Origin of the sequence: Mycolicibacterium flavescens (assembly GCF_001722335.1) — a bacterium.
GTDB classification, from domain to species: Bacteria; Actinomycetota; Actinomycetes; order Mycobacteriales; family Mycobacteriaceae; genus Mycobacterium; species Mycobacterium flavescens.
The window spans coordinates 1-57,671 of sequence record NZ_MIHA01000026.1 but is presented as its reverse complement, the minus strand read 5'-3'; the positions used below and the strand labels follow the sequence as shown (position 1 = coordinate 57,671).

Genomic DNA, 57,671 nt, shown 5'->3' with positions numbered 1-57,671 from the left:
CATACAATCGACGGTCGAACAAGGTGGTACGGCTCAGATTGACCTCGTATCATGACTGTTAGGTGCTCGTTAAGGCGAGTACACGGCGAGTTGTCTTTTGAGTCGGCCGAATCGGCCCAGGGTTCCGAGGGAGGGACGAATGCCACTCTCCGATCATGAGCAGCGCATGCTCGACCAGATCGAGAGCGCGCTCTACGCCGAGGACCCGAAGTTCGCCTCGAGTGTCCGCGGTGGAACGCTGCGCGCCCCGTCGACCAGGCGCCGCATCCAGGGCGCCGCGCTGTTCGTCATCGGTCTGGCTCTGCTGGTGTCCGGCGTCGCGTTCCCGGCCACGCAGATCAGTGGCTTCCCGGTCCTGTCGGTGATCGGTTTCATCGTGATGTTCGGCGGGGTGGTGTTCGCGATCACCGGCCCGCGGGTGGCCGGCGGACGTGACCGGTCGCCGGTCGAACCCGGTGCCCCGCGCCCGAAGCGGGCCAAGGGCGGCACCGGTTCGTTCACCAGCCGCATGGAGGACCGCTTCCGTCGGCGTTTCGACGAGTAGCAGCAGCCGACCCAAGGGGTAGCCCGCACGCGGGCTGCCCCTTTTCTGTGTCGCGCGCACGCGCCTTCTCGGTGGTTCTGGTGTGTCGCACGCCCCACTTCGCCCCACTGCTGCTCACAAGCGGTTGAGCTGCTGATTTGTGGTGTCCCGGGCACCGATTCCAGGTGGTTGAGCAGGCTCGATGTGGGCGTTTGGGGTGGATTGTGGGGTCGTGGGAGGGAAACGTTGCTATCAAATGGCAGAAAGTGGGGGATTGTGGGGTAAAGTGGCGGACAACGGAGCGGACCGGGGCTCCGGACGGCGGCGCAGGAGGGCGAGATGTTTCTCGGCACCTACACGCCGAAGCTCGACGACAAGGGGCGGCTCACACTGCCCGCCAAGTTCCGCGACGCGCTGGCAGGAGGATTGATGGTCACCAAGAGCCAAGACCACAGCCTCGCCGTCTATCCGCGCGCGGAGTTCGAGAAGCTGGCACGACGGGCGTCGCAGGCCTCGCGGAGCAATCCGGAAGCCCGCGCGTTCCTGCGCAACCTCGCCGCTGCCACCGATGAACAGCACCCCGACGCACAAGGCCGGATCACCCTGTCGGCCGACCACCGCCGCTACGCCAACCTGTCCAAGGACTGCGTGGTGATCGGCTCGGTCGACTACCTGGAGATCTGGGACTCGGCGGCATGGCAGGAGTACCAGCAGACCCACGAAGAAGACTTCTCCGCGGCCACCAATGAAGCTCTGCACGACATCATCTGATCCGGCCCGTGCATCGCGGCCTCTGCCCGAACCGGCCCTGGCGTACTTCCCCGACGCCAGGTCCGCGCTCTCGGACAGGGACCACGATGCAGGGGCGCGGAGCGGAGAAACCCCGAGCCGGGAGGCCGGCGACATGAGCTACGGACACATCCCCGTCCTGCTGGACCGCTGCGTGGAACTGCTCACCCCTGCACTGACCCGCCGGTCGCCGACCGGCGATGGCGCCGTCCTGGTCGACGCGACGCTCGGCGCGGGCGGCCACGCCGAACGTTTCCTGACCGATTTCCCGGAGCTGCAGCTGGTCGGCCTGGACCGCGACCCCGACGCCCAGCGCATCGCCGGCGAGCGGCTGGCCCGCTTCGGTGAGCGGGTCACGCTGGTGCGCACCCGCTACGACGGCATCGCGCACGCGCTGACCGGACCCGTCCACGGCGTGCTGTTCGATCTCGGGGTCTCGTCGATGCAGCTCGACCGCGTCGAGCGCGGCTTCTCGTACGCCTCCGACGCCCCGCTGGACATGCGGATGGATCCGGACGCCACGCTGACCGCCGCCGAGATCCTCAACACTTACGAGCAGAAGGACATCACCCGGCTGCTGCGCGAGTTCGGCGAGGAACGGTTCGCGTCGCGCATCGCCGCGCAGATCGTCAAGCGGCGCGCCCGCGCACCGTTTCGCACCACCGCCGAACTCGTCGAGTTGCTGTACGCCGCGATCCCGGCGCCGGCCCGACGCACCGGCGGGCATCCGGCCAAGCGCACCTTCCAGGCGCTGCGGATCGCGGTCAACGCCGAGTTGGATTCGCTGCGCGACGCGCTGCCCGCCGCGATGGGCGCCCTCGCGCCGGGCGGGCGCATCGTCGTGATGGCCTACCAGTCGCTGGAAGACCGCATCGTCAAGACCACCTTCGCCGCGGCGACCGCCTCCCGGACACCGGAGGGCCTGCCGGTCGAATTGCCCGGTCACGGACCGGAGTTCGTTGCTCTCACCCGTGGCGCCGAGCGCGCGACTCCCGAGGAGATCGAACAGAACCCGCGTAGCGCGCCCGTGCGGCTACGAGCACTGGAGAAGGTGGGGGACGGCCGTGAAGCCTGAGCAGACCAAGCGCAAAGCGCCCAAGCGTGGCGGCGAGGACCGCCGCCGCTCCGCCCGCAACGGTGCCCGCCGGCCCGCGGAGTCGCCCACGCGCCGGGCGCCGGCGCGCGAGCAGCGGCCGCTGCGGTCGGCGCCGCAGACCAACCCGATCCCGCGGCCCACCGACGCGCCCGGCAGGCCGAAGAACGCCAGCCAGGCCAAGGCGCGGGCCAAGGCGCGGAAAGCCAAGGCGCCCAAAGTTGTCCGCCCGCCGCTGCGGGAACGCATCCTGGTCCGGCTGTCGTCGATCGAGTTGAACCCGCGGGCGCTGGTTGCCCGGGTGCCGTTCGTCGTGCTGGTGATCGGATCGCTGGGCTTCGGCCTCGGCGTCACGCTGTGGCTGTCCACCGACGCCGCCGAACGGTCCTACCAACTCGGTAACGCCCGCGAGATGAATCGCGCACTGCTGCAACAGAAAGAAGCGCTCGAACGCGACGTGCTCGAAGCGCAAGCCGCGCCCGCGCTGGCCGAGGCCGCCCGCGAACTGGGCATGATCCCGTCCCGCGACACCGCGCACCTCGTCCAGGATCCGGCGGGCAACTGGGTCGTCGTCGGCACACCCAAACCCGCCGAGGGGGTCCCGCCGCCTCCGCTGAACACCCCGCTGCCGGAGATCGCACCGCCGCCGCCACCGGGGCCGCCGGCGCCGCGGGTCGTCGAACCGCGCGAGGTCCCCGTGCGGGTGCCCGACCGCACCGCCGGGTTGCCCGGACTGCAGGCGCCTCCCGGCGCCGTTGCGCCGCTGGCGGTTCCGCCGGGTGTCGAGGTGCCCCATCCGGTATCCGGACAGCCCGCCGTTCCGGGGGCCGTGCCGCCGCCGCCCGGCGCACTCGACGCCGCCCCGCTGAACGCCGCAGGCGCGCCGCACATCCCGACACCGCAGGCGCTGCCCGGCCCGCCCCCGGGCGCCGAGCAGGCCGCTCCCGTGGTCACGCCGCCGGCGGGCCCGGCCGCATGAGCCGCGCCGAGCGCGGACGTCGCGGCGGCGGCGCGTCGGCCCCCGGGCGCAAGACCACCGCCGCGGCCGGCCAGGAGCACGCGGCCAAGTCCCGGCGCACCCGCGCGCCGATGACCGACACCGGTTTGCGCAGTGCGTCGTTCGTGTTCCGGCACCGGGTGGGCAACGCCGCGATCTTCCTCGTTCTGATCGTCGCGGCCGGTCAGCTGTTCCACCTGCAGGTGCCGCGTGCCGAGGGCCTGCGCGCGGAGGCGGCCAGCCAGCTCAAGGTCACCGACGTCGACAAGGCGGTCCGCGGATCGATCGTCGACCGCGACAGCGACAAGCTCGCGTTCACGATCGAGGCGCGGGCCCTGACCTTCCAGCCGGTCAAGGTGCGCAAGCAGTTGGAGGAAGCCAGGGCCAAGACGACCGAGGCGCCCGCGCCCGACCGCAGGCTGCGCGACATCGCCGACGAGGTCGCCGCGCGGCTCAACAACAAACCGGACTCCGCGTCGGTGCTCAAGAAGCTCAAGAGCAACGAGACGTTCGTCTATCTCGCCCGCGCGGTCGACCCCGCCATCGCCGACGCGATCACCAAGAAGTTCCCCGAAGTCGGCTCCGAGCGCCAGGATCTGCGCCAGTACCCGGGCGGTTCCCTGGCGGCCAACCTCGTCGGCGGGATCGACTGGGACGGCCACGGCCTGCTCGGGCTCGAGGACTCGATGGACGCGGTGCTGGCCGGCACCGACGGCTCGATCACCTACGACCGCGGCTCCGACGGTGTGGTCATCCCCGGCAGCTACCGCAACCGCCACGACGCCGTCGACGGCTCGACGGTGATGCTCACCATCGACGACGACATCCAGTTCTACGTCCAGCAGCAGGTGCAACAGGCCAAGAACCTGTCCGGCGCCAAGAACGTCTCGGGTGTGGTGCTGGACGCGAAAACCGGTGAGGTACTGGCGATGGCGAACGACAACACGTTCGACCCGAGCCAGGACATCGGCCGCCAGGAGCACCGCGAACTGGGCAACCCTTCGGTGTCCTCACCGTATGAGCCGGGATCGGTGAACAAGATCGTCACCGCCGCGACCGTCATCGAGGACAAGCTGTCCCAGCCCGACGAGGTGCTGCAGGTGCCCGGGTCGATCCACATGGGCGGCGTCACCGTCCGCGACGCCTGGGAGCACGGCACGATGCCGTACACCACCACCGGCATCTTTGGTAAGTCCTCGAACGTGGGCACGCTGATGCTGGCCCAGCGGCTCGGCGAGCAGCGGTTCTACGACATGCTGCGCAAGTTCGGCCTCGGCCAGCGCACCGGCGTCGGACTGCCGGGCGAGAGCGCCGGGCTGGTGCCGCCGATCGACCAGTGGTCGGGCAGTACGTTCGCCAACCTGCCGATCGGACAGGGTCTTTCGATGACGCTGCTTCAGCTGGCCGGGATGTATCAGGCCATCGCCAACGACGGCGTGCGGGTGCCGCCGCGCGTGGTGAAGTCCACGATCGCCCCGGACGGCACCCGTACCGACGAACCACGGCCCGAGGGCATTCCGGTGGTCTCCGCGCAGACCGCGCAGACCGTGCGGCAGATGCTGCGCGCGACCACGCAGCGCGACCCGCGCGGAATCCAGCAGGGCACCGGCTCGCAGGCCGCGGTCGAGGGCTACCAGGTGGCCGGCAAGACCGGCACCGCGCAGCAGATCAACCCGGGCTGCGGGTGCTACTACGACGACGTCTACTGGATCTCGTTCGCCGGGATCCTGCCCGCCGACGACCCGCGCTACGTCGTCGCCGTGATGATGGACAACCCGCACCGCACCGCCGACGGACAACCGGGCACCACGGTGGCGCCGCTGTTCCACAACATCGGCGCCTGGCTGCTGCAGCGCGAAAACGTGCCGCTGTCGGCCGATCCGGGCGCGCCGCTCACGCTGCAGGCCGACTGACCCGCGGGCAGACAGCCCAGCGGCCGGCGACCCACCGGCCGGTACTGTGTCAACGCCATGAACAGCCGACCCCGAGATCCCGCCGGCAGCGCGCTTTCCGCGCTGGCCGAGCAGGTCGGCGCGGTGCCCGGCGGTGGGGTCGCACCGCCTGACCTCCGGGTGACCGGGGTGACGCTGCGGGACCGGGATGTGCGGTCCGGCGACCTGTTCGCGGCGCTGCCGGGTTCGTCGGCCCACGGCGCCGAGTTCGCCCGCGCCGCGGTGGAACGCGGCGCGGTCGCGGTGCTCACCGATCCGGACGGGTCGGCCCGCATCGGCGCCGACGCTCCGGTGCCGGTGCTCGTGCATCCGGCGCCGCGGACGGTCCTCGGGGAGGTGGCGGCCACCGTGTACGGCCGCCCCTCCGAGCGGTTGCGGGTCATCGGGGTGACCGGCACCTCGGGCAAGACCACCACCACCTACCTCATCGAGGCGGGACTGCGCGCGGCCGGCCGGGTGGCCGGGCTGATCGGCACCGTCGGCATCCGCATCGACGGACGCGACCACACCAGCGCGCTCACCACGCCCGAAGCCCCCGACCTGCAGGCGCTGCTGGCCGCGATGGCCGAGCAGGGCGTCGACACCGTGGTGATGGAGGTGTCCAGCCACGCGCTGTCCCTCGGCCGCGTCGACGGGGTGCGGTTCGCGGTCGGCGGTTTCACCAACCTGTCCCGCGACCACCTGGACTTCCATCCCACGATGCGCGACTACTTCGAGGCCAAGGCGAGGCTGTTCCGGCCCGAATCATCCACGCGCGCCGAGCTTTCGGTGGTGTGCGTGGATGACGACGCCGGGCGCGAGATGGCGCGGCTGGCCGAGGCCCCGGTGACGGTGAGCGCGACGGGCCGCGACGCCGACTGGCGCGTCGACGAGGTCCGCGCCGTCGAGCGCGGCGCCCAGGAGTTCACGGTCGTCGACCGGGCCGGTGTGCACCACGGGCTGCGGATCGGTCTGCCGGGCCGCTACAACGTGGCCAACTGCCTGCTGGCGGCCGCGGTGCTGGACGCGGTCGGGGTGTCTCCGGAACAGGCGGCGCCGGGGCTGCGCACCGCGACGGTGCCCGGCCGGCTCGAGGCCGTCGAGCGCGGGCAGCCGTTTCTGGCGCTGGTCGACTACGCGCACAAACCCGGCGCGCTGCAGGCGGTGCTGGAGACGCTGCGGGCCCAGACCGACGGCCGGATCGCGGTGGTGCTCGGTGCGGGCGGCAACCGGGATCCCGGTAAGCGCGCACCGATGGGCCGCGTCGCCGCCGAACTGGCCGACCTGGTCGTGGTCACCGACGACAACCCGCGCGACGAGGATCCGGGCGCGATCCGGGCCGCGATCGTCGCGGGTGCGGCCGACGGGCCGGGGGAGACCGTCGAGATCGGGGACCGCCGCGCCGCGATCGAACACGCGGTCACCTGGGCCCGCGCCGGTGACGTCGTGCTGGTCGCTGGCAAGGGCCATGAGGCCGGGCAGACGGCACGCGGGCAGACCCGGCCGTTCGACGACCGGACGGAACTGGGTTGTGCCCTCGAGGCGGCAGGACACCGCGCATGATCGACTTCACGCTCGCCCAGATCGCCGAGATCGTCGGCGGCCGTCTCGTCGACATCAGCGCCGAGCAGGCCGAGAACACGCGCATCACCGGCACCGTCGAGTTCGACTCGCGCGCGGTCACCCCGGGCGGGCTGTTCCTCGCGCTGCCCGGCGCCCGCTCCGACGGGCACGACTTCGCCGCGGCCGCCGTGCAGGCCGGCGCCGCGGCCGTGCTGGCGGCGCGGCCGGTCGGCGTGCCGGCCGTCGTCGTCGAACCGACCCCCACGCGAAGCGGCGCCGGGGTGCTCGAACACGACACCGACGGGTCCGGGGCCGCGGTGCTGGCCGCGCTGGCGAAGCTGGCCGCCGCGGTGGCCGCCGAACTGGTCGCCGACGGACTGACGATCATCGGGATCACCGGGTCGTCCGGTAAGACCTCGACCAAGGACCTGGTCGCCGCGGTGCTCGCCCCGCTCGGCGAGGTGGTGGCGCCGCCGGGGTCGTTCAACAACGAACTCGGCCACCCGTGGACGGTGCTGCGCGCGACGCGCTCGACGGACTACCTGGTGCTGGAGATGTCGGCGCGGCACCGCGGCAACATCGCCGCGCTGGCCGCGATCGCGCCGCCGTCGATCGCCGTCGTGCTGAACGTGGGCACCGCGCACCTCGGCGAGTTCGGCTCGCGCGAGGCCATCGCGGCAACGAAAGGTGAACTGCCGCAGGCAGTTCCGGAGACCGGCGCGGTGGTACTCAACGTCGACGACAGCGCGGTGGCCGCGATGGCCGAGCTCACCGCGGCGCGGGTGGTGCGGGTGTCGCGAAGCGAGCGCGCCGACGTGTGGGCCGATGCGGTGACGCTCGACGCGCTGGCCCGGCCGCGGTTCACCCTGCACGCCGGCGCCGGACAGGCCGACGTCGCGCTCGCCGTGCACGGCGACCACCAGGTGTCCAACGCGCTGTGCGCGGCGGCCGTCGCGCTCGAGTGCGGTGCCTCGGTGCACCAGGTGTCGACGGCGCTGGCCGCCGCCGGACCGGTGTCGCGGCACCGCATGGCGGTCAGCACCCGCGACGACGGCGTCACGGTGATCAACGACGCCTACAACGCCAACCCCGACTCGATGCGCGCCGGGCTCAAGGCGCTGGCCTGGATGGCCCGTGAAGGCGGGGGAAGACGGCGGAGCTGGGCCGTGCTCGGCGAGATGGCCGAACTCGGCGACGACGCGATATCCGAACATGACAGCATCGGCCGACTGGCCGTGCGCTTAGATGTCTCTCGACTGGTCGTCGTCGGAACCGGGAGGACTATGAGCGCCATGCACCACGGCGCCGTGATGGAAGGATCATGGGGCGCCGAGGCCACCATGGTCGACGACGCCGACGCCGCGCTGGACCTGTTGCGGTCCGAACTGCAGCCCGGCGACGTGGTACTGGTGAAGGCCTCCAACGCCGCCGGGCTGGGTGCACTGGCCGAGGCGCTGGTCGACGACCATCGGCCGCCCGCATGAGACAGATCCTCATCGCCGTCGGCATCGCGCTGACGGTGTCCATCCTGCTCACCCCGATGCTGATCAGGCTGTTCACCCGGCAGGGCTTCGGCCACGAGATCCGCGAGGACGGGCCGCCGAGCCACCACAAGAAGCGCGGCACCCCGTCGATGGGCGGCGTCGCGATCGTCGCCGGCATCTGGGCCAGCTACCTGGGCACGCATCTGGTCGGCGTGGTGATCGACGGCCGCGGCCCGTCGGCGTCGGGCCTTCTGGTGCTGTTCCTGGCCACCGCGCTCGGTCTCGTCGGCTTCGTCGACGACCTGATCAAACTGCGCCGCGCGCGCAACCTCGGACTCAACAAGACCGCCAAGACCGTCGGCATCCTGGCCGCCGCGGTGATCTTCGCGGTGCTGGCCCTGCAGTTCCGCAACGCCGACGGGCTGACCCCGGGCAGCCCCGAACTGTCGTATGTGCGCGAGATCGCGACCGTGACGCTGCCGCCGGCGCTGTTCGTGCTGTTCTGCATCGTCGTGGTGAGCGCGTGGTCGAACGCGGTGAACTTCACCGACGGCCTCGACGGGCTGGCCGCGGGCGCGATGGCGATGGTCTGCGCGGCGTACGTGCTGATCACGTTCTGGCAGTTCCGCAACGCGTGCGCCACCGACCCCGGGCTGGGCTGCTACAACGTGCGCGATCCGCTGGACCTGGCGATCATCGCGGCCGCGACGGCCGGCGCGTGTATCGGGTTCCTGTGGTGGAACGCCGCCCCGGCCAAGATCTTCATGGGTGACACCGGCTCGCTGGCGCTGGGCGGGATCATCGCCGGGTTGTCGGTGGCCAGCCGCACCGAGATGCTCGCCGTGGTGCTCGGCGCGCTGTTCGTCGCCGAGGTGGTCTCGGTGGTCGTGCAGATCCTGGCGTTCCGCACCACCGGGCGGCGGGTGTTCCGGATGGCGCCGTTCCACCACCACTTCGAGTTGGTGGGCTGGGCCGAGACCACGGTGATCATCCGGTTCTGGCTGCTCACCGCGATCGCCTGCGGGCTGGGCGTCGCGCTGTTCTACAGCGAATGGCTGACCGCGGTCGGTGCCTGACGTGGAGGTGGCGCCGCTTCGGCCCGGCGCGCGGGTGCTGGTGACCGGGGCCGGGCTCACCGGCCGGTCGGTCAGCGCGGTCCTCGAACCGACCGGTGTGCGGTTGACCATCTGCGACGACGATCCGCTGGCGCTGCAGCGGCTGATCACCCCCGCCACCGTCGTCACCACAGCCGAGGCGCAGGCCACCATCGGTGACTACGCGCTCGTCGTCACCAGCCCCGGTTTCGCGCCGACCACCCCGGTGCTGGCCGCCGCGGCCGCCGCCGGGGTGCCGATCTGGGGCGATGTGGAGCTGGCGTGGCGACTCGACGCGGCCGGCTGGTTCGGCCCGCCGCGGCGCTGGCTGGTCGTCACCGGAACCAACGGTAAGACCACGACGACGTCGATGCTGCACGCGATGCTGGTCGCGGCCGGGCGGCGGGCGGTGCTGTGCGGCAACATCGGCAACCCGGTCCTCGACGTGCTGCCCGAACCGTCGGAACTGCTGGCCTTGGAGCTGTCGAGCTTCCAGCTGCACTGGGCGCCGTCGCTGCGGCCCGACGCCGGGGTGGTGCTCAACGTCGCCGAGGACCACCTCGACTGGCACGGTTCGATGGCCGCCTACGCCCGGGACAAGGCCCGGGTGCTCGACGGGCGGGTCGCGGTCGTCGGCCTCGACGACCCGGTGGCCGCCGGGCTGCTCGACACCGCCGCGGCCGGCACCCGCGTGGGGTTCCGGCTCGGCGCGCCCGCCGCGGGCGAACTCGGGGTGGTCGACGGCGCGCTCGTCGACCGCGCGTTCGGCGACCGCGTCACGCTGGCCGACACCGCGACAATCCCGGTAGCCGGGCCGGTCGGCATCCTCGACGCCCTGGCCGCGGCCGCGCTGGCCCGCGCGGTCGACGTCGCCCCGTCGGCGATCGCCGACGCGCTGGCGGACTTTCGGGTCGGCAGGCACCGCGCCGAGGTGGTCGGTGTCGTCGACGCGGTCACCTACGTCGACGACTCCAAGGCGACGAACCCGCACGCCGCGCAGTCGTCGATCGCCGCGTATCCGCGGGTGGTGTGGCTGGCCGGCGGCATGCTCAAGGGCGCCTCGGTCGACGAACTGGTCGCGGCGCAGGCAAACCGGCTGGTCGCAGCGGTGCTGATCGGGCGGGACCGCGCGCTGATCGCCGAGGCGTTATCGCGACACGCCCCGGATGTCCCCGTCATCGAGGTTGTGACGGGGGAGGATTTTGGGGTGCAAGGGACAACTGAGGCGCAAGTTGGTTCTGTTACTCGTGTGATCAAAGTGGACGACGAGGCATCCGGGGACGCCATCATGCGCGCGGCCGTGGCCGCCGCCCGCGACCTCGCCGGCCCCGGAGACACGGTTTTGCTGGCCCCGGCGGGCGCGTCGTTCGACCAGTTCAGCGGGTACAGCCACCGCGGGGACGCGTTCGCCGATGCCGTGCGCACGCTGAGCCGGTAGCGGTGAGCGCCATCCTGACCCGGCTGCGGCTGCGCAGATCGGGTGCCGACACCGAACCGCCGGCCGGTGCCGACCCGGCGGCCACCGAAACCCGCGGCCCACGCACCCGGTTCGGCGCCTGGCTGGGCCGGCCGATGACCTCGTTCCACCTCATCATCGCCGTGGTCGCCCTGCTCACCACGCTCGGCCTGACGATGGTGCTCTCGGCATCCGGGGTCTACTCCTACGACCAGGACGGCTCGCCCTGGTCGGTGTTCGCCAAGCAGGTGCTCTGGACGGTGATCGGACTGTTCGGGTTCTACGTCGCGATGCGCGTGCCCGTACAGCTGATGCGCAATCTGGCGTTCTCCGGCTTCGCGCTCACCATCGTGCTTCTGGTGTTGGTGCTGATCCCCGGAATCGGCACCGAGGCCAACGGGTCTCGCGGCTGGTTCGTCGTCGCCGGATTCTCCATGCAGCCGTCGGAACTGGCCAAGATCGCGTTCGCGATCTGGGGTGCGCACCTGCTGGCCGCCCGCCGCATGGAACGCGCGTCGCTGCGCGAGATGCTGATCCCGCTGGTGCCCGCGGCGTTCATCGCGCTGGCACTCATCGTCGCCCAGCCCGACCTGGGTCAGACCGTGTCGATGGGCATCATCCTGCTGGGCCTGCTGTGGTACGCGGGCCTGCCGCTTCGGGTGTTCGTGTCGTCGCTGTTCATGGTCGTGGTGTCGGCCGCGGTGCTGGCGATGGTCGAGGGCTACCGGTCGGCGCGCGTGCAGTCCTGGCTGAACCCGGCCGCCGACGCCCAGGGCTCGGGGTACCAGGCCCGCCAGGCGCGCTTCGCGCTGGCCAACGGCGGTGTGTTCGGCGACGGCCTCGGCCAGGGCGCGGCCAAATGGAACTACCTGCCCAACGCCCACAACGACTTCATCTTCGCGATCATCGGCGAGGAACTGGGCTTCATCGGCGCGGCCGGCCTGCTGTGCCTGTTCGGGCTGTTCGCCTACACCGGGATGCGGATCGCGCGCCGCTCGGCCGATCCGTTCCTGCGGCTGCTGACCGCGACCACCACGCTGTGGATCATGGGCCAGGTCTTCATCAACGTCGGCTACGTCGTCGGCCTCCTGCCGGTCACCGGCCTGCAGCTGCCGTTGATCTCGGCGGGTGGAACATCAACGGCGACAACGCTCTTGATCATCGGCATCATGGCCAACGCGGCCCGACACGAACCCGAGGCGGTGGCCGCGCTGCGGGCCGGGCAGGGTGACCGGGTCAACAAGCTGCTGCGGCTGCCGCTGCCTGCGCCGTATGTGCCGACGCGCACCGAGGCGGTGCGCGACCGGCTGCGGACCCGCGACGCCAAGAAACGCGCCGAACCCAAGAAACGTTCGCGCACGGCCGCGGCGAGCCCCACGGCCCAGAAACAGGCCAAGAAACAGACCAAGCCCGCGCGTCGGCAACCGTCGGGCGACCGCCGCAAACCCCAGACGGCCGGTAAGCCGGTGCGGGCCTCAAGGCATCATGGAGGCGGCCGTACGGACGCAAGCAGGCGGCGAACATTGGAAGGTCAGCGTTACGGGTGAACGACCGCGGGAGATCCGGCCTCCGGAGCCGAGGTGACCGGGGGATATCTGTCCTTCTCGCGGGCGGTGGCACGGCAGGGCACGTGGAACCGGCGATGGCGGTGGCCGATGCGCTCACCGCGCTCGACCCGCAGGTCCGCATCACCGCGCTGGGCACCGAGCGCGGTCTGGAGACCCGGCTGGTCCCCGAACGCGGATACCACCTCGAACTGATCACGCCCGTGCCACTGCCGCGCAAGCTGACCGGTGACCTGGTGCGGCTGCCCGTGCGGGTGCGGCGCGCCGTCCGTCAGACCCGCGCGGTACTCGACGATGTCGACGCCGACGTGATCATCGGTTTCGGCGGTTACGTCGCGGTGCCGGCCTACCTGGCGTCGCGCAGCATCCGGCGCGGCAGGCGGGTGCCGGTGGTGGTGCACGAGGCGAACGCCAGCGCGGGCTGGGCCAACCGGCTCGGTGCGCGCTCGGCGCAGCGGGTGCTCTCGGCGGTGGCCGACCCCGGCCTCGGCCCGGTCGAGGTCGTCGGTGTGCCGGTGCGGTCGGCGATCACGTCGTTGGACCGCGCGGCGCTGCGCGCGCAGGCCCGCGAGCATTTCGGATTCGCGCCGGACGCCCGGGTGCTGCTGGTGTTCGGTGGCTCGCAGGGCGCGCAGTCGCTCAACCGCGCGGTGTCCGCAGCCGCCGAAGACCTTGCCGCCGCCGGTATCTCGGTGCTGCACGCGCACGGCCCGAAGAACACGCTGGACCTGCCCGCCGCCGCCGACGGCGATCCGCCGTACGTGGCGGTGCCGTACCTGAACCGGATGGACCTCGCCTACGCCGCAGCCGATCTCGCGATCTGCCGGTCCGGGGCGATGACGGTCGCCGAGCTGACCGCGATCGGCCTGCCCGCGGTGTACGTGCCGCTGCCGATCGGCAACGGTGAACAGCGCCTCAACGCACAGCCGGTGGTCAACGCGGGCGGGGGAGTCCTGGTCGACGACGCCGACCTGTCGCCGGTGTTCGTCGCCGAGACCGTGGTGAACCTGCTCAGCGACAGCGACCGGTTGCAGGCGATGACGGCGGCCGCGGCCATGGCCGGACACCGCGACGCCGCTCAGCGGGTGGCCGAGATCGCGCTGGAGGTCGCCCAGGCGAGTGGTCGAAAGCGGTTGCCGTGACCGAGAATTCGCTGCCGGAGGAGCTGCGGCGGGTGCACATGGTCGGTATCGGCGGCGCGGGGATGTCCGGGATCGCGCGCATCCTGGTCGACCGCGGCGGGCTGGTCTCGGGGTCGGACGCCAAGGAGTCGCGCGCGGTGGCCGCGCTGCGGGCCCGCGGCGCGGCGATCCGGATCGGTCACGATCCCGCGTCGCTGGACCTGCTGCCGGGCGGACCGAGCGCGGTGGTGACGACGTATGCCGCGATCCCCAAGACCAACCCCGAACTGGTCGAGGCGCGCCGCCGCGGAATCCCGGTGATCCTGCGGCCCGTCGTGCTGGCCAAGCTGATGACCGGAGACACCACGCTGATGGTGACCGGCACCGCAGGAAAGACCACCACGACGTCGATGCTGATCGTGGCGTTGCAGCACAGCGGATTCGACCCGTCGTTCGCCGTCGGCGGTGAGCTCGGCGCGGCGGGCACCAACGCCCACCACGGCAGCGGCCGGTACTTCGTGGCCGAGGCCGACGAGAGTGACGGCTCGCTGCTCGAATACACCCCCGACATCGCGGTGGTGACCAACATCGAGGCCGACCACCTGGATTTCTTCGGCAGCGTGCAGGCCTACGTCGACGTGTTCGACGCGTTCATCGAACGCCTGCGCCCCGGCGGGACGCTGGTGGCCTGCGTCGACGACCCGGGCGCCGCGGCACTGGCCGACCGCACCGCCGCACTGGGCATCCGGGTGCTGCGGTACGGCAGCGCCGGCGACGACCTGGCCGGGGCGCTGCTCGACTGGGAGCAGCACGGTACCGAGGCGGTGGCCACGGTGCAGCTGGCCGGGGAGGCGCAACCGCGCACCATGCGGCTGGCCGTGCCCGGACGGCACATGGCGCTCAATGCGCTGGCGGCGCTGCTGGCCGCGGTCGAGGTCGGCGCACCGGTGGACGCGGTGCTCGACGCACTGGCCTCCTTCGAAGGGGTGCGGCGCCGTTTCGAACTGGTCGGCACCGCGCTCGGCGTGCGGGTTTTCGACGACTATGCGCACCACCCGACGAAGGTGGCCGCCGCGTTGAGTGCGGTGCGCACGTTGGCCGGCGAGTCCGGGGGCCGGGCGATCGTCGTGTTCCAGCCGCACTTGTACTCGCGCACAGAGACTTTCGCCAAGGAGTTCGGTGTCGCGCTGTCCGCGGCGGATGTGGTGTTCGTCCTCGACGTCTATGCCGCGCGCGAACAGCCGATCCCCGGCATCAGCGGCGCCAGCGTCGTCGAACACGTCACCAAGCCGGTGACCTACATTCCGGACTTCTCGGCCGTCGCCGCGCAGGTGGCCGCGGTCGCCGACGCCGGCGACGTCGTCGTGACCATGGGTGCCGGTGACGTGACCATGCTCGGCGGCGAGATCCTCGACGCCCTGCGGGACCGGGCCAACCGCGGCGCACCGGGCCGGCCGGGGGCGCGATGAGCGAACCGACCGACAACGACGAGGCCGTCCCGGACCAGGATCCGGCCGTCGACGCCGGGTCCGCCGCGGAAGCGTCCGAAACGCCGGAAGCACCTGAAACGCCGGAAGCGCCAGCCGATTTCGAGGGGCCCCGGCGTCGCGCCCGCCGGGAACGTGAGGAACGTCGCGCGGCGCAGGCCCGCGCGATGGCGATCGAGCAGGCCCGCCGCGAGGCCAAGCGCAAGGTGCTGGGCAAGTCGGCCGGTGACTCGGCGAAGGTCAACCGCGGCGCGGTGCGGGGGCTGAAGGTGCTGATGTGGACGGCGCTGATCAGCGTGCTGGTCGTCGGGATCGGGCTGCTGCTGTACTTCACCCCGGTCATGTCGGTGCGCGACACGGTTGTCGTCGGCACCGAGGCCGTGCCGCAGGAGGAGATCGTCGCCGCGGCGGCCGTCGCCGCGGGCACCCCGCTGCTGCAGGTCGACACCGACACCGTCGCCGAACGGGTGGCGACCATCCGGCGCGTCGCCAGCGCGCGGGTGCAGCGGCAGTACCCCTCCACGCTGCGGATCACGGTCGTCGAACGGATCCCGGTGGTGGTCAAGGACTATCCGGACGGCCCCCACCTGTTCGACCGGGACGGCGTCGACTTCGCGGTCGGGGTGCCGCCGCCGGGCGTGCCGTACCTGGACACCGACAACCCGGGCCCCAACGATCCGCCGACCAAGGCCGCGCTGCAGGTGATGACCTCGCTACGGCCCGAGGTCGCCGCGCAGGTGGCGCGGATCGCGGCGCCCTCGGTCGCGGCGATCACCCTGCAACTCGTCGACGGCAGGCAGGTGGTGTGGGGGACCACCGACCGCACCGAGGAGAAGGCCATCAAACTCGGGGCGCTGCTGACGCAGCCGGGGCGGACCTACGACGTGTCCAGCCCGGACCTGCCGACAGTGAAGTAGCGCGAGCCCGACGTTGCGCGAAAAAACTGGCGTGCGTGTCGGCGCGCCTGCATGGCTAGCCCGCGACCTCGCCCTACCGTTCGAGTTGCGCGGAACAACTTGACATAACTATAACCCTCTGGTTGAGGTTTAGGGTTTGCCAAAGGCTCGGCGTGTCGTCGGACAACTTGGGAGGAAGGGATCGCGATGACCCCCCCACACAACTACCTCGCCGTCATCAAGGTGGTCGGCATCGGAGGTGGCGGCGTCAACGCCGTCAACCGGATGATCGAGCAAGGCCTCAAGGGCGTGGAGTTCATCGCCATCAACACCGACGCGCAGGCGTTGTTGATGAGCGACGCCGACGTCAAACTCGACGTCGGACGCGACTCCACCCGCGGCCTCGGCGCCGGGGCGGACCCCGAAGTCGGGCGCAAAGCCGCCGAAGACGCCAAGGACGACATCGAGGAGCTGCTGCGCGGCGCCGACATGGTGTTCGTCACCGCCGGCGAAGGCGGCGGCACCGGCACCGGTGGTGCACCGGTGGTGGCCTCGATCGCACGTAAGCTCGGCGCGCTGACCGTGGGCGTGGTGACGCGGCCGTTCTCCTTCGAGGGCAAGCGGCGCAGCAACCAGGCCGAGAACGGCATCCAGGCGCTGCGCGAGAGCTGCGACACGCTCATCGTGATCCCCAACGACCGGCTGCTGCAGATGGGTGACGCCGCGGTCTCGCTGATGGACGCGTTCCGCAGCGCCGACGAGGTGCTGCTCAACGGCGTGCAGGGGATCACCGATCTGATCACCACCCCCGGCCTGATCAACGTCGACTTCGCCGACGTCAAGGGCGTGATGAGCGGCGCGGGCACCGCGCTGATGGGCATCGGCTCGGCGCGCGGGGACGGCCGGGCGCTCAAGGCGGCCGAGATCGCGATCAACTCACCGCTGCTCGAGGCGTCGATGGAAGGCGCGCAGGGCGTGCTGCTGTCGGTGGCCGGTGGCAGCGACCTGGGCCTGTTCGAGATCAACGAGGCCGCCTCGCTGGTGCAAGACGCTGCGCATCCGGACGCCAACATCATCTTCGGCACCGTGATCGACGACTCCCTCGGCGACGAGGTCCGCGTCACCGTGATCGCCGCCGGTTTCGACTCCGCCGGGCCGAGCCGCAAGCCGGTCGTCGGGGCGGCCGAAGGGCAGGGGCAGGGCCAGGGCATCGCGCCGGGGCGGGCGGGCAAGGTCGCCACGTCGCTGTTCGACAGCGCCGACCCGGCCAGCGTCCCGGTGCACACCAACGGCGCGACGGTCAGCATCGGCGGTGACGGCCGCGACGACGGCGGGATCTCCGACGACGACGTCGACGTGCCGCCGTTCATGCGTCACTGATCGAGTCGCGATACTGGCGACCGTGACGGTTCGCATACGGCGCGTGACCACCACGCGGGCCGGCGGCGTCTCCGCGTCGCCGTTCGACACCTTCAACCTCGGCGACCACGTCGGCGATGACCCGCAGGCGGTGGCCGCCAACCGCAGGCGCCTCGGCGAGGCGATCGGCCTGGGTGCCGGGGGCATCGTCTGGATGAATCAGGTGCACAGCAGCCGCGTCGTTATTGTCGACGACTGGAAAACCGGTGCGGACCCGATCGCCGAAACCGATGCTTTGGTGACTACTCGGCAACGTTTGGCTTTAGCGGTGGTTACCGCGGATTGCGTTCCGGTTTTGTTGGCCGATGCGCGCGCCGGCGTGGTGGGGGTGGCGCACGCCGGACGGGTCGGCGCGCAGAACGGCGTGGTCGTGCACACCGTCGAGGCGATGCTGTCGGTCGGCGCGCACGCCGAGGACATCTCCGTGCTGCTCGGGCCGGCGGTCAGCGGGCGCAACTACGAGGTGCCCGAGACGATGGCCGCCGAGGTGGAGGCGGCGCTGCCGGGAAGCCGCACGACGACGGCCAAGGGGACCCCGGGTCTGGATCTGCGGGCCGGAATTTCCCGTCAGTTAACGGGTTTGGGCATCACCGCGATCGACGTCGACCCGCGCTGCACGGTCGCCGACCCCAACCTGTTCAGTCACCGCCGCGGTGCGCCGACCGGTCGACTCGCGTCGCTGGTGTGGATGGAGTGACCGCCGTGCCGCCACCGGACCCACGAGAACGCGAACTCGCCGACGCGTTGGCGACCGTGCGCGCGCGCCTGGCCGCGGCCGCCGACGCCGCCGGCCGCGATATCGACGAAATCGAATTGCTGCCCGTGACGAAATTCTTTCCGGCCTCCGATGTCATTATCCTGCGCCGTCTGGGGTGCCCGGCATTTGGTGAATCGCGCGAGCAGGAGGCGTCGAATAAAGTCCGCGAAATCGCCGAATTGACCGATATTGCGCCCATTCGCTGGCACATGATCGGCCGCATTCAGCGCAACAAGGCCCGGGCGGTCGCGGGCTGGGCGTACGCCGCGCACTCGGTCGACAGCGCCAAGCTGCTCGCGGCGCTGGACCGCGCGGCCGCCGAGGCCCTCGACGAGGGACGACGCGACGAGCCGCTGCGCGTCTACATCCAGCTGAGCCTCGACGCCGACGAGAAGCGCGGCGGGGTCGACATCGACGACGGGGCTGCGGTCGACGAGCTGTGCGCGGCGGCGCACGCCGCCGCGGGTCTGCGGCTGGCCGGGCTGATGGCCATTCCGCCGCTGGGCGTCGACGCCGAGGCGGCGTTCGCCCGGTTGCAGGCCGAGCACGAACGGGTCCAGCGCGACTACGACCAGCGGCTGGAGCTGTCGGCGGGCATGTCCAGCGATCTTGAAATCGCGGTCAGACACGGCTCGACGTGTGTGCGTGTCGGTACCGCGTTATTGGGGCAACGTCCTCTACCGTCACCAGAAGTAGTCACTCCAGTCACATCTTCATCACAGACACCAGAGTCCAGGGCATGAGAAGGGTCGAGCGATGAGCACACTTCACAAGGTCAAGGCCTACTTCGGTATGGCCCCGATGGATGACTACGACGACGAGTACTACGAGGACGACGACCGCGGCGCCTCACGTGGGTACTCGCGTCGTGGTCGCGAACTCGACGACGACGGGTACCTCGACCGCGGCGCACCGCCGTCGCGGTTCGACGACCGCGATTACGACGAACCGCCGGCCGGCTACCGAGGCGGCTACGCCGACGACCGGTTCGAGCCGCGCATGCGGGTGCCGCGCGAGTTCGAAAGGCCCGCACCACGATTCGGTGCGATGCGCGGTGCGACCCGCGGCGCGCTGGCGATGGACCCGCGCCGGATGGCCGAGCTGTTCGAGGCGGGCAGCCCGCTGTCGAAGATCACCACGCTGCGGCCCAAGGACTACAGCGAAGCCCGCACCATCGGTGAGCGCTTCCGCGACGGCACCCCGGTGATCATGGACCTGGTCTCGATGGACAACGCTGACGCCAAGCGGTTGGTCGACTTCGCCGCCGGCCTGGCCTTCGCCCTGCGCGGCTCGTTCGACAAGGTCGCGACCAAGGTGTTCTTGCTGTCGCCGGCCGACGTCGACGTCACCGCCGAGGAACGCAAGCGCATCGCCGAAGCCGGCTTCTACTCCTACCAGTAGGTCTGCCCACCAGTAGGTCTCGCCGGGGGCGGGTAGGCTGGCGTCGCGCTCGAGCTGTGCGGCTCGGGCGCTGACCCCTGTATCCAATGTCACACCCTTCACCCGCAGTGAGGACGGCTGTCGTTGTCGCTCTTCTTCGAGATTCTGGGCTTCGCCCTGTTCGTGTTCTGGCTTCTGCTGATCGCGCGCGTCGTTGTCGAGTTCATCCGCTCGTTCTCCCGGGACTGGCACCCGAGAGGCGTGACGGTGGTGGTCCTCGAGGTGATCATGACGTTGACCGATCCGCCGGTGAAGCTGCTGCGTCGGATCATTCCGCAGCTCACGATCGGTGCGGTGCGCTTCGACCTGTCGATCATGGTGCTGTTGCTCGTCGCGTTCATCGGTATGCAGCTGGCGTTCAGCGCGGCCGCCTGAGACCGCGGCGATCCGTTCGCGGCGACGGCGCATTAGCGCCGTTTGCCCGAGCCAGGCGGGGCCTGGAATGAGGGCGCCAATGGTGCGCGGCGGTGCGCCCTTGTTTGAAATTCGGTCTTAATTTCAACCTCTTCTGCTACGGCCGCGGCTGGTGTGACAGGATGGACGCCAGTTACGTTCCACCCTGCCTTTACACTTTGAGATCGGTTGACGGTCCAGACTTCAAGGGGGCGACAATGCCGCTTACACCCGCCGACGTCCATAACGTCGCGTTCAGTAAGCCGCCCATCGGCAAACGCGGATACAACGAGGACGAAGTCGATGCGTTTCTCGATCTGGTGGAGAACGAGCTGACCCGCCTCATCGAGGAGAACACCGATCTGCGGCAGCGGGTCGGCGAACTCGAGCAGGAGCTGGCCGGCGCCCGCGCCGGCGGTGCGAGCTCCGGCGCCCAGCCGACTCAGACGATCCCGCAGTACGAGCCGCCTGCTCCCGAGCCGACGCCGCAGCCCACGCCGCAGCCGGCCTACGAGGCGCCGTCCGCGCAGGCCAACGAGGACCAGGCGCTCAAGGCGGCCAAGGTGCTGAGCCTGGCGCAGGACACCGCCGACCGGTTGACCGGAACCGCCAAAGCCGAGGCCGACAAGCTGCTCGCCGACGCGCGCGCCCAGGCCGACGCGTTGGTCAGCGAGGCCCGCCAGACCGCGGAGACCACCGTCACCGAGGCCCGGCAGCGCGCCGACGCGATGCTCGCCGATGCCCAGACCCGCTCGGAGGCCCAGCTGCGGCAGGCCCAGGAGAAGGCCGATGCCCTGCAGGCCGACGCGGAACGTAAGCACTCCGAGATCATGGGGACCATCAACCAGCAGCGCACGGTGCTCGAGGGTCGCCTCGAACAGCTGCGCACGTTCGAGCGCGAGTACCGCACGCGTCTGAAGACCTACCTGGAATCCCAGCTGGAGGAACTCGGCCAGCGCGGTTCGGCCGCGCCGGTGGACTCCAGCGCCGGCAACGACGGCGGCGGGTTCAATCAGTTCAACCGCGGAAACAACTGAATTCACGCCGACCGAGAGTTGATCAATGCTGATCGTCGCGCTCGTCCTTGCAGTCATCGGCCTCGCGGCGCTGGTGACCGCGGTTGTCACCAGCAATGAGCTGATCGCCTGGGTCTGCATCGCGGCCAGCGTGATCGGCGTGGTGCTGCTCATCGTCGACGCGGTGCGGGAGCGCTCCCGGGGCCGGGCCGGCGCCGAGGCCGCCGCACCCGCCGAGGCGGACCCGGCCGACGAGTATTACGAGGACTACCCGGACGAGGACCCCGCCGCGACGGCCGAGCCCGCCGCGGACACCTACGTCGATCAGGACGAAACGACCGTCGTCGAGCGGGCCGAAACCGACGAGGACGCCAGCCGCTAAACCGTTGGGGCAGCGAGCAATTCACGGACCTCGTCGTCGGTGACCTGATGGAAGTCCTCGAACACCTGGCCGACCGCCTCGAAACCCGGCGGCGTCGACGCGCACACCACATCGTCGGCTTCGCGGGCTAGTTCGCTGCACGTCGACGCCGGCCCGACCGGTACCGCCACGACGACCCGGGCCGGATTCTGGGCCCGTACCGCGCGCACCGCGGCCAGCATGCTGGCGCCGGTGGCGATCCCGTCGTCGACGAGGATGACGACCCGGTTCTCGATGTCGGCCGGTGGCCGGTCACCCCGGTAGGCCCGCTCCCGGCGGTGCAGTTCCTCGGTCTCCCTGGCGATCGCGGCCTCGATGTCCTCGTCGCGGATGCCCAGGCTGCGGACCAGGTTGTCGTTGATCACCACGCCGCCGCCGCTGGCCAGCGCACCCATCGCCAGCTCCTGCCACTGCGGTACTCCGAGCTTGCGGACCAGGAAGACGTCCAGCGGGGCGCCCAGCGCGCGGGCCACCTGCCAGCCGACCGGCACACCGCCGCGCGCCAGGCCCAGCACCACCGCGTCGCGGTCGCGATACGACTCCAGTTCAGCGGCCAGCATCTCGCCGGCGTCACGCCGGTCGCGGTATGCCCGCCTCCCGCGGCGACGGGTCACCCCACTCCATCCGCTCATCTCGGTCCCTCCGAGGTCGGGACACGTTCAGCCTACGACTGCGGTTACCCGACCCGGATGCAATCCACCGGGGCCGCGGCGACGAATATCTGTACATGGGGATCGAATTCGAGAGCGTCGTCGACCATCCGCTGGACGAGGTGTTCGGCTGGCACACCCGGCCGGGCGCGATGCGCCGGCTGGTGCCGCCGTGGCAGCCGATGACCGTGGTCGCCGAGACCGCATCGCTGGCTGACGGCCGTGCCGTGCTCGGCCTGCCCGGCGGGCTGCGGTGGGTCGCCCAGCACGATCCGGCCGGCTACGACCCGCCGCGCCGCTTCGTCGACGTGCTGTCGTCAGCCGGGCCGGCGTCATGGCCGCCGCGGCTGGTCCGGCGCTGGACCCACACCCACGGGTTCATCGAGGTCGGCGGCGGCACCCGCGTGCGCGACCGGGTCGACACACCGGTTCCGGCCGCGGCGTTGCGGTCGACGTTCGTCTACCGGCACCGCCAACTCGCCGAGGACCTGGCCGCGCACCGCGCCGCCGCCACCGCCGGTCTACGGCCTCTGGTCATCGCGGTCACCGGCGCCTCGGGGCTGGTGGGCTCGGCGCTGGCGGCGTTCTTGAGCACGGGCGGGCACCGGGTCGTGCGGCTCGTGCGCCACCGGCCGCGCGGGGCCGACGAGCGCCTGTGGGACCCGTACCGCCCGGCCGCGGACCTGCTGGCCGGTGTCGACGCGGTGGTCCACCTGGCGGGCGCGTCGATCGCCGGGCGGTTCACCGACGAGCACAAACGCGCGATCCGCGACAGCCGCATCGAACCCACCCGCAGGCTCGCCGAGGTCGCCGCCCGCGCCGACGGGCCGAAGGTCTTCGTCAGCGCGTCGGCGGTCGGCGTCTACGGGTACGACCGCGGCGACGCGGTGCTGACCGAGGACAGCGTGCGTGGCGACGGGTTCCTGGCCGACGTGGTGGCCGACTGGGAGGCGGCGACGACGCCCGCGGCCGACGGCGGGCTGCGGGTCGTCACCGTGCGCACGGGTGTCGTGCAGTCCGCGCGGGGCGGAACGCTGCGGCTGCTGCGGCCGCTGTTCGGCGCCGGGCTGGGCGGCCGGCTGGGCAGCGGACGGCAGTGGCTCGCGTGGATCGGTCTGGACGATCTGCTCGATGTGTACCACCGCGGGCTCTACGACGAGCGGCTCACCGGGCCGGTCAACGCGGTCGCACCCGCACCGGTGCGCAACGACGAGTACACCGCGACACTGGCACGGGTGCTGCGCCGGCCTGCCCTGGTGCCCGTCCCGTCGTTCGGGCCGCGACTACTGCTGGGGGAGCAGGGCGTGCGCGAGCTCGCCGAGGCCGACCAGCGGGTGGTGCCCGCCAAGCTGGAGTCGCTGGGGCACCGGTTCCGGCGCGCCGCGCTGCGGGACGCGTTGGCTCACGAACTCGGGCACGGCTGACGCGCGACCCGGGTCACGAAGGCCTCGACCAGCCGCTGGACCTTCGCGGTGTCGACGAACGTCGTTGTCTGCGAACGAAGTTCGTCGCTGGTGATGCCGAAGGCGGCGAGCTCGCCGTCGTCGTCGGCCAGCCAGGTCTCCAGCAGCGGACGGTCCACCTCCGGATGGAACTGCAGCCCCAGCGTGCGGCCCAGCAGGAACGCCTGCGACGCGCCGGCGGTGCGCGCCACCTCCACCGCACCGGGCGGCAGCGTCCACCGGTCGGCGTGCCATTGGAACCACCGTCCGGGCGGGATCAGCTCGTGGTCGGTCGAATCGACGTCATACCAACCGATTTCGGGGACCGGTGCGCGGGTCACCGACCCGCCGAACGCGTGGGCCAGAAGCTGGCCGCCGAAGCACACGCCGAGCAACGCGACACCGGCGGCGGCCGCGTCGCGCAGCATCGCCGCCTCCGCCGTCACCCAGGTGTCCAGCAGCGCCGGGTCGTAGACCGCCCAGCGCGCGCCCAGCGGCACGATGACGTCGTAGCCGGTGGGATCGGGGAACTCGACGTCGCCCGCCGCGTGCGTTCCGCGGGCGGCGGGCACCACCTCGAAGGTGTCGACGTCGAAGCCGTGCGCGAGGAACGCCTCACCCAGCAGCGCCTCGGTCGCCACGTGGTCGTTGTAGATGAACAGAACCTTCGCCCTCACGCCGCTCATTATCGCCGCGCAGGCGGCGGTGGCGCATCGTCAGGGGCGAGTTCGGCGGCGATCCGACGGAACAGGGTGTCGGCCTCGTTGCGGTAATCGCCCCGGTCGTCGAACGCGTCGGGCTCGAACGTGACCACGACGGCGATCGCGATCTTCTGCGCGGGCAGGTACGCCTCGACGGCGGCGTAGCCGGTCAGCATCGGGTTCTGCAGCAGCCAGTTACCCGAGATCACGATGCCCAGACCGTAGGTGTAGCGGTCGGTCATCTCCTCGCAGGTGGCGCACCCCGGTTGTTTGCGGGTCTTGCCGCGCAGTGCGGTGGAGACCATCGCCCGGTACGACTCGGGGGTGAGCAGCCGACCGGACCCGATGCCGGCGGCGGTGGCTTCGAGGTCGTAGACCGTGGAAGTCTGGACAGCGCCGTGGGTGATCGTCCACGACGGGTCCCAATAGGTGCTGTCCTCGTAGAACGGTGTGCCGTCGGGGATCTGGAGGAATGCCCGGCGTTCGGAGGTGAACGCGTGCAGCGCGGGATCGGGGATCTCCGCGGTCGGTGAGCTCACGGTGTTGGTCAACCCGAGTGGCCGCAGCACCTTGTCGCCCAGTAGTTTCGGCATCCGCTCACCGGTCGCCTTCTCCAGTGCCAGACCCAACAGCACATAGTCGGTGTGCGAATAGTTCCAGTTCGTACCCGGTTCGTAGAGCAGCGGGCGGGAGGTGGCATAGCGCAGCAGTTCGTGAACGGTCCAGCGCCGGAACGGGTTTGCGTACAGCGCATCGTTCATCTCGGTGTTGCCGATGACGTAGTCGACGTAGCCCGACGTCATCTGTGCCAGTTGGCCCAGCGTGACCCGATCGGCGTGGGGCACCTCGGGAAGCCACTTCGACAGCTTGTCGTCGAGGGACACCTTGCCCTCGTCGACGAGTTTGAGCAGCAGTGTGGCGACGTAGGAGATGGCGACCGCGCCGTTGCGGAAATGCATGTTGGTGGTCGCGGGCACACCAGTCATCGACTCGCCGACGGCCTGGGTCACGACCTCCTCGCCGTCGACGGTGACCCGCACGATCACGGCCTTCAGATGAGCCTCGCTCATGGTGTCGCGCACGATGCGCATCACCGCGTCGGCCCGGTCGCTGCCCGGCTCCGCCGTCGTCGTCGCCGCCGGACCCCCGGGGGGCGCGCAACCGGCCAGGACAGCGGCGGCGCACAGCGCCGCCAACACACGTCGGATCATGCCCCGGATCCTGGCAGAGCGGGCAGGCGCGTGCGTAAATTGCCGCAGAACCGGGCATCCCACCCCGTGTCCGTACTGGCCGAATGGTTTCTCACCGCCGGGGAGCGGGGCAACCCCGACTGGGAGCTGCCAGCGTGGAGCGAAGGCAACCGGGCCGAGGCGCTCATCCACGGCGCGACGTATTTCGACCGGCTGGTCACCGAGGTCGAGGCGCTCGACGCCGGCGACCACCTGTTCTTCGCGGACTGGCGCGGCGACGCCGACCAGCGGCTGCGTGAGGACGGACCGACCGTCGCGGAGCTGTTCCGGTCGGCGGCTGACCGCGGAGTTCAGGTCAAAGGGCTGATGTGGCGGTCCTACCCGAACCGGCTGCAGTTCAACGAGGAGCAGAACCGCCACCTCGCCGACGCCATCGAACGCGCGGGCGGTGAGGTGCTCCTCGATCAGCGGGTCCTGCTCGGCGGCTCGCACCATCAACGGTTGGTGCTGCTGCGTCATCCCGACGCGCCGCAGCGCGACGTGGCGTTCATCGGCGGCATCGACCTGTGCCACTCGCGCCGCGACGACGCCTCGCACCGCGGCGATCCGCAGGCCGTGCAGATGTCGCAACGCTACGGCGAACGCCCCCCGTGGCACGACGTGCAACTCGAACTGCGCGGCCCGGTCGTGGGCGCGCTGGACCAGACGTTCCGGGAACGCTGGACCGCCCGTGCGCCGCTGAACCTGTTCAACCCGCTGGAGTGGCTGCGCGACCGGTTCCAGAGCGGCGACCAGCGGCCCGAACTGCCCGAACAACCGCCCGACCCGCAACCGTGCGGACCGCACGCGGTGCAGGTGCTGCGCACCTACGGTGACGCGTTGATCCAGTACGAGTTCGCCAAAGAAGGGGAGCGCAGCATCGCGCGCGGCTACACCAAAGCGGTGCGCCGTGCGCGGCGGCTGATCTACCTCGAGGATCAGTACCTGTGGTCCGAGGAGGTCGCCGATTTGCTGGTCGGGGCGTTGACCGCGAACCGTGACCTGCACCTGGTCGCGGTCGTGCCGCGACACTTCGACCTCGAGGGCGGCCTGGGCCGTCCGCCGACCCTGGTCGGACGGGACCTGGCGCTGGGTGCCTGCCGCCGCGCCGCACCCGACCGGGTACACGTCTTCGACGTCGAGAACCACGAGGGCACACCGGTTTACGTGCACTCCAAGGTGTGCGTGATCGACGACACCTGGGCGTGCATCGGCAGCGACAACTTCAACCGGCGGTCCTGGACCCACGACAGTGAGCTGTCGTGCGCGGTGCTCGACGCCGACGGCGACTTCGCCCGCGACCTGCGGCTGCGGCTGCTGCGCGAACATCTCGACCGTGCCGACGACGGCAGCGAGGACCGCGGGCTGGTCGACCCGGAAACCGCCGTCGGCGAGATCATCTCGTGCGCTGAGCAGTTGCAGGCGTGGTACGCGTCGGGATGCGACGGGTCCCGACCGCCCGGGCGGCTGCGCCCGCACACGGTCGAACGCGTGGACCCGCTGACCCGGTTGTGGGCCGAACCCGCCTACCGGGTGCTGTTCGACCCGGACGGGCGGTCCTACCGCGACCGGCTGCTCAGGCGGCGGCCATGAAGCTCGACGACTGGTTCTTGCGCGCCGACGAACGCGGTAACCCCGACTCGCAGCTGCCCAACTGGTGTTCGGGCAACCGCGTCGAACCGCTGGTGCACGGGGCGACCTACTTCGACCGGCTCGTCACCGAGGTCGAGGCATTGCGCGCCGGCGACTACGTGTTCTTCACCGACTGGCGCGGCGACCCCGACCAGAAGATGCGTGACGACGGCCCGACCATCCGCGAATTGTTCTGCAGCGCAGCCGAACGCGGGGTGATCGTCAAGGGCCTGGTGTGGCGGTCGCACCTGGACAAGCTGGCCTACAGCGAAGAGGAGAACCGTCATCTGGGCGAGCACATCGAACGCGCCGGCGGTGAGGTACTTCTCGACCAGCGGGTCCGCATCGGCGGGTCGCACCACCAGAAGCTCGTGGTGATCCGGCATCCGGACGAACCGGAGCGCGACGTCGCGTTCGCCGGCGGCATCGACCTGTGTCACTCCCGGCGCGACGACGCGAACCACCACGGTGACCCGCAGGCGATAGAGATGAGCAAGCAGTACGGGGACCGGCCACCGTGGCACGACGTGCAACTGCAGCTGCGGGGGCCCGTCGTCGGCGCGTTGGACATGACGTTCCGGGAGCGGTGGACCGACCCGGCGTCGCTGGACATGCTCAACCCGCTGGCGTGGCTGCGCGACAAGCTCGGCGGCGCGGACATGACCGCCGACCCGCTGCCCGACCAGCCGCCGGACCCGCCGGTGTGCGGCCCCCACCACGTCCAGGTGCTGCGCACCTATCCGGACGCCCACTTCGCCTACGACTTCGCGGTCGACGGCGAACGCAGCATCGCCCGCGCCTACAGCAAGGCCGTGCCGCGCGCACGCAAGCTGATCTATCTGGAGGACCAGTACCTGTGGTCCAAACGGGTGGCCGACCTGTTCGTCGAGGCCCTGCGCGCCAACCGCGACCTGCATCTGGTCGCCGTGGTGCCGCGGTACCCCGACGTCGACGGCCGGCTGGCGCTGCCGCCGAACCAGGTCGGGCGGTGGCAGGCGATCGACACGTGCCGCCGGTCCGCCCCGGACCGGGTGCACGTGTTCGATGTCGAGAACCACGCGGGCACACCGGTGTACGTGCATGCGAAGGTCTGCGTCATCGACGACGTGTGGGCGTGTTCGGGCAGCGACAACTTCAACCGGCGGTCGTGGACGCACGACAGCGAACTGTCGTGCGCGGTGCTCGACGACGAGGGCCGCTTCGCGCGTGATCTGCGGCTGCGGCTGCTGCGCGAACACCTCGACCGCGCCGAGGACGGCAGCGAGGACGGCGGGTTGGCCGACCCGGCGAGAGCCGTCGACGAGATCAACGCCGCGGCCGACGCTTTGGAGGCGTGGTACGCGTCCGGCCGGGTGGGGCCGCGGCCGCCGGGCCGGCTGCGACCGCACAAGGCCGAGCGGCTCGGGCTGTTCACCCGGATGTGGGCCGAACCGGTGTACCGGTTCGTGTATGACCCCGACGGCCGGTCCTACCGCGACCGGCTCAGGCGTCGGCTCTGATATACGCGCATGCGCTGATGTTTCCGGAGCGACCGCGATCGATGCTGGTTAACATGAGCGCGGTCGAGTGGGGGAGCCTGGACGTGGGTGGATTGCCGACGGGCACGGTGACGTTGTTGCTGGCCGATGTCGAGGGATCGACCCGGCTGTGGCAGACCCAGCCCGAGGTGATGACGGAGGCAGTCGCGCAGTTGGACCGGGTCCTCGCCGATGTGGTGCAGCGCCACCAAGGTGTGCGCCCGGTGGAGCAGGGTGAGGGCGACAGTTTCGTCGTTGCGTTCGCGCGCGCAAGCGATGCGCTCGGGTGCGCGGTGGATCTGCAGCGCGCCGCGCTGGCGCCGCTCCGGCTGCGTATCGGCGTGCACACCGGCGAGATCCAGCTGCGTGACGAGGGCAACTACATCGGGCCGACGATCAACCGGACCGCGCGGCTGCGGGACCTGGCTCACGGCGGCCAGACAGTGTTGTCGGGAGCAACCGAAGCGATGGTGCTCGACTGCCTTCCCGACGGCGCGTGGCTGGTCGACCGGGGCACCCATCCGCTCCGGGATCTGCCACGCCCGGAACGCGTTGTGCAGCTGTGCCATCCGGATTTGTGCAACGAGTTCCCGCCGCTGCGTGCCGGGTCCGCGGAACGCCGGCTGCCGACACAACTGACGAGCTTCATCGGCCGACGCGCTGAGAGGGACGAGGTCGGGCAACTGCTGGCCGACCACCGCTTCGTCACGTTGACCGGAGCGGGCGGGGTCGGCAAGACGCGGATAGCGCTCGAGGTGGCCGCCGACCGAGGCTCCGACTTCCCCGACGGGGTGTGGTGTATCGACCTGGCGCCGGTGACCGACCCGCGCCTGGTACCCGTCACCGCGGCCAGGACGATGGGGCTGCCCGATCAGGCCGGCCGGTCCCCGGAGGACATCCTGTCCGCGTTCTGCGGCCGGCGCCGAATGCTGTTGCTGCTGGACAACTGTGAGCACCTGCTCGACTCGTGCGGTCACCTGGTCGCCCGGCTCCTGGCGGACTGCCCGAACCTGACCATCCTGAGCACCAGCCGCGAACCGATCGGCGTCGCCGGTGAGCTGACCTGGCGGGTGCCGTCGCTGTCACTGAAAACCGAAGCCGTCGACCTGTTCGCCGACCGCGCCGGTCGCGCACTCCCGGGCTTCCGCCTCGACGACGCCAACGTCGACGCTGTCATCGAGATCTGCGCCCGCCTCGACGGGATGCCGCTGGCGATCGAACTCGCCGCGGCGCGCGTGCGGGCGCTGACCCTTTCACAGATCAAGGACAGCCTGCACGACCGGTTCCGGCTGTTGACCGGCGGCGCTCGCACGGCCGTGCGCCGCCAGCAGACGCTGCGGGCGTCGGTCGAGTGGTCGCACAACCTGCTGACCGACGCCGAACGGGTGCTGTTCCGGCGGCTTTCGGTGTTCATGGGCAGCTTCGACCTCGGCGCGGGGACGGCTGTCGGTGGCAGCAGTGAGGTCGAGCGGTTCCAACTGCTCGACCAGATCAGCCTGCTGGTGGACAAGTCACTGGTGGTGGCCGAGGATCACCGCGGCGTGATGCGGTACCGGCTGCTCGAAACGGTGCGTCAGTACGCCCTCGAAAAGCTGGGCGAGTCCGGCGAAGCCGACGACGTGCGCACGCGACATCGTGACTTCTACACCGTGACCGCGGCGTCGTATGACGTGTCCGACGCGGCGAGCCGGGTCCGGCTGATGGACTGGGCGGAGACCGAGATGGACAACCTGCGGGCCGCCTACACGTGGAGTTTGGAACTCGCCGAGCCGGATTCGGCGCTTCGGCTGGTGTCTTCGGTGCACGACCTGTGGTTCCGCCGCGGCAGGCAGCGGGAGGGCATCGCCGCGTTCGAGCAGGTGCTCGACGACAACAGCTGCCGAGACACCGTGGCCCCGCAGGTGTGGACCCGCGCGGTGGCCGATCACGCGATCCTGGCGGCCTCGATCGCGCTCCCGGCCGGCGCGGACCGGGCCGAGGAGGCGCTGGCGATCGCACGCACTCTGGACTCCCCGGAACTGCTCGCGTGGACGTTGACCGCGTGCGGAATGCTGACCTTCTACGACGGCGCGCTGGCCGACAGCCGCTTCGCCGAGGGAGCGCGGGTGTCCGAAGAGGCCGGCTGCGGCTGGCTGACGTGCCAGATCCAGATGATGGAGGCGATCGCCCGGATCTTCGCGGGTGATCCGGCGCGCGCGGTCGACGTCGCCGAGAAGGCCCGCGTGGTCGCCGATACCGTCGGCGACGACTATTTCAGCCAGCAGTCCCGGGTGTGGTCAGGTGTCGGGATGTTCCAGACGGGTCGTCTCGCCGCGGCCGAGGAGACCCTGCGGCTGCTCGACGCCGACGTGGCGGCAATCGACGAGCCGCCGATCACCAGGATCTTCCGGCTGGTCGGTCACGGCAGCGTCGCCGCCTACTCCGGTCGCGTCGACGAGGCGTACGCCCGCGGTTGCGCGGCGGTCTTGGCCGCGGAAGCGGCCGGTGGAATCTACGGCGACACCGTGTACGTCGTCGAGGCGTACGCCGCACTCGTCGAAGGCGACGCGCAGCGGGCTCGCAAGGCGTGTGAAGACGCGTGGCGGCACACCATCCCGCTGCGGGAACCGTTCGCACGATGCACGAACCCGTTCGCCGAAGCGCTGCTGGCGTGCGGTGATCCGGCGGCCGCACGGCGGTGGGCCGACGAGGCGGTCGCCGTGGTGCCCGGAATCTTCGTCTCCATCGCCCTGACCGTCCGCGCCTTGGTGGCACTGGCCGAGAACCGGGTGCGCGAGGCCGAGAACGACGTCCTGGCCGCGCTGGCGTCGGTGGCTGCGACGGGGCCGCACATGCGCGTCCCCGACATCCTGGAGTGCCTGGCGCGGATCCATGCGGCCGACAACGTTCACGACCGTGCCGTACGGCTGTTGGGCGCCGCGGCCACGGTGCGGGAGGACACCGGAGCCGTCCGCTTCGGCGTCTACCAGCGCGACCACGCCGCTGCCGTGGCGGCCTGCCGTGTTGGGCTGGGAGACAACGCTTTCCAGACGCTGTGGGCGGAGGGGGCCGGATTGACCCCGGGGCAGGCGATCGCATACGCGCTGCGCGGCCGCGGCGAGCGCAAGCGTCCCAGCAGCGGATGGGAGTCGTTGACACCGACCGAAATCGACGTGGTGCGGCTGGTCAAGGAGGGGCTGGGCAATAAGGACATCGCCGCGCGGCTGTTCATCTCACACCGCACCGTGCAGACCCACCTGACGCACGTGTACTCCAAGCTGGGCCTGACCTCCAGGGTCCAACTGGCGCAGGAGGCTGCCCGCCGCGGCGACTGAGCCAGCCTAGGATCGGCGCCATGACGATCGTCCTCGTGCACGGAGTCCCCGAGACCGACGCGATCTGGGACGCGCTGGTCGACGCGCTGGGCCGCGACGACGTGGTGCGGCTGTCGCCGCCGGGTTTCGGCGCCCCGCTGGTCGGCGGGTTCGGTGCCACCTTCTGCGACTACCGCGACTGGCTGGAGGCCGAGCTGGAGCGCATCGGTGCGCCGGTCGATCTGGTCGGACATGACTGGGGCGGGCTGCACACCGTCAACGTCGCGATGCACCGACCGGAACTGCTGCGCAGCTGGGTCAGCGACGACATCGGCATCCTCGACGCCGACTACGTCTGGCACGACGCCGCCCAGGTGTGGCAGACACCGGGCGCCGGTGAGGAGTTCCTCGACACCATGATGGGCGGCAGCGTCGAGGAGCGCGCCGCGCAACTGAGCGCGATCGGCATTCCGGACGCGACCGCGTCCTCGCTGGCGGCCGCGCAGGGCCCCGACATGCGGCAGGCGATCCTGGCGCTGTACCGCTCGGCCGCCCAACCGGCCATGGCCGAGGCCGGTCGCGACCTCGAGAAGGCCGCTGATACACCCGGGCTGGCCTTGGACGCGACCGAGGACCCGTTCGTCGGCACCGGCGAGAACCGGCGGCGCGCAGCGCAGCGGGCCGGCGCGCACACCGTGACACTCGACGGTCTCGGGCACTGGTGGATGCTGCAGGACCCGGCGCGGGGCGCCGACGTGCTGACCCGGTTCTGGGCCGATCTGGGCTGACCGGGCGTAACCCACGCCACAATTGTTTCGTCCGCGTTTCGGGCGTCCGCCCGGCCGGGCCGGCGAAAAGTGAGCGGGTGTTGACGTTTCGGACACCGAGGTGCAACGGCGGCGGAATGGCCGGGCACCACTGTTAGGTCCGTGAAGACTGCGAGCCGAACCATCGAGCACTGGGACGCCGAAGACGTCGAGGCCTGGGAGGGCACCAACGGCAACCCACCGGGCAAAGCCATCGCCAAACGCAACCTGATCTGGTCCATCTTCGCCGAACACGTCGGGTTCTCGGTGTGGTCGATCTGGTCGGTGATGGTGCTGTTCATGCCGCAGGACGTCTACGGCATCGACGCGGCGGGCAAGTTCTACCTGGTCGCGATGCCGACGCTGGTCGGCGCGGTGATGCGGATCCCCTACACCGTCGCCCCGGCGAAGTTCGGCGGCCGCAACTGGACGATCGTCTCGGCGCTGCTGCTGCTGATCCCCACCGTGCTGACCCTGTGGGTGATGAACAACCCCGGCACCTCCTACACGACGTTCATGATCGTCGCCGCGGTCGCGGGGCTGGGCGGCGGCAACTTCGCGTCGTCGATGACCAACATCAACGCGTTCTACCCGCAGCGCCTCAAAGGCTGGGCGCTCGGGCTCAACGCCGGCGGCGGCAACATCGGCGTCCCGGTCATCCAGCTCGTCGGGCTGCTGGTGATCGCCACGGTCAGCAACACCGCACCCGAAATCGTCTGCGCCATCTACCTCGTCCTGATCGGGCTGGCCGCGCTGGGGGCGGCGCTGTTCATGGACAACCTGGGCAACCAGCGGTCCAACCTCGGCGCGATGGCAGAGGCGTTGCGGTTCAAGCATTCCTGGGTGATGAGCTTCCTCTACATCGGCACGTTCGGGTCGTTCATCGGCTTCTCGTTCGCGTTCGGGCAGGTGCTGCAGATCAACTTCCTGGCCGGCGGCGACACCGCGGCCGAGGCGTCGTTGCACGCCGCGCAGATCGCGTTCATCGGACCGCTGCTAGGGTCCATCTCGCGGCCGTTCGGCGGTAAGCTCGCCGACCGCGTCGGCGGCGGCAGAGTCACCCTCTACACGTTCGTCGCGATGATCTTCGGCGCAGGAGTGCTGGTGGTGGCGGGCGTGCTCGACGACGCCGCGGCGGGCGCCCCGACCAGTGCGCAGATGATCGCCTACGTCACCGGGTTCATCGTGCTGTTCATCCTGTCCGGGATCGGAAACGGTTCGACCTACAAGATGATCCCGTCGATCTTCGAGGCCAAGGCGCAGGGCCGCGACGACCTGAGCCGCGAGGAGAAGGCCGCCTGGTCGCGCAGCATGTCGGGGGCGCTGATCGGGTTCGCCGGAGCGATCGGCGCGCTGGGCGGGGTGGCCATCAACATCGTGCTGCGGGCGTCCTACGTCAGCGACGCGAAGTCGGCGACCAACGCGTTCTGGGTGTTCCTGGCCTTCTACGTGGTGTGCGCGATCGTGACCTGGTTGGTGTTCCTGCGCATGCAGACCTCGCGGGCCGGGGCCGGCGAGCAGATCGGGCGCGCCGCGTCCCCGGTGCCGGCCTGACGCCGATGAAGACCCGCACGGCGTGCTCTTACTGCGGCGTGGGCTGCGGTGTCGAGGTACACACCACCGAAGACGAGACCACCGGCGCTCCCGTCATCGCGCGGGTCACCGGGGACAAGCTGCACCCGGCCAACTTCGGCCGGCTGTGCACCAAGGGCGCCACCCACGCCGAGATGATGCGCGCCGACGGGCGGCTGACCACCGCGCTGATGCGGCCGGCGCGCGGTGCGCAACCGGTGCCCGCTTCGGTCGACGAGGCGGTCGCCGAGGCCGGGCGGCGGTTGCGGGCCATCGTCGACGAGCACGGCCCCGACGCGGTCGCGCTGTACGTGTCGGGTCAGATGTCCATCGAGGCACAGTATCTGGCGACCAAACTGGCCAAGGGCTTCCTGCGTACCGTGCACATCGAGTCCAACTCCCGGCTGTGCATGGCCAGCGCCGGAACCGGGTTCAAACAGTCGCTCGGCGCCGACGGCCCACCCGGCTCCTACACCGACTTCGACTGCACAAACCTGTTTTTCGTCATCGGGTCGAACATGGCCGACTGTCACCCGATCCTGTATCTCCGGATGGCCGACCGGCTCAAGGCCGGCGCCAAGCTGATCGTCGTCGACCCGCGGCGCACCGCCACCGCCGAACGCGCCGACCTGTTCCTGCAGATCCGTCCCGGCACCGACCTCGCGCTGCTCAACGGGCTGCTGCACCTGCTCGTCGAATCAGGCGACATCGACGAGGATTTCATCGCCGAGCACACCGAGGGCTGGGACGCGATGCCGGCGTTTCTGGCCGACTACCCGCCCGCACGCGTCGCGCACCTCACCGGCCTGGCTGAAGACGACATCCGGCGCGCCGCGCGGATGATCGCCGAGGCGGGGGAGTGGCTGAGCTGCTGGACGATGGGCCTCAACCAGAGCACCCACGGCACGTGGAACACCAACGCGATCTGCAACCTGCACCTGGCCACCGGCGCGATCTGCCGACCGGGCAGCGGACCGATGTCGCTGACCGGCCAGCCCAACGCGATGGGCGGGCGCGAGATGGGTTACATGGGACCGGGACTGCCCGGCCAACGGTCGGTGACGTCGGCGCAGGACCGGGCATTCGTCGAGCGGCAGTGGGGCCTGCCGCCCGGCACCATCCGCGCCGACGTCGGACCGGGCACCATCGACATGTTCAACGGCCTCGCCGCCGGGGCCATCAAGGCCTGCTGGATCATCTGCACCAATCCCGTTGCCACAGTGGCCAACCGGTCGACAGCGATCACGGGGCTGCAGGCCGCCGAACTGGTGATCACCCAGGACGCCTACCGCACGACGGCGACCAACGACTACGCCGACATCACGCTGCCCGCCGCGCTGTGGGCCGAGGCCGACGCGGTGATGGTCAACTCCGAACGCAACCTCACGCTGATGCCCCGTTCGATTCCGCCTGCGGGCCAGGCCCTTCCGGACTGGCAGCTGATCTGCCAGGTGGCAAACCACATGGGTTTCGGCGAGCACTTCGCCTACACCTGCAGCGAGCAGATCTTCGACGAGATCCGGCGGTTCTGGAACCCCAAGACCGGCTACGACCTGCGGGGCGCGAGCTACGCGCGCCTGCGGGAAACCCCGCTGCAGTGGCCGTGCCCACCCGACGACGACGCGGATCGTCACCCGATCCGCTACCTCAACGACGGCGTCAGCCAGGAGCACTTCGTCGACGCGGACGGACACGCCCCGCGGCTGGTGTTCGCGACCCCGTCGCGGCGCGCGGTCTTTCACCCGCGGCCGCACATGGATCCGTGCGAACTGCCCGACGACGACTACCCGATGGTGCTCAACACCGGTCGGCTGCAACACCAGTGGCACACGATGACCAAGACCGGCCGCGTCGAGACGCTCAACCGGCTCGACGACAGCCCGTTCGTCGAGATCCACCCCGACGACGCGGGCACGCTCGGCATCGACGAGAGCCAGCACGTCGAGATCACCTCGCGCCGCGGCCGGGCGGTGCTGCCCGCGCGCATCAGCGACCGGGTCCGGCCGGGTCAGTGTTTCGCCCCGTTCCACTGGAACGACGAGCACGGCCCCGACCTGACCATCAACGCGGTGACCATCGACGCCGTCGACCCCGACTCGCTGCAGCCGGAGTTCAAGGTGTGCGCGGTGCGCCTGCAGCCGGTCGCGTCGCCCACCCTGACCGAGAACGAATCGCTCTACATCTCAGGGTTTTTCAGCGGTCTGGCCGAGGGCCGCGCAGAGGTGCCGGTGCTGCCCGACAGCGCGCCGGTCGGCGTCGGGGTGCGTCGGTGGATCAACGGGCTGCTGGCGAAGCGGACCCCCGAGGCCGCGCCGGTCGGTGACGGTCCGCTGGTGGTGTGGGCGTCGCAGACCGGCACCGCCGAGGGGGTCGCGGCGGAACTGTCGGAGCGGCTGCCGGGGTCGCGGCTGGTCAACATGGACGAAATATCGCCGGCCACCCTGGCCGCGGCGCGCGACGTGCTGGTTGTCACCAGCACTTTCGGCGACGGCGGCCCGCCCGACAACGGCACCGGGCTGTGGGCCCGGCTGGCGGCGGCCGGGGCGCCCGCGCTGACCGGGTTGCGGTACGCGGTCCTCGGCATCGGCGACCGGTCCTACGACGACTTCTGCGGGCACGGCCGCGCCGTCGACGCGCGGCTGGCCGAACTGGGCGGCACCCGGCTGATGGACCGCGCCGACTGTGAGGCCTACGACGAGGAACCGATCCGGCGCTGGACCGACGGCGTGGTCGCGCTGCTCGCGCCGGGCTGTGAGGTGCCCGCACCTGAGCGCCGCGTCGCGGAGCCGTTCACCCGCGCCAACCCCGTCGTCGTGCCGCTGTCGCGCAACGTCGAGCTGACCGGCGCCAACTCGCGAAAAGAGGTGCGCCAGTTCGGGTTCGACATCTCCGAGCACGATCTGCAGTACGCGGCCGGCGATTCGCTGGGGGTGCTGCCCACCAACGACCCCGTCCTGGTCGACGCGTGGTTGGCGGCCACCGGGGTGCCCGCCCGTCACCCGGTCGAGGTCGACGGTGTGGAGAAGCCGTGGCGCGAGGCGCTGATGTCGCACTACGACTTCTGCCGTGTCACCCCGGATTTGCTGCGTTTCATCGCCGAGAACAGCCGCGACGCCAGGGCGCTGCGGGCGCCGAAACCGAAACTCGACCGGTGGCTGCGCGGGCGCAACGGCCTGGACCTGGTCCAGGAGTTCGTCGTGCACGCCGATCCCGACCAGTGGCGCGAGGTGCTGGTCCGGTTGACCCCGCGCAGCTACTCGATCTCGTCGAGCCCGCTGGTCAGCCCGCACGAGGTGCAGTTGACGGTGTCGGTGGTGCGCTACCGCGGGGCCGACGGCGGGGCCCGCGGCGGGGTGTGCTCGACGTTTCTGGCCGACCGGGCGTCGTCGGCGCCGGTGTTCCTGCAACGCTCGCCGCACTTCCGGCCGCCCGAGGACGGCACCACCCCGATGATCATGGTCGGGCCGGGTACCGGTGTCGCGCCGTTCCGCGGGTTCCTGCAGGAGCGCCGCGCGCTCGGGCATCGCGGACCGAACTGGTTGTTCTTCGGCGAACAGCACCGCGACCAGAACTACTACTACCGCGACGATTTCGAGGACATGGCCCGCGACGGGCTGCTCAACCGGCTGGATCTGGCGTTCTCGCGGGACCAGGCGTCACGGGTGTACGTCCAGCACAAGATGACCGACCGGGGCGCCGAGGTGTGGCGGTGGCTCGACGACGGCGCGCACCTGTACGTGTGCGGCGACGCGGCGCGGATGGCCAAGGACGTCGACGCGGCGCTGACGACGATCATCTCCACCCACGGCGGCATGTCGGCCGAGCGGGCGCACGACTACAAACGGGAACTGGTGGCCGCCAAACGCTACGTGCGCGACGTGTACTGAGCGCTCGCGGCGCGGGTGAGCGTGCACAAACTGTCGAAATCGGGCGGCGTGTCCTTGAGCAGACGCGCACGTTCGCCGAAACAAGGCCTGGTGTCCGAGGGGGGACTTGAACCCCCACGCCCGTTAATAGGGCACTAGCACCTCAAGCTAGCGCGTCTGCCATTCCGCCACTCGGACCTGCTGTGGGCGCTTAAGGCTATCGGATGAGGCAGGCCGGACCCAAACCCGGCAGGGGTTGTAATGGTACGAATGGTGACGTGACTGGTCCCGTCAACGCCGAGGCGGAGGTCGTCGACCTCGTCAGCGCGCTCATCCGGTTCGACACGTCCAACACCGGCGAGCCCGCCACCACCAAGGGAGAGGCCGAATGCGCGCGCTGGGTGGCCGAACAACTCGAGGAGGTCGGCTACCGCACCGAGTACATCGAGGCCGGCGCCCCCGGCCGCGGCAACGTGTTCGCCCGCCTGGAGGGCGCCGACCGCTCGCGCGGCGCGCTGCTGCTGCACGGGCACCTCGACGTCGTGCCCGCCGAGGCCTCCGACTGGAGCGTGCACCCGTTCTCCGGTGCGGTGGAAAACGGCTACGTCTGGGGCCGCGGGGCGGTCGACATGAAGGACATGTGCGGCATGCTGATCGCGATCGCCCGGCACTTCAAGCGGGCCGGCATCACCCCGCCGCGCGACCTGATCTTCGCGTTCCTGTCCGACGAGGAGGCCGGCGGCAAGTTCGGCTCGCACTGGCTGGTGAAGAACCGGCCCGACCTGTTCGACGGCGTCACCGAGGCGGTCGGGGAGGTCGGTGGCTTCTCGCTGACCGTTCCGCGTCGCGACGGCGGCGAACGTCGGCTGTACCTGGTGGAGACCGCCGAGAAGTCGATGAACTGGATGAAGCTGACCGCGCGCAGCCACGCCGGCCACGGCTCGATGATCCACGACACCAACTCGGTCACCGCGGTCGCCGAGGCGGTCGCCAAGCTGGGCCGCCACGAGTTCCCGCTGGTGATGACCGACGCGGTCAGCCAGTTCCTGCAGGCCGTCACCGAGGAGACCGGTTACACCTTCGACGTCGACTCCCCGGACCTGCCCGGCGCGATCGCCAAGCTCGGCCCAATCGCCCGCATCGTCGGCGCCACGCTGCGCGACACCGCCAACCCCACGATGCTCAAGGCCGGCTACAAGGCCAACGTCATCCCGGCCTCGGCCGAAGCGGTGGTGGACTGCCGCATCCTGCCCGGGCGCCAGGCCGCCTTCGAACGCGAGGTCGACGAGCTGATCGGCCCTCACGTCACCCGCGAGTGGGTCACCGAACTCCCGTCGTACGAGACCACCTTCGACGGTGACCTGGTCGACGCGATGAACGGCGCGATCCTGTCCGTCGACCCCGACGCCCGCATCGTGCCGTACATGCTTTCCGGTGGTACCGACGCGAAAGCGTTCGCGCAGTTGGGAATTCGCTGCTTCGGCTTCGCACCGCTGCAGCTGCCGCCCGATCTGGACTTCAGCGCGTTGTTCCACGGCGTCGACGAGCGGGTACCCGTTGACGCGTTGAGGTTCGGCACCCAGGTCCTCGAGCATTTCCTGTTGCACAGCTAGATCCGACCGAAAGGACAACCCATGGCGTTTGACTACAACCCCTACGAGTTCCTGCCCGAGCTGCCGTCGTTCACGCTGACGTCGAAGACCTTCACCGACGGCCAGCCGCTCGGCAACGATCAGGTCAGCGGCATCATGGGCGCCGGCGGCAGCGACATCTCACCGCACCTGACGTGGTCGGGCTTCCCGGAGGAGACCCGCAGCTTCGCGGTCACCATGTACGACCCCGACGCGCCGACCGCGTCGGGCTTCTGGCACTGGGCGGTGGCCAACCTGCCGGCCACCGTGACCGAACTGCCCGAGGGCGCCGGCGACGGCAGCAGCCTGCCCGGCGACGCGCTGATCCTGCGCAACGACGCCGGCGTCAAGCGGTTCATCGGCGCCGCGCCGCCGCCCGGACACGGCCCGCACCGCTACATCGTCGCCGTGCACGCCGTCGGCGTGGAGAAGCTCGACCTGCCCGAGGACGCGACCCCGGCCTACCTCGGTTTCAACCTGTTCCAGCAGGCGATCGCCCGGGCGCTGATTCACGCCACCTACGAACAGAAGTAGCCGTTCCTACGCCGAGATCTGCGCGAGGGTCGTCAATTTCGAGTTTTCGCGACCCTCACGCAGAAATCGACGTGACCTGCTAGTCGGCCGCCGAGCCCACCGCCTCGGCCAGCGAGCCGAAACCCTCGTCGTGCAGGCGGCGCGCCAGCCCGTCGTGGATGCGTTTGGCCCACAGCCCGCCGCCGTACACGAAGCCGGTGTAGCCCTGCAGCAGCGACGCCCCCGACACGATTCGCTCCCACGCGTCGTCGGCGGTCTCGATCCCGCCGACGCTGATCAACGCCACCCGGTCACCGACGCGCCGGTACAGCCTGCGCAGCACCTCGAGCGACCGCTGCGCCACCGGCGGCCCGGAGATCCCGCCCGGACCCAGCTCGTCGACACCGGCGGTGGCCAACCCGTCCCGCGACACCGTGGTGTTGGTGGCGACGATGCCGGCCAGCCCCAATTCGACTGCGAGGTCGGCGATCTCGTCGACATCCTGATCCGACAGGTCCGGTGCGATCTTGACCAGCACCGGCTTGGAGGTCTCGGCCCGCACCGCGGCCAGGATCGGGCGCAGCGACTGCACCGCCTGCAGGTCGCGCAGTCCCGGCGTGTTCGGTGAGCTGACGTTGACCACGACGAACGCCGCCAGCGGCCCGAGCAGACGCGCCGACGCCGCATAGTCGGCGACCGCCTCCTCCGGCGGGGTGGCCTTCGTCTTGCCGATGTTCACCCCGATCGGCACGTCGGGCACATGCCGGGTCAGCCGCCGCGCGAGTTCACCCGCCCCGTGGTTGTTGAAGCCCATCCGGTTCAGCAGCGCGCGGTCCTCGGGCAGCCGGAACATCCGCGGCGCCGGATTGCCGGGCTGGGCCTGCGCGGTCACCGTGCCCACCTCGGCGTAGCCGAAGCCCAGCGCACCCCACACGTGCAGACCTTCGCCGTTCTTGTCGAAACCCGCCGCCAGGCCCAGCGGACCGGGGAACCGGACACCGAACACGGTGCTCGCCAGCACCGGGTCCCGCGGGCCCAGCCACCGCCGCAGCGCGCGGCGCGGCCACGACAGATACGTCGCCGCGCGCAGCGTGGCGAACACCCAGGTGTGAATGCGTTCGGGCGCAACAACAAACAGCGCCCGCCGCAGCGCGCGGTACATCAACGGGTCACTGCGCCGGCTGCTCGGGTAGCACCAGGCGGTCCGCCGCGGTTTTCTTGCGTCGCAGCAGCACCCGGCGCGACCCGTCGGTGTAGGCCCGCACCCGGGTCAGTTCCCAGCCGCGGAACTCGGCCTCGATGGACAGCCGGGTCGACGCGCTGAGGCGGGTGACGTCCGGCGGCAGCCGCAGTGGTATCCACTCGTAGTCGTCGGTCAGGTCCTGTTCCCAGCCGGCGGGCATGCGGCCGCGGTTGGTCGGGCTCATCGGCCACCTTTCGCCGCGTCGGCGATCACCTGTACACCCGCTCCCGAACCGGACACGACGTACAGCGTGCCAGAGGATTCGTCGAAGGCCAGCGAGTTGGGTTGCTGCACGGTTCGATAACGCACCTTCTCGACAGGGATACCGGTAGCCAGATCGTAGCCAACAACGGTGTTCGACGCTGTCTGCGACACCCACACCAGCGTCGCGGACCCGGTCAGCCCGTACGGGGCGTCGCGCACCGGGTACTGCTGGCGCAGGATCAGCGGGTCGACCGTGTACACCAGCAGGCCCTGGCCGCGGGTGTCGGCGACCAGCACGCGGCTCATGCTGTCGGCGGCCATCGTGGTCGCGCCCTCACCGGCCCGCAGCGCCTGCGCGGCGTTGTCGCCGTCTTCCGACAGCGCCGTCACCGACGTCTGCGCCCGGTCCAGCACGACTGCCGTATCACCTTGTGTGACAAGCGCGTCGACGCGCGCGAAGATCTTCAGTTCGGCGTCGACGGCGTTGTCGCCGCCCAGCGTGAGAACCGCGCCGTCGGCCGTGCCGAGCACCAACCGGCCGTCGGCGCGACGGGCGATCGCGGTGAAGTCGGTGTCGCCCCGGCCGTCGAGTACGACCGTGTCGACGGTGCCGGCGGCCACGTCGATCCGGTGGTAGCCGCCGCGCGTCGAGGCGAACACCCAGCCGTCCCCGTCGCCGACGAGCGCGCTGGCCGGCCCGGGCAGCGGCACCGTCCGCGGGTCGCCGTCCCTGCCGAACACCGAGACCCGCGACCCGTCGTCACCCTCCAGCACCACCAGCGCGCCGGTCGCGGGGTCGACCAGCGCGGCCTGCGCCGGCGCGGCCAACGGGCGCATTTCACCGTCGGGGCGCGCGGTGACCGGTGGGGACACCGCGGCCTGGGCGGGCGCGATGGTCGGCGGCGGCGCGTCCACCGGGTTACTCGAGCACCCGCTGACCAGCGTGATTGCCAACACCGCCAGGATCGGGCGAAGGCGCCGATTCGGCGGGTTTATGCGAGGCGGCACGGGGTAGCTCTCGGTTGTGGCTTCCAGATGTCGGTCAACTGGCCAGTCTAGGCAGACCGCTCACCGTGCGATTACCGCCGCTTGTCGCGGCGCGGCAGCCGGTCGGCGGGCCGGCGGTAGGGTGCGATCATGACTCTGGCCGCGGACCGCGAACTGGGCGCCGGTCAATTCGTTCTCGAGGACATCACCACCGGCGTCCACGCCAGCGGATTCGGCCAGGTCGGTGACGGGCGGTCCTTCTCGTTCCAGGTCGAACGCCAGCAGCTGCGCGTCGAGGTCTACCGGCCGCGGCTGACCGGGCCGGTCCCGCTCGACGAGGACGTGGTCGCGGTGTCGAGCCGCAAGCTCACCGACGTCGACCTCACCGACCGGCGCAGCCTCGCCGCGGCGGTGCGCGATGCGGTGGCCGACGCGCAGCCGGTGGCGCGGGCCAGCCGCTGACCCCTGCCCACGGTACGGTCGTCGTCGTGACGGACGTGCCGGCGATGTCGTGGGTGCAGGTTGTCGTACTCGCGGTGTTGCAGGGCCTCACCGAATTCCTGCCGGTCTCGTCGTCGGGACACCTGGCCATCGCGTCGCGGGTGTTCTTCACCCACGACGCGGGCGCGTCGTTCACCGCCGTCACTCAGCTCGGTACCGAGTTCGCCGTGCTGCTCTACTTCGCCCGCGACATCGGCCGCATCGTCAAGGCCTGGTTCGGCGGGCTGCGCGTCAAGGCGCGCCGCAACGCCGACTACTGGCTGGGCTGGTACGTCATCATCGGCACCATCCCGATCGGCGTGTTCGGGCTGCTGTTCAAAGACGAGATCCGCACGGGCGCACGCAACCTGTGGGCGATCGCGATCGCGCTGATCGTGTTCTCGGCCGTCATCGCCGCCGCCGAGTACTACGGCCGCCAGGTCCGCGCCGTCGAACAGCTCACCTGGCGCGACGGCATCATCGTCGGCCTGGCCCAGTGCCTGGCGTTGCTGCCGGGCGTCTCCCGGTCCGGCGCGACCATCAGCGCGGGCCTGTTCCTCGGGCTCAACCGGGAACTGGCCGCGCGGTTCGGGTTCCTGCTGGCGATCCCGGCAGTGTTCGCCTCCGGCCTGTTCTCGCTGCCCGACGCGTTTCACCCGGTCGGGGAGGGGATGAGCGCCAGCGGTCCGCAGCTGCTGGTGGCCACGGTGATCGCGTTCGTCGTCGGGTTCGCCGCGGTCGCCTGGTTCCTGCGGTTCCTGGTCCGGCACAGCATGTACTGGTTCGTCGGCTACCGGGTGCTGCTGGGCACCGTCGTGCTGATCCTGCTGGGCACCGGGGTGGTGGCCGCCACATGACCGTGATCCTGCTGCGGCACGGCCGCTCGACGTCGAACACCGCGCACACCCTGGCCGGCCGCTCCGAGGGCGTCGACCTCGACGACAGAGGACGCGAACAGGCCCGCACGGTGGTCGACCGCATCGGGTCGCTGCCGATCCGCGCGATCGTGCGTTCACCGCTGCTGCGGTGTGAACGGACCGTGGCGCCGCTGGCCGAGGCGCTGGGACTCACCCCGACCGTCGACGAGCGGATCTCGGAGGTCGACTACGGCGCCTGGACCGGCCGCAAGATCGGCGAACTCGTCAAGGAACCGCTGTGGGCGGTGGTCCAGCAGCAACCCAGCGCCGCGGTGTTCCCCGACGGCGAGGGGCTGGCGCAGGTGCAGGCGCGCGCGGTGGCCGCGGTGCGCGAACACGACCGGCGGCTCGCCGAGGAGCACGACGGCGACGCGCTGTGGGTGGCCTGCACCCACGGCGACGTCATCAAAGCCATCGTCGCCGACGCGCTGGGCACCCACCTCGACAGCTTCCAGCGCATCACCGCCGACCCCGCGTCGGTCAGCGTGATCCGGTACACGACGCTGCGGCCGTTCGTGATCCACGTCAACCACACCGGTGAGAAGCTGACGTCGGGCCTGGCCGCGCCGCCCAAGGCGGACAGCAAGGACGGTTCCGGAGATGGCGCCAAGGAGGGTGACGTGCCGCCCGAGGACGCCGTCGTCGGCGGCTCCACCGGGTAGTCGCATTTACGGCCGACAACCCGCAGCCGGTATTTTGGAAGGTGCCATGCCCCGCGCAATTCACGTCTTCCGCACACCCGACCGTTTTGTGGCCGGGACTGTCGGCCAGCCGGGCAACCGAACCTTCTATCTGCAGGCCGTCCACGACAAGCGTGTGGTGTCGGTGGTGCTGGAGAAGCAACAGGTCGCCGTGCTCGCCGAGCGGATCGCTGCGCTGCTGCTCGAGATCAACCGCCGGTTCGGCACGCCGATCCCGCCCGACACCGGCGAGATCGAGGATCTGAGCCCGCTGATCACCCCGGTCGACGCGGAGTTCCGGGTCGGCACGATGGGCCTGGGCTGGGACTCCGAGGCCCAGACCGTGGTCGTCGAGCTGCTCGCGGTCTCGGAGACCGAGTTCGACGCCTCGGTGGTGCTCGACGACGCCGAGGACGGACCCGACGCGGTGCGGGTGTTCCTCACCCCCGAGTCCGCCCGCGAGTTCGCCACCCGCTCGAACCGGGTGATCTCGGCGGGCCGGCCGCCGTGTCCGCTGTGCGACGAACCGCTGGACCCCGAAGGCCACATCTGCGTACGCACCAACGGCTACCGGCGCGGCGCCTTCTCCGAGTCCGACGATGACGTCGACATCTGAGGGCGGCGACTCCGTTCGCGAGGTCGACGAGGTCCTGCAGCGCGGTGAGCTGACCGTCATCGGACGGATCCGCTCGGCGAGCAACGCGACCTTCCTGTGTGAGGCCAGTCTCGGTGAGCGACAGCTCCATTGCGTGTACAAGCCGGTCGCCGGTGAGGCGCCGCTGTGGGATTTCCCCGACGGAACGCTCGCCGGCCGTGAGCGCGGCGCCTACCTGGTGTCGGCCGCGCTGGGCTGGAACATCGTGCCGCACACCATCATTCGCGGTGGGCCCGCCGGCGAGGGGATGGTGCAGGTGTGGGTCGACCAGCCGGGCGACGAGGTCGACGACCAACAACCGGTCGGTCCCGACCTGGTCGACCTGCTGCCCGCCGGCAAGATCCCGCCCGGGTTCCTGCCGATCCTGCAGGCCTACGACTACGCCGGCGACGAGGTCACGCTCGTGCACGCCGACGACGACCGGCTGCGCCGGATGGCGGTGTTCGACGTGCTGGTCAACAACGCCGACCGCAAGGGCGGGCACATCCTGTCCGGGGTCGACGGCCGCGTGTACGGCGTCGACCACGGCGTGACGCTGCACGCCGAGGACAAACTGCGCACCGTGCTGTGGGGGTGGGCGGGCAAACCCGTCGACGACTCGACCCTGGAGTCGGTGGCCGCGCTGCGCGACGCGTTGCGCGACGGGCTGGCCGACGAGTTGTGTCAGCACATCACCGACCGTGAGATCGCCGCACTGTTAGCCAGAACCGTTGCCCTACTGGATGATCCGGTGATGCCCACCCCCGACCGCCGCCGCCCGATCCCGTGGCCGGCGTTCTGAACCATGACCCTTTCCGATGCGGCGCTGGCCGCCGAGGTGGCCGCTGAGGCGGGCGAGATGCTGCTGCGGGTACGCGAGGAGATCGGCTTCTACGACCCTTACGACCTCGGCGACGCCGGTGACCGACTGGCCAACAAGCTGATCCTCGAGCGGCTGCGCGAGGCGCGGCCCGACGACGCGGTGCTCTCGGAGGAGGCCGTCGACGACCTGTCGCGGGTCGACGCCGACCGGGTGTGGATCGTCGACCCGGTCGACGGCACCTACGAGTTCTCGATGCCGCGGCGCAAGGACTGGGCGGTGCACATCGCGCTGTGGCGCCGCGACGGCGGGCCCCACGGGCGCATCACCGACGCCGCGGTCGCGCTGCCGGCCCGCCACGAGGTCTACCGCACCGACACCGTCACCCCGCCGCCGCCGCGGACCGACGGGCCGATCCTGATCACCGCCAGCTCCAACCGGCCACCGCCGGTGCTGTGGTGGCTGCGCGACCGGATGGACATCCAGCTGGTGCGGATCGGCTCGGCCGGCGCCAAGGCGATGGCCGTGGTGCGCGGCGACGTCGACGCCTACCTGCACGCTGGCGGGCAGTGGGAGTGGGATTCGGCCGCCCCGGCCGGTGTGGTGCAGGCCGCGGGTCTGCACGCCACCCGGCTGGACGGCTCGGAGCTGATCTACAACCGGCCCGACCCGTACCTGCCCGACCTGCTGATGTGCCGCCCCGAGGTGGCCGACGTGCTGCTCGAGCACATTCTGGCGGCCTACCAGAGCCGGTTCGGGCGCTGAGCCGGGAATGGAACAGGCCCCCGCGTTGTCGATTTCGACGATGCCTAAAGTCGACGCTATGAATTCGTGGCCGGCTCCCGTCGTTCCGGCGCTGCCGGGCCGGGGTCCGCAGCTTCGTCTCTACGACAGCGCCGACCGGCAGGTCCGCCCGGTCGCCGCCGGCGCGACCGCCACCATGTACGTCTGCGGGATCACCCCCTACGACGCCACCCACCTCGGCCACGCGGCGACCTATCTGGCCTTCGACCTGGTGCACCGCCTCTGGCTCGACGGCGGCCATCGGGTGCACTACGTGCAGAACATCACCGACGTCGACGACCCGCTGTTCGAGCGCGCCGCCCGCGACGGCATCGACTGGCGCGACCTCGGCGACCGCGAGGTCGCGCTGTTCCGCGAGGACATGTCCGCGCTGCGGGTGCTGCCCCCACACGATTACGTCGCGGCCACCGACGCGATCGCCGAGGTGATCGAGGTGACCGAGAAACTGCTCGCCTCCGGCGCCGCCTACGTCGTCGACGACGCCGAGTACCCCGACGTCTACTACCGCGCCGACGCCACCCCGCAGTTCGGGTACGAATCCGGCTACGACCGCGACACCATGCGCCGGCTGTTCGCCGAACGCGGCGGTGACCCCGAGCGGCCCGGCAAGCGAGACGAACTCGACGCGCTGCTGTGGAGCGCGCAGCGGCCGGGGGAGCCGAGCTGGCCGTCACCGTTCGGCCCTGGCCGACCCGGCTGGCACGTCGAGTGCGCGGCCATCGCGCTGAGCCGCATCGGCACCGACCTCGACATCCAGGGCGGCGGCAGCGACCTGATCTTCCCGCACCACGAGTTCTCGGCCGCCCACGCCGAGGCGGTGACCGGGGAACGCCGCTTCGCCCGCCACTACGTGCACGCCGGGATGATCGGCTGGAACGGCCAGAAGATGAGCAAGAGCCTCGGCAACCTGGTGCTGGTGTCGCGGCTGCTCGCCGACGGCGTCGACCCGGCCGCGATCCGCCTCGGGCTGTTCGCCGGGCATTACCGCTCCGACCGGTTCTGGAGCGACGCCGTGCTCGCCGAGGCGCTCGAGCGGCTGGACCGCTGGCGGTCCGCCGTCGCGCTTCCCGGCGCCCCGGACGCGACCGACGTCGTCGCCCGGGTGCGCCGCTACCTCGCCGACGATCTCGATACTCCGAAAGCCCTTGCCGCCCTTGATGGTTGGACCACCGACGCGTTGACCTACGGGGGCCACGATCCGCAGGCCGGCCAGCTGGTCGCGACCGCCGTCGACGCCCTGCTGGGCATCGCGCTGTAACCCCGTTGCGGCGAGCGTGCGCGTCTGTCGACGACACGCCGCTGGTTCTGCGGCATTTGTGCACCCCCGCGGAGCGGTGAGAGTGCACCGGATGCCGCCGAGGGCGCGGTACCTTAGCCGCCATGAGTTCACTGAGCGGCAAAGTTGCGTTGATCACCGGCGGGGCGAACGGCATCGGCGAAGAGGTGGCCCGCCGCCTGCACGCCAAGGGCGCCAAGCTGGTGCTGACCGACCTGGACTGCGACCGGCTGGCCCAGGTGGCCGCGCGGTTCGGCGAGGACGGGGTGGTGACGGCGGTCGCCGACGTGCGCGACCTGGCGGCGATGGAGGCGGCGGTCGCCAAGGGCGTCGAACGGTTCGGCGGCATCGACATCGTGATGGCCAACGCCGGCATCGCGACCTACGGCTCGGTGCTCGGCGTGGACCCCCAGGCGTTCCAGACGCTCATGGACGTCAACGTCGTCGGCGTGTTCCACACCGTGCGCGCCGCGCTGCCCTCGGTGATCGACCGGCGCGGCTACGTGCTGGTGGTGTCGTCGGCGGCGGCCTACGCCGCCTCGGCCGGCATGGCACCCTATGACGCCTCGAAGGCGGCCGCCGAGCATTTCGCCAACGCGCTGCGCCTGGAGGTCGCGCACCACGGTGTCGATGTCGGGTCGGCGCACATGCTGTGGATCGACACGCCGCTGGTCCGGGAGAGCCGCTCGGACCTGCCGAGCGCGCGCAAGATGCTCGACTCGCTGCCCGGGCCGCTGGGCAAGACCACCTCGGTGGACAAGTGCGGTGAGCTGTTCGTCGCCGGCATCGAGGCCCGCAAGCGGCAGATCAACTGCCCGCGGTTCGTCGGCCTGATGCGCTGGCTCAAACCGCTGCTGGCGTCACGGCTGGGGGAGCGCGCCACGCTGAAGTCCGTGCCCGATCTGCTGCCCAAGATGGACGCCGAGGTCGCTGAACTCGGCCGCTCGATGAGCGAGCGCACCGAAGCGCTGGAGAAGCGTTGATACGTCGCATCGCCGTCGCGCTGACCGCGGCGCTCATGCTCAGCGGTTGCGGCGCAACGGGATCCGATGAGCCGACGCCGGTGGAGCCGCCCCCGGGCGCCGCGCCGGTCAGCCCCGAGCAGGCCCGCGCGATCGCCAAGGAGGCCTACATCTACGGCTTCCCGCTGGTCGACAGCTACCGCATCCGCTACGCCTACTTCGTCGACAAGCAGAGCCCGGAGTACAAGGGCGGTTTCAACGAGGTGCACAGCGAGGCGCGGCTCTACACGCCCGCCGACAAGGCGGTGCAGACCCCGAACGCGGACACGCCGTACTCGATGCTCGGCCTGGATCTGCGCACCGAACCGCTGGTGCTGACCGTTCCGCCGATCGAACAGGACCGTTACTACTCGCTGCAGTTCATCGACGGCTACACCTACAACGTCGCCTACGTCGGCAGCCGCACCACCGGGAACGGCGGCGGCACGTTCCTGGTGGCCGGGCCGAACTGGACCGGCGAGACGCCCGACGGGGTCGACGAGGTCATCCGGTTCGACACCGACCTCGCGTCGGTCATCTACCGCACGCAACTGTTCGGCCCCTCCGACCTGGAGAACGTCAAGAAGATCCAGGCCGGATACCAGGCGACGCCGCTGTCGGTGTACCTGAACCGGCCGCCGCCGCCGGCCGCGCCGCCGATCGACTTCGTGCCGCCGCTGACGACCGAGCAGCAGCGGACCTCGCCGCAGTTCTTCGAGATCCTCGGCTTCACGCTGCGCACCGCGCCGGTGTTGCCCGCCGAGACGCAGATGCGTGAGCGCTTCGCGTCGATCGGGATCGGACCCGACGGTGACTTCGAGGCCGACGAACTGTCTCCGGACATGCGCGCGGCGATCGAGGGCGGAATGGCCGACGCGTGGGCCGAACTGGACACGCTGCGCCGCGAGAAGGTGGACACCGGCGAGGTCGGCTCCGCCCAATTCTTCGGCACCGCAGCGGATCTGAAGGGCAACTACCTGTACCGGATGGCCGGCGCGGTGTTCGGGATCTTCGGCAACTCCGCTGCCGAAGCCCTCTATCCGGCCATCGGGCAGGACGCCTCCGACGCGCCGCTCACCGGCGCCGACAACTACGTCGTGAAGTTCCCGTCCGGTCAGCTGCCGCCGGTCAATTCGTTCTGGTCTCTGACCATGTACGAGATGCCGCAGAGCCTGCTGGTGGACAACCCCATCCAGCGGTACCTGATCAACTCGCCGATGCTGCCCAGCCTGGTGCCCGATCCCGACGGCGGCTACACGATCTACGTGCAAAACGCCTCACCCGGGCCGGGTAAGGAGGCCAATTGGCTACCTGCCCCCAAGGGCCCGTTCCTGATGGTGATGCGGCTGTACTGGCCGAAGCCCGACGCGCTCAACGGCACCTGGAAACCGCCGAAGGCCGAAAAAGTCTGACCCCTTGGGGGGTGTGCGGGCCGAGCGGCCACTTACCTGACAGAAAACCGCTCGACGCGCGCCGTAACTGGCCGCTCGCCGCAACAGATCTAGCCGCGGAAGCCCGGGCCGCGCCGGCGCAGGTAGCGCTCGAACTCCGCGGCCAGCGCGTCGCCGTCGATCTTTCCGAGCGCCTCGGTCATGTCGACCTCGGCGTCGCCGCGTTCCTCCAGCGACTGCACGTACTCGGCGATCTCGTCGTCCTCGGCGGTCATCTCCGACACGGCCTGCTCCCACTCCTCGGCGGCGCTCGGCAGATCGGCCAGCGGCACCTCGATGTCGAGAACGTCCTCGACGCGGCGCAGCAGCGCGACCGTCGCTTTGGGGTTCGGCGGCTGCGACACGTAGTGCGGGATCGCGGCCCAGAACGTGACCGCGGGGATGCCGGCCTGCACGCAGGCGTCCTGGAACACCCCCGCGATCCCCGTCGGGCCCTCGTAGCGGGTCTCCTCGAGCCCGAACACCTGCGCCGAGTCGCGGGAATACGCCGCGCCCGACACCGGCACCGGCCGGGTGTGCGGGGTGTCGGCCAGCAGCGCGCCGAGGATGACGACGGTCTGCACGTTCAGCTTGTCGGCGATCGCCAACAACTCCGAGCAGAACGTGCGCCAGCGCATATTGGGTTCGACGCCGTGCATCAGCACGATGTCGCGGTCGGACCCCGGCGGCCGGCAGTGCGAAATCCGCATCGACGGCCACACCAGTTCCCGGGTCACCCCGTCGACCTGCCGGATCACCGGCCGATTCACCTGGTAGTCGTAGTACGCCTCGTCGTCGATCTCGAAGATCGTCTCGGCCTCCCAGATCGCGTCCAGGTGCTCGACGGCGTCGCTGGCCGCGTCCCCGGCGTCATTCCAGCCCTCGAACGCCGCCACGACGACCGTGTTGCTCAGTTCGGGCAGGTCGGGCGGTGTCAAACCGCTCGCATCCGACAAGGTCACAACGCCAGCGTAAGCCCTGCGCGGCGGGTAGGAGCGCCATCGCCACACGAGTCGAGTCGATCCGGCGACTACCCTGTATCCGTGCCCTTGTTCAACCAGCGCGTGTACTGCACCGACGGGGTCGACGCGCTCGCTGGTCGGTGACGTTGCGGCCGGCCCCCGCCCGCAGGCCGCGGACGTCGACGGAACGAAATATGTTTGGCGACAGACTGGTTGATCTTGTGGCGCCGATTTCGCCGACGAGTTGCGACCGCCCGCCGTCAGCGGGCGCGACGCGACCGGCGGCGACATCGAGCGAGGTGTCCGGACGTCGATCTGATGACGACGTAGACTTCCTGAGGTCGAGAGGCGTTGCAACGGAACCGGGGGTTCCCCGCGGTGTCCGCCACGCTCGGCGAAGTCAAGGACGCCTTCCGTTGAGGAAGGAGCGCTTGTGAACTCATCTGAGTCCAATATCGGGTCCGGTCTCGAGCCGAACATCCGTCCCGACAGCACCGACGAACTGACGGCGACCCTGCGCGAGCGGATCATGGTGATCGACGGCGCGATGGGCACCGCAATCCAGCGCGACCGCCCCGACGAGGCCGGCTACCGCGGCGAACGCTTCAAGGACTGGCCCAGTGACCTGCAGGGCAACAACGACCTGCTCAACCTGACCCAGCCGCACATCATCGAGGCGATCCACCGCGAGTACCTCGAGGCCGGGGCCGACCTGCTGGAGACCAACACGTTCAACGCGAACGCGGTCTCGCTGTCGGACTACGGCATGGAGGAGCTCAGCTACGAGCTGAACTACGCGGGCGCCGCGCTGGCGCGGGCGGCCTGCGACGAGTTCAGCACCCCCGACAAGCCCCGCTACGTCGCAGGCGCGCTCGGCCCCACCACGCGCACCGCGTCGATCTCGCCCGACGTCAACGACCCCGGCGCCCGCAACGTCACCTACGACCGGCTGGTCGCCGCGTACCTCGAGGCCGCCAGGGGCCTGGTCGACGGCGGCGCCGACATCATCATCGTCGAGACGATCTTCGACACGCTCAACGCCAAGGCCGCGATCTTCGCCATCGAGACGTTGTTCGAGGAGCGTCGCCGCCGGTGGCCGGTGATCATCTCCGGCACCATCACCGACGCGTCCGGCCGGACGCTGTCCGGTCAGGTCACCGAGGCCTTCTGGAACTCGGTCCGCCACGCCAAGCCGCTCGCCGTCGGCCTCAACTGCGCCCTCGGCGCGCCGGAGATGCGGCCCTACATCGCCGAGATGTCCCGGATCGCCGACACGTTCGTGTCGTGCTACCCGAACGCGGGCCTGCCCAACGCGTTCGCCGAGTATGACGAAACCCCGCAGCGCCAAGCCGGATACGTCGCCGACTTCGCCGAGGCGGGTTTCGTCAACCTGGTCGGCGGGTGCTGCGGGACGACGCCTGCGCACATCGCCGAGATCGCCAAGGTCGTCGAGGGCAAGGCACCGCGCGTGGTCCCGGAGATCCCCGTCGCCACCCGCCTGTCGGGCCTCGAGCCGCTCAACATCGACGACAACTCGCTGTTCGTGAACATCGGTGAGCGCACCAACATCACCGGTTCGGCCCGGTTCCGCAACCTGATCAAGGCCGAGGACTACGACACCGCGCTGTCGGTGGCCCTGCAGCAGGTCGAGGTCGGTGCCCAGATCATCGACATCAACATGGACGAGGGCATGATCGACGGCGTCGCCGCGATGGACCGGTTCACCAGGCTGATCGCCTCCGAACCCGACATCAGCCGCGTCCCGGTGATGATCGACTCCTCCAAGTGGGAGGTTATCGAGGCGGGCCTGAAGAACGTGCAGGGCAAGCCGATCGTCAACTCGATCTCCATGAAGGAGGGCGAGGAGAAATTCATCCACGAGGCCCGGCTGTGCCGCAAGTACGGCGCCGCCGTGGTCGTGATGGCCTTCGACGAAGAGGGCCAGGCCGACAACCTCGAGCGCCGCAAACAGATCTGCGGGCGCGCCTACCGGATCCTGACCGAACAGGTCGGTTTCCCGGCCGAGGACATCATCTTCGACCCGAACTGCTTCGCGCTGGCCACCGGCATCGAGGAGCACGCCACCTACGGCATCGACTTCATCGAGGCCTGCGCCTGGATTAAGGAGAACCTGCCCGGGGTGCACATCTCCGGCGGCATCTCGAACGTGTCGTTCTCGTTCCGCGGCAACAACCCGGTCCGCGAGGCCATCCACGCGGTGTTCCTGTACCACGCCATCAAGGCCGGCCTGAGCATGGGCATCGTCAACGCGGGTGCATTGGTGCCCTACGACTCGATCGACCCCGAGCTGCGGGAGCGCATCGAGGACGTCGTGCTCAACCGGCGCGAGGACGCCGCCGAGCGGCTGCTGGAGATCGCCGAACGGTTCAACAAGTCCGAGAAGGGGGAGGACCCCCAGGCCGCCGAGTGGCGCAGCTTGCCGGTCCGTGAGCGCATCACGCACGCGCTGGTGAAGGGGATCGACGCGCACGTCGACGACGACACCGAGGAGCTGCGCGCCGAGATCGCCGCTGCCGGTGGCCGTCCCATCGAGGTGATCGAGGGCCCGCTGATGGACGGGATGAACGTCGTCGGCGACCTGTTCGGCTCCGGGAAGATGTTCCTGCCGCAGGTGGTCAAGTCGGCCCGGGTGATGAAGAAGGCCGTCGCGTACCTGCTGCCGTTCATCGAAGCGGAGAAGGAAGAGGCCGGCACAACCGGATCGAAGGACACCAACGGCACCATCGTGATGGCCACGGTCAAGGGCGACGTCCACGACATCGGCAAGAACATCGTCGGAGTCGTGCTGCAGTGCAACAACTTCGAGGTGATCGACCTCGGGGTGATGGTGCCCGCGCAGAAGATCCTGGACGCGGCCAAGGAGCACGACGCCGACATCATCGGGCTGTCCGGGCTGATCACCCCGTCGCTGGACGAGATGAGCAACTTCGCGGTCGAGATGGAACGCGCCGGCTTGGAGATCCCGCTGCTGATCGGCGGTGCGACCACCTCGCGCGCCCACACCGCGGTGAAGATCTCGCCGCGCCGCAGCGGTCCGGTGGTCTGGGTCAAGGACGCGTCCCGCTCGGTGCCGGTGGCCGCCGCGCTGCTCGACGACAAGCAGCGCCCGGGCCTGCTGGAGGCCACCGAGAAGGACTACGCCTCCCTGCGGGAACGGCACGCCCAGAAGAACGACCGGCCGATGCTGACCCTGGAGAAGGCCCGCGCGAACCGCACACCGATCGAGTGGGACGGCTACACCCCGCCGGTGCCCGCGCAGGGTCTCGGCGTGCGCGAGTTCCTCGACTACGACCTCGCCGAACTGCGCGAGTACATCGACTGGCAGCCGTTCTTCAACGCCTGGGAGATGAAGGGACGCTTCCCCGACATCCTCAACAACCCGGCGACGGGCGAGGCGGCGCGCAAGCTCTACGACGACGCGCAGGAGATGCTCGACACGGCGATCAAGGAGAAGTGGCTGACCGCCAACGGGGTGATCGGGTTCTTCCCGGCCAACGCCGTCGGTGACGACGTCGAGGTCTACACCGACGACACCCGCACCCAGGTGCTGACCACGCTGCACAACCTGCGTCAGCAGGGTGAGCACCGCGAGGGCATCCCGAACCGGTCACTGGGCGACTTCGTGGCACCGAAGGAAACGGGGCTGGCCGACTACGTCGGCGCGTTCGCCGTGACCGCCGGCCTGGGCAGCCAGGAGAAGATCATGGAGTTCAAGGCGGCGCTGGACGACTACAGCGCGATCCTGCTGGAGTCGGTCGCCGACCGGCTCGCCGAGGCGTTCGCCGAACGCATGCACCAGCGGGTGCGCAAGGAGATCTGGGGATACCAGCCCGACGAGCAGCTGGGCAACGAGGAGCTGATCGGCGAGAAGTACCGCGGCATCCGGCCCGCGCCCGGCTACCCTGCCTGCCCGGAGCACACCGAGAAGACCACGCTGTTCGAGCTGCTCGACGTCACGAAGCGGACCGGCATCGAGCTGACCGAGTCGATGGCGATGTGGCCCGGCGCCGCGGTCAGCGGCTGGTACTTCTCGCATCCGCAGTCGCAGTACTTCGTCGTCGGGCGCATCGCCCAGGACCAGGTCGCCGACTACGCGAAGCGCAAAGGCTGGACGCTGAAGGAGGCCGAGCGCTGGCTCGCGCCCAACCTCGGCTACAACCCGGAGGACTGAGCCGCCACGGCGCCGGTCCCCTCGGTTCGGTTACCGGAACACGTCGGCGTTGGCCGCGGCCCACTGTGCCACCGTCTGCGCGGGTGTGGCGGTCAGGTCGGCGACCAGCGTGTTGGCCGACTGCGGCGGGTGCTCGGCGAGCATGTCGTAGTACCAACGGACTTCGTCGCCCATCATCGGACGCAGCGCCTGCTCGGCCTGCTCGCGGCCGCACACCGCGAAGGTGACGTCGACGCCGATGCCGACGCCGATCTGCTCGGCGATCTGGACGCGGGTCAGTGCCTGCGGCCCCGTCAGCTCGTACATCCGAGAGCGGTGCGACGGATCCGGTTCGGCGAGCAGTACCGCGGCGACCCGGGCGATGTCGTCCATCGACACCGGCGCCTGCACCACATCCGGATACGGTTCGCGTACGGTGCGCGTGGTTCGGATCTGCTCGCCCCAGAACGCGTAGTTGTCCAGGAACTCACCGGCGCCGATCTGGGTATGCGCGATCCCCGATGCCGCCACGGCCTCGGCCTGCGGCTGCCAGTGGGCGCCGCCCGACAGGGCGACGACGTACTCGACGCCGGCCGCCCGCGCCAGCGCCAGCGTGGCGTCAACCGTCGACGGCAACGGCGCCAGATACATGGCCCGAACTCCCTCCAAAGCGGCGGGCAGCGTCTCCGGACGGCCGAGATAGCCGGTCACCGCGGCGACCCCGTCGGGCAGGGCGGCCTTGGCGGGGTTGGTGGTCAGCGCGCGGATGTCGTTGCATCCCAGGTTGATCAGTTGATCGACCACACGCCTGCCGATATTTCCGGTGGCTCCGGTCACGAGAAGGGTCATGATTTCACCGTAGGGGACACCCATGACAGAATCGGCCCCATGCGGGCCGTGCTCTTCGACATGGATGGCACGCTCGTCGACTCCGAAAAGCTCTGGGACATCTCGCTGGCCGCGCTGTACCGCGAACTCGGCGGCGAACTGACCCGCGAGGTCCGGGCGTCGCTGGTCGGCGCCTCGGCCGAGGACACCATCCGCACCGTGTACACCGACCTCGGTCTCGACCTCGACCAGGCCGCGATGACCGAGTCCAGTCAATGGCTGCACGACTACACCGGTGAACTGTTCGCGGCCGGTCTGCCGTGGTGCGAAGGCGCCCGCGAATTGTTGGATCAGCTTGCCGCCGAAGGAACTCCGATGGCACTGGTTACCAACACGCAACGGGCCTTGACCGAAAGCGCTCTGGCAAGTATTGGGGCGCACTACTTCTCGGCGACGGTGTGCGCCGACGAGGTTGCGCGCGGCAAACCCGCCCCGGATGTCTACCGTCGCGCGGCGCAATTGCTGGATCTGTCGCCCGCCGAGTGCCTGGCCGTCGAGGATTCCGCTACCGGCACCGCGGCCGCCGAGAGCGCGGGATGCCCGGTGCTGGTGGTCCCCAACGAGATAGCGGTGCCCGACGGCCCCCGTCGACGCCAGGTTTCCTCGCTGGCGCAGGTGGGTACCGCCGATCTGCGCGCGGTCCACCGCGAACTGGCCGCGCGTACCTGAGAGAACACGCCGCGTGACAACCGGTCTGTGATTGAATGTGACCTCCATCACGCACTGCTGCGGGAGGTCGTTTCATGACGCACGTCACCTTCGACCTGCCTCCGGGTGAGGTGAGCGTTCTGCTCGGCCCCTCGGGTACCGGTAAGTCGGTGTTCTTGAAGTCGTTGATCGGTCTGCTGCGCCCTGAGCGCGGCAAGATCATCGTCGA

Annotated in this window: 49 protein-coding genes and 1 tRNA gene; 41 read left to right on the top strand and 9 right to left on the bottom strand. The window is 70.3% G+C overall.

Annotation, left to right across the window (positions count from 1 at the left end):
* Positions 1-139: 139 nt before the first annotated feature.
* The 20 genes from BHQ18_RS25515 (at position 140) to BHQ18_RS25420 (ending at position 21,406) form a co-directional block, all read left to right on the top strand.
* Positions 140-544: an SCO2097 family morphological protein gene (locus BHQ18_RS25515; RefSeq protein WP_069416448.1), complete on the top strand. Its 405-nt coding sequence runs from the start codon at positions 140-142 to the stop codon at positions 542-544.
* 318 nt (positions 545-862) lie between these two features.
* Complete coding sequence (mraZ, locus tag BHQ18_RS25510) at positions 863-1,294, top strand: division/cell wall cluster transcriptional repressor MraZ (RefSeq protein ID WP_069416447.1); 432 nt, start codon at positions 863-865, stop codon at positions 1,292-1,294.
* Positions 1,295-1,427: 133 nt separating this feature from the next.
* Complete coding sequence (gene rsmH, locus BHQ18_RS25505; RefSeq protein WP_069416446.1) at positions 1,428-2,387, top strand: 16S rRNA (cytosine(1402)-N(4))-methyltransferase RsmH; 960 nt, start codon at positions 1,428-1,430, stop codon at positions 2,385-2,387.
* Positions 2,377-3,384: a cell division protein FtsL gene (locus tag BHQ18_RS25500; protein ID WP_069416445.1), complete on the top strand. Its 1,008-nt coding sequence runs from the start codon at positions 2,377-2,379 to the stop codon at positions 3,382-3,384. The genes rsmH and BHQ18_RS25500 overlap by 11 nt, the downstream gene beginning before the upstream one ends.
* A complete protein-coding gene (locus tag BHQ18_RS25495; protein ID WP_069416444.1) occupies positions 3,381-5,315 on the top strand; it encodes a peptidoglycan D,D-transpeptidase FtsI family protein in 1,935 nt (644 codons plus the stop codon). Before BHQ18_RS25500 ends, BHQ18_RS25495 begins: the two co-directional genes overlap by 4 nt.
* Before the next feature lie 57 nt (positions 5,316-5,372).
* Positions 5,373-6,896: a UDP-N-acetylmuramoyl-L-alanyl-D-glutamate--2,6-diaminopimelate ligase gene (locus BHQ18_RS25490; RefSeq protein ID WP_069416443.1), complete on the top strand. Its 1,524-nt coding sequence runs from the start codon at positions 5,373-5,375 to the stop codon at positions 6,894-6,896.
* On the top strand, positions 6,893-8,380 hold the full coding sequence (locus BHQ18_RS25485) for a UDP-N-acetylmuramoyl-tripeptide--D-alanyl-D-alanine ligase (protein WP_069416442.1): 1,488 nt from the start codon (positions 6,893-6,895) through the stop codon (positions 8,378-8,380). Before BHQ18_RS25490 ends, BHQ18_RS25485 begins: the two co-directional genes overlap by 4 nt.
* Entirely contained in the window at positions 8,377-9,456 is a 1,080-nt protein-coding gene (gene mraY / locus BHQ18_RS25480) for a phospho-N-acetylmuramoyl-pentapeptide-transferase (RefSeq protein WP_069416441.1), read from the top strand. The genes BHQ18_RS25485 and mraY overlap by 4 nt, the downstream gene beginning before the upstream one ends.
* Complete coding sequence (murD, locus tag BHQ18_RS25475) at positions 9,449-10,912, top strand: UDP-N-acetylmuramoyl-L-alanine--D-glutamate ligase (protein ID WP_069416440.1); 1,464 nt, start codon at positions 9,449-9,451, stop codon at positions 10,910-10,912. The genes mraY and murD overlap by 8 nt, the downstream gene beginning before the upstream one ends.
* A gap of 2 nt (positions 10,913-10,914) precedes the next feature.
* The gene (gene ftsW, locus BHQ18_RS25470; RefSeq protein WP_069416439.1) at positions 10,915-12,477 is read left to right on the top strand and encodes a putative lipid II flippase FtsW; all 1,563 of its coding nucleotides are present in this window, start codon (positions 10,915-10,917) and stop codon (positions 12,475-12,477) included.
* Positions 12,474-13,637, top strand: coding sequence for an undecaprenyldiphospho-muramoylpentapeptide beta-N-acetylglucosaminyltransferase (gene murG / locus BHQ18_RS25465; RefSeq protein ID WP_069416438.1), 1,164 nt, complete (start codon positions 12,474-12,476; stop codon positions 13,635-13,637). Before ftsW ends, murG begins: the two co-directional genes overlap by 4 nt.
* The gene (murC, locus tag BHQ18_RS25460; RefSeq protein ID WP_069416437.1) at positions 13,634-15,085 is read left to right on the top strand and encodes a UDP-N-acetylmuramate--L-alanine ligase; all 1,452 of its coding nucleotides are present in this window, start codon (positions 13,634-13,636) and stop codon (positions 15,083-15,085) included. Before murG ends, murC begins: the two co-directional genes overlap by 4 nt.
* Positions 15,082-16,020, top strand: a complete 939-nt coding sequence (locus tag BHQ18_RS25455; protein WP_069416436.1) for a cell division protein FtsQ/DivIB — start codon at positions 15,082-15,084, stop codon at positions 16,018-16,020. Before murC ends, BHQ18_RS25455 begins: the two co-directional genes overlap by 4 nt.
* A gap of 186 nt (positions 16,021-16,206) precedes the next feature.
* A complete protein-coding gene (ftsZ, locus tag BHQ18_RS25450; RefSeq protein WP_069416435.1) occupies positions 16,207-17,379 on the top strand; it encodes a cell division protein FtsZ in 1,173 nt (390 codons plus the stop codon).
* 22 nt (positions 17,380-17,401) lie between these two features.
* Positions 17,402-18,115, top strand: a complete 714-nt coding sequence (gene pgeF, locus BHQ18_RS25445) for a peptidoglycan editing factor PgeF (protein WP_109789411.1) — start codon at positions 17,402-17,404, stop codon at positions 18,113-18,115.
* Complete coding sequence (locus tag BHQ18_RS25440) at positions 18,112-18,918, top strand: YggS family pyridoxal phosphate-dependent enzyme (protein ID WP_084294373.1); 807 nt, start codon at positions 18,112-18,114, stop codon at positions 18,916-18,918. Before pgeF ends, BHQ18_RS25440 begins: the two co-directional genes overlap by 4 nt.
* 13 nt (positions 18,919-18,931) lie before the next feature.
* A complete protein-coding gene (locus BHQ18_RS25435) occupies positions 18,932-19,576 on the top strand; it encodes a cell division protein SepF (RefSeq protein WP_069416433.1) in 645 nt (214 codons plus the stop codon).
* Between the two features lie 123 nt (positions 19,577-19,699).
* The gene (locus tag BHQ18_RS25430) at positions 19,700-19,990 is read left to right on the top strand and encodes a YggT family protein (RefSeq protein WP_069416432.1); all 291 of its coding nucleotides are present in this window, start codon (positions 19,700-19,702) and stop codon (positions 19,988-19,990) included.
* Positions 19,991-20,226: 236 nt separating this feature from the next.
* On the top strand, positions 20,227-21,045 hold the full coding sequence (wag31, locus tag BHQ18_RS25425) for a DivIVA-like cell division protein Wag31 (RefSeq protein ID WP_069416431.1): 819 nt from the start codon (positions 20,227-20,229) through the stop codon (positions 21,043-21,045).
* Between the two features lie 25 nt (positions 21,046-21,070).
* On the top strand, positions 21,071-21,406 hold the full coding sequence (locus tag BHQ18_RS25420) for a hypothetical protein (protein WP_069416430.1): 336 nt from the start codon (positions 21,071-21,073) through the stop codon (positions 21,404-21,406).
* Here the strand turns inward: BHQ18_RS25420 and BHQ18_RS25415 are convergent.
* Positions 21,403-22,077, bottom strand: coding sequence for a phosphoribosyltransferase (locus BHQ18_RS25415; protein ID WP_069416429.1), 675 nt, complete (start codon positions 22,075-22,077; stop codon positions 21,403-21,405). The two genes, BHQ18_RS25420 and BHQ18_RS25415, sit on opposite strands and share 4 nt — an antisense overlap.
* A 95-nt stretch (positions 22,078-22,172) precedes the next feature.
* Between BHQ18_RS25415 and BHQ18_RS25410 the strand changes: the two genes are divergently transcribed.
* On the top strand, positions 22,173-23,519 hold the full coding sequence (locus BHQ18_RS25410; protein WP_069416428.1) for a TIGR01777 family oxidoreductase: 1,347 nt from the start codon (positions 22,173-22,175) through the stop codon (positions 23,517-23,519).
* Here the strand turns inward: BHQ18_RS25410 and BHQ18_RS25405 are convergent.
* Both BHQ18_RS25405 and BHQ18_RS25400 read right to left on the bottom strand, forming a co-directional pair.
* On the bottom strand, positions 23,498-24,223 hold the full coding sequence (locus BHQ18_RS25405; protein WP_069416427.1) for a type 1 glutamine amidotransferase: 726 nt from the start codon (positions 24,221-24,223) through the stop codon (positions 23,498-23,500). The genes BHQ18_RS25410 and BHQ18_RS25405 overlap by 22 nt on opposite strands.
* Complete coding sequence (locus BHQ18_RS25400; protein WP_069416426.1) at positions 24,223-25,449, bottom strand: serine hydrolase domain-containing protein; 1,227 nt, start codon at positions 25,447-25,449, stop codon at positions 24,223-24,225. Before BHQ18_RS25400 ends, BHQ18_RS25405 begins: the two co-directional genes overlap by 1 nt.
* A 66-nt stretch (positions 25,450-25,515) precedes the next feature.
* Here BHQ18_RS25400 and BHQ18_RS25395 point away from each other — a divergent pair, with 66 nt between their 5' ends.
* The 6 genes from BHQ18_RS25395 (at position 25,516) to BHQ18_RS25370 (ending at position 38,174) form a co-directional block, all read left to right on the top strand.
* Positions 25,516-27,060 (top strand): phospholipase D family protein, encoded by a 1,545-nt coding sequence (locus BHQ18_RS25395; protein WP_069416425.1) that lies wholly within the window; start codon positions 25,516-25,518, stop codon positions 27,058-27,060.
* Positions 27,057-28,598 carry a phospholipase D family protein gene (locus BHQ18_RS25390; RefSeq protein ID WP_069416424.1) on the top strand — a complete coding sequence of 514 codons (1,542 nt, stop codon included), beginning with the start codon at positions 27,057-27,059 and terminating at the stop codon, positions 28,596-28,598. The genes BHQ18_RS25395 and BHQ18_RS25390 overlap by 4 nt, the downstream gene beginning before the upstream one ends.
* 53 nt (positions 28,599-28,651) lie before the next feature.
* Positions 28,652-31,930, top strand: coding sequence for a helix-turn-helix transcriptional regulator (locus tag BHQ18_RS25385; protein WP_234794315.1), 3,279 nt, complete (start codon positions 28,652-28,654; stop codon positions 31,928-31,930).
* A gap of 20 nt (positions 31,931-31,950) precedes the next feature.
* Positions 31,951-32,697 (top strand): alpha/beta fold hydrolase, encoded by a 747-nt coding sequence (locus BHQ18_RS25380; protein ID WP_069416423.1) that lies wholly within the window; start codon positions 31,951-31,953, stop codon positions 32,695-32,697.
* A 141-nt stretch (positions 32,698-32,838) separates the two neighbouring features.
* Entirely contained in the window at positions 32,839-34,269 is a 1,431-nt protein-coding gene (locus tag BHQ18_RS25375) for a nitrate/nitrite transporter (RefSeq protein WP_069416422.1), read from the top strand.
* 5 nt (positions 34,270-34,274) lie between these two features.
* Positions 34,275-38,174, top strand: coding sequence for a bifunctional nitrate reductase/sulfite reductase flavoprotein subunit alpha (locus BHQ18_RS25370; protein ID WP_069416421.1), 3,900 nt, complete (start codon positions 34,275-34,277; stop codon positions 38,172-38,174).
* 88 nt (positions 38,175-38,262) lie between these two features.
* Here the strand turns inward: BHQ18_RS25370 and BHQ18_RS25365 are convergent.
* A tRNA-Leu gene (locus BHQ18_RS25365) sits at positions 38,263-38,351 on the bottom strand.
* Positions 38,352-38,431: 80 nt separating this feature from the next.
* Between BHQ18_RS25365 and BHQ18_RS25360 the strand changes: the two genes are divergently transcribed.
* On the top strand, positions 38,432-39,766 hold the full coding sequence (locus BHQ18_RS25360; RefSeq protein WP_069416420.1) for a M20/M25/M40 family metallo-hydrolase: 1,335 nt from the start codon (positions 38,432-38,434) through the stop codon (positions 39,764-39,766).
* 21 nt (positions 39,767-39,787) lie between these two features.
* On the top strand, positions 39,788-40,318 hold the full coding sequence (locus BHQ18_RS25355) for a YbhB/YbcL family Raf kinase inhibitor-like protein (protein WP_069416419.1): 531 nt from the start codon (positions 39,788-39,790) through the stop codon (positions 40,316-40,318).
* A gap of 79 nt (positions 40,319-40,397) precedes the next feature.
* On the opposite strand, the gene BHQ18_RS25350 is transcribed toward BHQ18_RS25355, so the two are convergent.
* The 3 genes from BHQ18_RS25350 to BHQ18_RS25340 are packed head-to-tail and all read right to left on the bottom strand — an operon-like array spanning position 40,398 to position 42,752.
* Positions 40,398-41,459: a quinone-dependent dihydroorotate dehydrogenase gene (locus BHQ18_RS25350; RefSeq protein ID WP_069416418.1), complete on the bottom strand. Its 1,062-nt coding sequence runs from the start codon at positions 41,457-41,459 to the stop codon at positions 40,398-40,400.
* Between the two features lie 7 nt (positions 41,460-41,466).
* Positions 41,467-41,724 carry a DUF5703 family protein gene (locus BHQ18_RS25345; protein WP_069416417.1) on the bottom strand — a complete coding sequence of 86 codons (258 nt, stop codon included), beginning with the start codon at positions 41,722-41,724 and terminating at the stop codon, positions 41,467-41,469.
* Entirely contained in the window at positions 41,721-42,752 is a 1,032-nt protein-coding gene (locus BHQ18_RS25340; RefSeq protein WP_069416416.1) for an NHL repeat-containing protein, read from the bottom strand. The genes BHQ18_RS25345 and BHQ18_RS25340 overlap by 4 nt, the downstream gene beginning before the upstream one ends.
* Before the next feature lie 129 nt (positions 42,753-42,881).
* Here BHQ18_RS25340 and BHQ18_RS25335 point away from each other — a divergent pair, with 129 nt between their 5' ends.
* The 9 genes from BHQ18_RS25335 to BHQ18_RS25295 all read left to right on the top strand — a co-directional run bounded on the left by BHQ18_RS25335 (position 42,882) and on the right by BHQ18_RS25295 (position 50,755).
* Positions 42,882-43,193 carry a hypothetical protein gene (locus BHQ18_RS25335; RefSeq protein WP_069416415.1) on the top strand — a complete coding sequence of 104 codons (312 nt, stop codon included), beginning with the start codon at positions 42,882-42,884 and terminating at the stop codon, positions 43,191-43,193.
* Positions 43,194-43,237: 44 nt separating this feature from the next.
* Positions 43,238-44,068: an undecaprenyl-diphosphate phosphatase gene (locus tag BHQ18_RS25330; protein ID WP_069416458.1), complete on the top strand. Its 831-nt coding sequence runs from the start codon at positions 43,238-43,240 to the stop codon at positions 44,066-44,068.
* Positions 44,065-44,790: a histidine phosphatase family protein gene (locus BHQ18_RS25325; RefSeq protein WP_069416414.1), complete on the top strand. Its 726-nt coding sequence runs from the start codon at positions 44,065-44,067 to the stop codon at positions 44,788-44,790. Before BHQ18_RS25330 ends, BHQ18_RS25325 begins: the two co-directional genes overlap by 4 nt.
* 46 nt (positions 44,791-44,836) lie before the next feature.
* Positions 44,837-45,424: an Rv2134c family protein gene (locus BHQ18_RS25320; RefSeq protein ID WP_069416413.1), complete on the top strand. Its 588-nt coding sequence runs from the start codon at positions 44,837-44,839 to the stop codon at positions 45,422-45,424.
* Complete coding sequence (locus BHQ18_RS25315) at positions 45,408-46,244, top strand: Rv2133c family protein (RefSeq protein WP_069416412.1); 837 nt, start codon at positions 45,408-45,410, stop codon at positions 46,242-46,244. Before BHQ18_RS25320 ends, BHQ18_RS25315 begins: the two co-directional genes overlap by 17 nt.
* 3 nt (positions 46,245-46,247) lie before the next feature.
* The gene (locus tag BHQ18_RS25310) at positions 46,248-47,027 is read left to right on the top strand and encodes a 3'(2'),5'-bisphosphate nucleotidase CysQ (RefSeq protein WP_069416411.1); all 780 of its coding nucleotides are present in this window, start codon (positions 46,248-46,250) and stop codon (positions 47,025-47,027) included.
* 58 nt (positions 47,028-47,085) lie between these two features.
* Complete coding sequence (mshC, locus tag BHQ18_RS25305; protein ID WP_069416410.1) at positions 47,086-48,324, top strand: cysteine--1-D-myo-inosityl 2-amino-2-deoxy-alpha-D-glucopyranoside ligase; 1,239 nt, start codon at positions 47,086-47,088, stop codon at positions 48,322-48,324.
* A gap of 122 nt (positions 48,325-48,446) precedes the next feature.
* On the top strand, positions 48,447-49,325 hold the full coding sequence (locus BHQ18_RS25300; protein WP_069416409.1) for an SDR family oxidoreductase: 879 nt from the start codon (positions 48,447-48,449) through the stop codon (positions 49,323-49,325).
* On the top strand, positions 49,322-50,755 hold the full coding sequence (locus BHQ18_RS25295) for a DUF1254 domain-containing protein (protein WP_069416408.1): 1,434 nt from the start codon (positions 49,322-49,324) through the stop codon (positions 50,753-50,755). Before BHQ18_RS25300 ends, BHQ18_RS25295 begins: the two co-directional genes overlap by 4 nt.
* Positions 50,756-50,844: 89 nt before the next feature.
* Here BHQ18_RS25295 and BHQ18_RS25290 read toward each other — a convergent pair whose 3' ends face one another.
* Positions 50,845-51,735 (bottom strand): PAC2 family protein, encoded by an 891-nt coding sequence (locus BHQ18_RS25290; protein WP_069416407.1) that lies wholly within the window; start codon positions 51,733-51,735, stop codon positions 50,845-50,847.
* A gap of 433 nt (positions 51,736-52,168) precedes the next feature.
* Here BHQ18_RS25290 and metH point away from each other — a divergent pair, with 433 nt between their 5' ends.
* A complete protein-coding gene (metH, locus tag BHQ18_RS25285) occupies positions 52,169-55,927 on the top strand; it encodes a methionine synthase (RefSeq protein WP_069416406.1) in 3,759 nt (1,252 codons plus the stop codon).
* Positions 55,928-55,957: 30 nt separating this feature from the next.
* Here the strand turns inward: metH and BHQ18_RS25280 are convergent, their stop codons facing one another.
* Positions 55,958-56,755 carry an SDR family oxidoreductase gene (locus BHQ18_RS25280; RefSeq protein ID WP_069416457.1) on the bottom strand — a complete coding sequence of 266 codons (798 nt, stop codon included), beginning with the start codon at positions 56,753-56,755 and terminating at the stop codon, positions 55,958-55,960.
* Between the two features lie 39 nt (positions 56,756-56,794).
* Between BHQ18_RS25280 and BHQ18_RS25275 the strand changes: the two genes are divergently transcribed.
* Together BHQ18_RS25275 and BHQ18_RS29315 are read left to right on the top strand one after the other, a co-directional pair.
* Positions 56,795-57,463, top strand: coding sequence for an HAD family hydrolase (locus tag BHQ18_RS25275; RefSeq protein ID WP_069416405.1), 669 nt, complete (start codon positions 56,795-56,797; stop codon positions 57,461-57,463).
* 74 nt (positions 57,464-57,537) lie between these two features.
* A partial coding sequence (locus BHQ18_RS29315) for an ATP-binding cassette domain-containing protein (protein ID WP_411550521.1) occupies positions 57,538-57,671 on the top strand: 134 nt, incomplete at its 3' end.

Bases quoted from the DNA above. Each gene is read 5' to 3' on its own strand.
- BHQ18_RS25350 (WP_069416418.1), bottom strand. From the start codon at position 41,459: ATGTACCGCGCGCTGCGGCGGGCGCTGTTTGTTGTTGCGCCCGAACGC.
- BHQ18_RS25420 (WP_069416430.1), top strand. From the start codon at position 21,071: ATGCTGATCGTCGCGCTCGTCCTTGCAGTCATCGGCCTCGCGGCGCTG.
- BHQ18_RS25410 (WP_069416428.1), top strand. From the start codon at position 22,173: ATGGGGATCGAATTCGAGAGCGTCGTCGACCATCCGCTGGACGAGGTG.
- wag31 (WP_069416431.1), top strand. From the start codon at position 20,227: ATGCCGCTTACACCCGCCGACGTCCATAACGTCGCGTTCAGTAAGCCG.
- ftsZ (WP_069416435.1), top strand. From the start codon at position 16,207: ATGACCCCCCCACACAACTACCTCGCCGTCATCAAGGTGGTCGGCATC.
- mraY (WP_069416441.1), top strand. From the start codon at position 8,377: ATGAGACAGATCCTCATCGCCGTCGGCATCGCGCTGACGGTGTCCATC.
- BHQ18_RS25325 (WP_069416414.1), top strand. From the start codon at position 44,065: ATGACCGTGATCCTGCTGCGGCACGGCCGCTCGACGTCGAACACCGCG.
- rsmH (WP_069416446.1), top strand. From the start codon at position 1,428: ATGAGCTACGGACACATCCCCGTCCTGCTGGACCGCTGCGTGGAACTG.
- BHQ18_RS25485 (WP_069416442.1), top strand. From the start codon at position 6,893: ATGATCGACTTCACGCTCGCCCAGATCGCCGAGATCGTCGGCGGCCGT.
- BHQ18_RS25280 (WP_069416457.1), bottom strand. From the start codon at position 56,755: ATGACCCTTCTCGTGACCGGAGCCACCGGAAATATCGGCAGGCGTGTG.
- BHQ18_RS25300 (WP_069416409.1), top strand. From the start codon at position 48,447: ATGAGTTCACTGAGCGGCAAAGTTGCGTTGATCACCGGCGGGGCGAAC.
- BHQ18_RS25490 (WP_069416443.1), top strand. From the start codon at position 5,373: ATGAACAGCCGACCCCGAGATCCCGCCGGCAGCGCGCTTTCCGCGCTG.
- BHQ18_RS25385 (WP_234794315.1), top strand. From the start codon at position 28,652: ATGAGCGCGGTCGAGTGGGGGAGCCTGGACGTGGGTGGATTGCCGACG.
- BHQ18_RS25310 (WP_069416411.1), top strand. From the start codon at position 46,248: ATGACCCTTTCCGATGCGGCGCTGGCCGCCGAGGTGGCCGCTGAGGCG.
- BHQ18_RS25315 (WP_069416412.1), top strand. From the start codon at position 45,408: ATGACGTCGACATCTGAGGGCGGCGACTCCGTTCGCGAGGTCGACGAG.
- BHQ18_RS25345 (WP_069416417.1), bottom strand. From the start codon at position 41,724: ATGAGCCCGACCAACCGCGGCCGCATGCCCGCCGGCTGGGAACAGGAC.
- BHQ18_RS25515 (WP_069416448.1), top strand. From the start codon at position 140: ATGCCACTCTCCGATCATGAGCAGCGCATGCTCGACCAGATCGAGAGC.
- mraZ (WP_069416447.1), top strand. From the start codon at position 863: ATGTTTCTCGGCACCTACACGCCGAAGCTCGACGACAAGGGGCGGCTC.
- BHQ18_RS25370 (WP_069416421.1), top strand. From the start codon at position 34,275: ATGAAGACCCGCACGGCGTGCTCTTACTGCGGCGTGGGCTGCGGTGTC.
- BHQ18_RS25320 (WP_069416413.1), top strand. From the start codon at position 44,837: ATGCCCCGCGCAATTCACGTCTTCCGCACACCCGACCGTTTTGTGGCC.
- BHQ18_RS25435 (WP_069416433.1), top strand. From the start codon at position 18,932: ATGAGCACACTTCACAAGGTCAAGGCCTACTTCGGTATGGCCCCGATG.
- BHQ18_RS25390 (WP_069416424.1), top strand. From the start codon at position 27,057: ATGAAGCTCGACGACTGGTTCTTGCGCGCCGACGAACGCGGTAACCCC.
- mshC (WP_069416410.1), top strand. From the start codon at position 47,086: ATGAATTCGTGGCCGGCTCCCGTCGTTCCGGCGCTGCCGGGCCGGGGT.
- BHQ18_RS25400 (WP_069416426.1), bottom strand. From the start codon at position 25,449: ATGATCCGACGTGTGTTGGCGGCGCTGTGCGCCGCCGCTGTCCTGGCC.
- BHQ18_RS25455 (WP_069416436.1), top strand. From the start codon at position 15,082: ATGAGCGAACCGACCGACAACGACGAGGCCGTCCCGGACCAGGATCCG.
- BHQ18_RS25380 (WP_069416423.1), top strand. From the start codon at position 31,951: ATGACGATCGTCCTCGTGCACGGAGTCCCCGAGACCGACGCGATCTGG.
- BHQ18_RS25495 (WP_069416444.1), top strand. From the start codon at position 3,381: ATGAGCCGCGCCGAGCGCGGACGTCGCGGCGGCGGCGCGTCGGCCCCC.
- BHQ18_RS25330 (WP_069416458.1), top strand. From the start codon at position 43,238: ATGTCGTGGGTGCAGGTTGTCGTACTCGCGGTGTTGCAGGGCCTCACC.
- BHQ18_RS25415 (WP_069416429.1), bottom strand. From the start codon at position 22,077: ATGAGCGGATGGAGTGGGGTGACCCGTCGCCGCGGGAGGCGGGCATAC.
- BHQ18_RS25355 (WP_069416419.1), top strand. From the start codon at position 39,788: ATGGCGTTTGACTACAACCCCTACGAGTTCCTGCCCGAGCTGCCGTCG.
- BHQ18_RS25335 (WP_069416415.1), top strand. From the start codon at position 42,882: ATGACTCTGGCCGCGGACCGCGAACTGGGCGCCGGTCAATTCGTTCTC.
- BHQ18_RS25275 (WP_069416405.1), top strand. From the start codon at position 56,795: ATGCGGGCCGTGCTCTTCGACATGGATGGCACGCTCGTCGACTCCGAA.
- BHQ18_RS25405 (WP_069416427.1), bottom strand. From the start codon at position 24,223: ATGAGCGGCGTGAGGGCGAAGGTTCTGTTCATCTACAACGACCACGTG.